Genomic DNA, 56166 nt, shown 5'->3' on the forward strand with positions numbered 1-56166 from the left:
CGGCGTTGGTGTCAAGATCCGCGATCCCACCGCGCTTCCTGACACGAACCCGCGATCTTCGCCTCGCGACCATCGGCTTCAGCCGCGAGCGGCTGACCCGCGTCCAGCGCATCGCATCGACAGTCTTGACAGGAGCACGGCAACGGACGAACCTCGGCGGGAGAGCGCTCTCTGCACCACCGCGACGCGGATCAGCCCCCCGCGCCGCGCTTTCCCGTCCGTCCACCAGGGAGTCTTCATGCCTACCCTCGTGCGGTCCGCGGCTCGCACCCGCGGTCCCGCCCACCTCCTCGCCGTCGCAGCGGCCATGGTGCTGCTGCTCGCCGGGTACGTCGTCACCCTCAGCGGCTCCGGCGCACAGGCCGCCGACCCGCTGATCACCCCGAACTGCGGCGCCACGGCGTCATCCAGCGAGAACGGGGCCACGTCCCCCTCGATGGCGTTCGACGGCAACCCGGGCACCCGCTGGTCCAGCGCGTTCAGCGACCCGCAGTGGATCCAGGTCGACCTGTGCGCGACCGCCACCATCAGCCAGGTCGTGCTCAACTGGGAGGCCGCCTCGGCGCGCGCGTTCCAGATCCAGGTCGCGGGCAGCGCCGCCGGGCCGTGGACCACCGTCTACAGCACCACCACCAGCACCGGTGGGGTGCAGACCCTGACCGTCAACGGCACCGGCCGGTACGTCCGGATGTACGGCACCGCCCGCAACACCGCCTACGGCTACTCCCTGTGGGAGTTCAGCGTGTACGGCGTCATCGGCGGCACCGGCGGCTGCGGCACGGCCAACGCCGCGCTGAACCGCCCCGCGACCGCGTCGTCGGCCGAGAGCGCCACCATGGGCGCGGCGGCCGCGTTCGACGGCAACCCCGGCACCCGCTGGTCCAGCGCGTTCAGCGACCCGCAGTGGATCCAGGTGGACCTGGGCACCGCGCAGCCGATCTGCCAGGTCGTGCTGACCTGGGAGGCCGCCTCGGCCCGCGCGTTCCAGCTCCAGGTGTCCGGCAGCGCCACCGGCCCGTGGACGAACATCTACTCGACCACGACCGGCACCGGCGGCACCCAGACGCTGAACGTCACCGGCAACGGCCGGTACGTCCGGATGAACGGCACCGCCCGCAACACCGCCTACGGCTACTCGCTGTTCGAGTTCGCGGTCCGGCTGGGCAGTGGCGCGACCAGCCCGAGCCCGGTGCCGCCGAGCAGCTCGCCCTCGCCGAACCCGGACCCGGGCGGCTTCTGGGGCGACACCAGCACCATCCCGCCCGCGCAGAACGTGGTCATGCTCAAGATCCTCAACCGGACCAACGGGCGCTACCCCGACAGCCAGGTCTACTGGAGCTACAACGGCGTCACCAGGTCCATCGCCGAGCAGCCGTACTTCGACATGCCGGCGAACACGGCCGGGCGCATGTACTTCTACCTCGGCTCGCCCACCGGCCAGTACTGGGACTTCATCGAGTTCACGGTCGGCGCGGGGGTGTTCAACGGCAACACCACGCGGGTCGACGCGTTCGGGCTCAAGCTGGCCATGCGCCTGCACGCGCGCGACGGCTACGACGCCGCCGTCGGCGAGGACTACGCCACGTTCGCCGAGGACCGGGCGGTGACGTTCCAGCGCTTCGTCAACGCGATGCCGGCCGAGTTCAAGCACCTCGGGCAGGTGCAGGCGCCGTACCGGATCCCGACGCCGGGCAGCGATCCCGCGTTCCGGCCCGGCGGCCAGTACGCGAACTACCTGAGCGGCTACGCCGCGTCGGTGGGGGTGACCGCGAGCACGTCGGACATCACCGGGTGCGCGGGCGTGCTGGCCAACAACCCGGCGATGTGCTCGGCGCTCAACCGGCACGTGGCGCACCTGCCGCAGTCGCAGTGGTCCACGCCGAGCCTGTACTACCAGGCCGCGCCGGCCAACTACTACTCGAAGTTCTGGCACGACAACGCGATCGGCAAGCTGGCGTACGGGTTCCCGTACGACGACTACGCCGATCAGTCCTCGTTCATCTCCCACGGCAACCCGCAGTGGCTGCTGGTGGCCGTCGGCTGGTGACGTGCAGCGGGGCGCGGCACACCGCCGCGCCCCGCCCCTGTCAGGCGGGCAGGGTCGACAGCCACTCCGCCGGGTCGAGGGTGCCGGGGCGGCGGCCCTCGCGGGCGAAGCGATCGGCCCACCGGCAGGCGTTCTCGTTGTACGGCGCGGGCAGCCCGTGCAGCCGCGCGACCAGCACGATCTCGCCGCTGAGGTAGTCGGCCTCGATGTGCCCGGTGCCCCGGTGCAGGCTCTGCCACGACGAGCCGCCGCCGCGCGAGCCGCCGGTGACGACCTTGAGGATATCGGCCCGCCGCTCGTCGTCCTCGTCGGCAGGGGTGTACGCGATGCCCGCCGCGTCCAGCACGGCCTCGGCCTCCAGGCGTACCCGCTGGAAGATCTCCTGGGTGCCCTCGGCCCGGCCGCACACCGCGTCGACCGCGTTGCCGACATTGCGCAGCAGCTTGCCGTACTTCCACCGCATGATGTCCGGGCGCGGCTCGCTGCGGTAACCCGCGTCGCGGAACGCGGCGGCGACCTGTTCGGCGACCGGGTCCGTCCCGGACGGGTAGCGGCCGATGTCGAGCAGGCCGGGCACCGGGTGGCAGTCGGCGCGCACCACACCCGGGGTGAGGTGGGTGGTCGGCGACATGACGCAGACGCCGTAGACGTGCTCGAACACGCGCAGCGCCTGGCGCTCGTTGTCGACGCCGTTCTGCAGGCTGACGATCCGCGTGCCCGGCGGGGCGGACGCGGCCAGGCCCTCCAGCGCGGCCCGGGTGTCCTGGCTCTTGACGGCGAGCAGCACGACGTCGCCGCCGCGCCACTCGATCTCGGCGGGCCCGGCCACCGCCGGGACGTGCATGGTGCGGGAGCCCGTGCCGGTCTCCAGGGTCAGGCCGCGCTCGCGGATCGCGGACAGGTGCGCGCCGCGGGCGATCAGCACGACGGGGTGCCCGGACAGGTGCAGGTGGGCGCCGAGCACGCCGCCGACGGCCCCGGCGCCGTAGACGATGAAACGCATCCGGCCAACGTACCGCCCGGCTCCTGGCATCCACCTCCGTCGCATCGAGACACACGGTTGACTGCGGTCGCGGCGGGGTCTACGGTCAGCACTCGGGGAAGCGCTTTCCAAGCGTAGATCCCCAGGTCGTCCGCGCGCCCTACGCGGACGGCCCGATTGCCCGTGCCGTCGCCCAACGGCATGGTCCATCCCACCCCTGGAGGCACCCTATGGGCGTCCACTCCTTATCCCGGTCACGCTCGTGGCCGCTGATCGCGGGCCTTGCCCTGGCCCTCACCTTCGGCGCGGTCGTGCTCAGCCAGAACGCGTTCGCCGCCACCGTCTTCAGCGACAACTTCGAGGACGGCAACACCGACGGCTGGTCCAAGTCGGGCGGTGACTGGGCGGTCGGCACCGACGGCAGCCGCGTGCTGACCCAGACCAAGACCAGCACCGACAACGCCCGCCAGTTCGCCGGCTCGACCGGCTGGACCGACTACTCGGTCACCGCGCGGGTCAAGCCGCTGAGCCTCGGCTCCGGCGGCCACGTCGGCCTGCTGGCCCGCTCCACCGGCGCCACCGTCTACTACCGCCTCGCGCTGCGGCCCGGCAACTCGGTGCAGCTCCAGGCGGTCAACGGCAGCACCGTCACCGTGCTGGGCTCGGTCACCCGGACCGTGTCCACCGGCACCTGGTACACCCTCGGCATCGAGACCTCGGGCAGCACCATCCGGGGCCTGGTCGACGGCACCGTGATCGCGAGCGCGACCAGCTCGGCGATCGGCAACGGCCGGATCGGCCTGCAGACGGCGTACAGCAGCGCGTCGTTCGACGACGTCGCCGTGGTCACCGGCGGTACGCCGACCCCGACCACCCCGGCTCCGTCGGCGACGGGCAGCCCGCGCCCGTCGGCTTCGCCGTCGCGTACCCCCGGACCCTCGCCCTCGGTGAGCCCGCCGCCCACCGGCTGGCCCACGCCCTCGGGCAGCGCGCCGGTGAACAACGGCACGATCCAGGTCAGCGGCGTGTTCGACGGCGGCATGAAGCGCTACTGCTGCATCGGCGACGGCGGCCAGGGCGAGAGCCAGGACCCGGTCTTCGAGCTGGCACCGGGCGCGACCATCAAGAACGTGATCCTCGGCGCGCCGGCCGGTGACGGCATCCACTGCACCGGCAACTGCACCATCCAGAACGTCTGGTGGGAGGACGTAGGCGAGGACGCGGCGACGTTCCTCGGCGGCTCGGACTACTACGTGATCGGCGGCGGCGCCCGCAAGGCCTCGGACAAGATCTTCCAGCACAACGGCCCCGGCACCGTGCACATCAGCGGGTTCTACGCCGAGGACTTCGGCAAGCTGTACCGCGCCTGCGGCAACTGCAGCTCGTCGTACCAGCGGCACGTGGTCATCGACAACGTGCGGGTCACCGACGGCGACTCGATCGCCGGTATCAACATCAACTGGGGTGACACGGCCCGGTTCACCCGGATCACGGTGATCAGCGATCCGAGCATCGTGATCTGCGACAAGTACCACGGGGTGCCCAAGGGCAGCGAGCCGACCCACGTCGGCAGCGGCGCGGACGGCGTGAACTGCTTCTATTCGCCGAGCGACATCACGTACCAGTAAGCGCCCGGCTCGCCAGACCAGGCGCCGCTCCCCGGCCACCAGCGGGGAGCGGCGCCTCCTGCTTTCCGGGTCCACATCGCACCACGGGTGATCGGGCGGTCACCCGGATGGCCATTCCCATAATTCCTATCGGGTTGATAGCCTATCGCCGTCCGACGGCCCCGCCCCCCAGGAGATCCTCCATGCACGACCAGCCCCGACTTTCCCGCCGCTCGCTACTGACGGCACTGGCCGCGGCGCCGCTGTCCGCGTCGTTCCTGGCGGCCTGCGGCGGTGACGAGCCGGCCGCCGCCGGGCAGCCGCTGCGCATCGGATACCAGCGATTCGGCGGCCTGAGCCTGGTCAAGGCCCGCAACGCCGCGGACCCGACGGCCACCTGGGCGCTGTTCGAGAGCGGCCCGGCGCTCACCGAGGCGTTCAAGGCCGGCTCGATCGACCTCGGCCAGACCGGCGAGGCACCGCCGATCTTCGCCGCTGCCGGCAAGATCGACTTCAAGATCATCGGCACCTCCGCGCCGGTGCCCAAGGGCGAGGCCGTCCTGGTCAAGCAGGCCAAGGGCTTCCAGACCTTCGCCGATCTGAAGGGCAAGACGGTCGCCCTGAACAAGGGGTCCAACGTGAACTGGCTGCTGGTCAAGCTGCTGGAGAAGCACCAGCTGAAGATCACCGACATCAACGTCAAGTACCTCAAGCCGGCCGAGGCGCGGCCCGCCTTCGACGGCGACCAGGTGGACGCATGGATCATCTGGGACCCGTACTTCGCCCTGGCCGAGCAGCCCGGCGTCGCCGTCCTGGAGGACGCCACCGGCCTGGCCAGCAACCGCGAGTACGTGCTGGCCGACCCCAAGGCGCTGGAGCAGAAGACCGACCAGATCGCCGAGTTCCTCAAGCAGTACCGCGCCGTCACCGACTGGGGCATCGCCAACCCGGCCGAGCGCGCCAAGGTGATCGCGCCCGAGCTGAAGATCGACCTCGACGTCGCCACCCGTGCGCTGTCGCGCAGCGCCCAGCCGCTCGCCGCGCTCACCCCGGAGATCGGCGACGAGCTGCAGGCCATCGCCGACGGCTTCACGGCGCTGCAGCTCATCCCCGAGAAGATCGACATCAAGTCCCGCATCGACAACCGCTTCAACTCGGTGCTCGGATGACCACCGCCGCCGGGACGGCGGCCCCCGCCGCCGTCCCCGCCCACCCCCTCGACGACGCCGACACCCCTGCTCCCGCCCCACCCGGCCGGGCCGGGCGCCGCTGGCAGCGCCCGATCACGCCGGTCGTCCTGTTCGGCGTATGGGAGACCGCCGCCCGCACCGGCCTGCTGCCCCCGCACAAGCTGCCCGCCCCCAGCGACGTGCTCGCCGCCGGGTGGCGGCTGTCCGGTGACGGCACGCTGCTCGTGCACCTGCTCGACTCGCTGCAGCGCGCCGCGATCGGGCTGGCCGTCGGCGGCGGCCTGGCGCTGGTGCTCGGCGCGGTGGCCGGCCTGCTGCGCATCGGCGACGACCTGGTCGACCCGCCCGTGCAGATGGCCCGCATGCTGCCCCACCTGGGCCTGGTGCCGCTGCTCATCATCTGGGTCGGCATCGGCGAGGAACTGAAGATCACCCTGGTGGCGCTGGGCAGCTTCTTCCCGATCTACTTCAACACCTACGCCGGGATCCGGGACATCGACGAGCGTCTCGTCGAGGCGGCCCGCACCTGCGGCCTCGGCCAGCTCGCCCGGCTGCGCCACGTGGTGCTGCCCGGCGCGCTGCCGTCACTGTTCCTCGGGCTGCGGCTGGCCATCGGCGCGGCCTGGCTCAGCCTCGTGGTCGGCGAGCAGGTCAACGCACAGACCGGCATCGGCTTCCTGATGATGGAGGCCCGCGAGTTCGCGCAGACCGACGTGGTGCTGCTCGGGCTGCTGGTGTACGCGCTGCTGGGACTGCTGTCCGATCTGGCGCTGCGGATCGCGGAGAGGAGGACCCTGTCATGGCGGCGCGGCCTGCAGGCGAGGTGACCCCGGTGCTCACCGCCCACGGTGTGCGCCGGTCGTTCGGGCCCACCGTCGTGCTCGACGGCGTGGACCTGGCGATCCGGCCCGGCGAGGTGGTGGCGCTGCTCGGCGGCAGCGGCTCGGGCAAGAGCACCCTGCTGCGCATCCTCGCCGGGCTCGACGCCGACGCCGCCGGGCTGGTCGACCGGCCGAAGGACCTGGCCGTGGTGTTCCAGGAGCACCGGCTGCTGCCCTGGAAGCGCGTCCTCGACAACGTCTCCCTCGGACTGACCGGGCCGGGTGTACGCGAACGCGCCCTCGCCGCGCTGGAGGAGGTCGGCCTGCGCGGCCGGGACACGGCGTGGCCGGTCGAGCTGTCCGGCGGCCAGGCGCAGCGGGTCGCCGTCGCCCGCGCGCTGGTCCGCGAGCCCGCGCTGCTGCTGCTGGACGAGCCGTTCGGTGCGCTCGACGCGCTCACCCGGCTGCGCATGCAGCAGCTGTTCAACCGCCTGCGCGACCAGCACGGCTTCGCCGCGCTCCTGGTCACCCACGACGTCGAGGAGGCCCTCCTGCTCGCCGACCGCACCCTGGTCCTGGAGGACGGCCGCCTCGTCGAGGACTCCCCCGTCACCCTGCCCCGCCCCCGCACCCCCGACGACCCCGGCTTCGGCACCCTCCGCCGCCACCTCCTCGACCGCCTCGGCGTCGCCGCCTGACCCCCGCCGCCCGCCCCGCCCCGGCCCGCCCCGGCCAAGATCGCCCAAGTTGCCAGGCAACTGGGCGAATGAGCGCCCAAGATACGTACATCTGCCAGGCAAGTCGGACGATCTTGGCGGGCGCGGGGCGGGGCGGGGCGTGGCGGCCGGTCAGACGTCGCAGCGGTCGACGATCCAGAGGGCGAGCAGGGCGGCAGACAGCGGCCAGGCGGCCAGGGCGATCCAGGAGCCGGTCACCGTGGCGGGGTAGTCGACCGGCGGACCCATGTACAAGGGGCCGTAGTCGGTGAGGTCGGTGAGGCGCCCCCAGGCCATGACGGGCAGGGCGTGGTGCAGGAACGCCGTCCAGGGGCGGTCCGGGGAGAACAGCATCGGGAGCAGGAGCAGCACCGCGACGGTGGCCGCGACGGTGGTGGCCGCGTGCCGGACCAGCGCGCCGATGCCCAGGCCCACAACCGCGCACACCGGCGGCAGCAGTGCCGAGGCGGCCAGCGCCCGCCACACCCCGGGGTAGCCGAACGACAGGCCCGCGTCGCGGCCGGACAGCACCGCCTGGGTCAGCCAGAACGACACCACCGACAGTACGGTGCCGTACGCCGCCATCACCGGCGTCAGCACGAGCAGCTTCGCCGCCGTCACCGCGCGCCGGGCGGGCACCGCCGCGAACGTGGTCCGGATCAGACCCGTCGAGTACTCCCCCACCAGCGTGATCGCCCCGATGGTCCCGGCGGCAAGCACCAGCACCAGCATCGCCGGGTCGGTGAACGCGTCCCGGATCGCCCACGTCGGCACGAAGCCCGCCCGCAGGCCCTCGCTGTACCCGGGCCAGTTGCGATGGTCGGCCCAGGCCGCGTTGACGTTCATGCCGACGACCACCAGCGCGGTGGCCAGCAGCGCCCAGCGGATCGAGCGCAGCGACCACAGCTTGAGCCACTCGGCGGCGAGCAGGTCGGTGAAGCGGGCCGGGGGTGTGGTGATCGTCATCGCGGCGCTCCTGCGGCGTACTCGACTCGGTCGGCGGTCAGTTCCAGGAAGGCCTCCTCCAGCGAGGCGGCGCGGGTGGTGAGCTGCTCCAGCAGCACGCCGTGCCGGTGGGCGAGCGCGCCGACGGCGGCGGCGCTCAGCCCGTCCACGACCAGCTCACCGGGCTCGCCGGCGCGCACCGCCGCGCCCTCGGCGGTGAGCCGCGCGGCGAACCCGGCGTCGGGGGTGCGTACGGCGACCGACTGCCGGCCCGCGCGGGCGGCGAACTCGCCGAGGCTCTCCGCGGCGATCAGCCGGCCGCGGCCGACGACGACCAGCTGGTCGGCGGTGTTCTCCATCTCGCTCATCAGGTGGCTGGAGACCAGCACCGTGCGGCCCTGCGCGGCCAGGCGCCGGAACAGCCCGCGCGCCCACAACACCCCCTCCGGGTCGAGGCCGTTGACCGGCTCGTCGAACAGCAGCACCGGCGGGTCGCCGAGCAGCGCCGCGGCGATACCCAGCCGCTGCCGCATGCCGAGCGAGAACCCGCCGACCCGGCGGTGCGCGGCGGCGGCCAGCCCCACCTCGTCGAGCACGTGCTCGACCCGGGCCCGGCCGATGCCGTTGGCGCGGGCCAGCACCATCAGATGGGCCCGCGCGCTGCGGCCGCCGTGCACGTCGTGGGCGTCCAGCAGCGCCCCGGCGTGGTGCAGGCCGCGGGGCCGTTCCCGGAACGGGCGCCCGTCGATGAGCGCCGCGCCGCCGGTGGGCGCGTCGAGGCCGAGCAGCAGCCGCAGCGTGGTGCTCTTGCCGGCGCCGTTGGGGCCGAGGAACCCGGTGACCTGACCGGGCCGGACGGTGAACGTCAGGCCGTTGACGGCGGTCACCCGGCCGTAGCGTTTGACCAGTTCGTGGACTTCGATCATGCCGACGACGATGCCGGGAGCGGGACCCGCACCGCATCGGGCCGTGGACCGCATCGCTGTGCCACGACTACGCCCCCGGGCGTACGCCCACGGGCCAATGCCCTGGTCCCGGCCCCGCGGCTAGCATCGGGTCGTGTCCCAGGACCCCCCGCCCCCATCCCGGACCCCGCTGCGCGGCGCCGTGCTCGGCACGCTGCGGGTGCTCGCGGTCGTGCTCTACCCGCTCGCGCTGATCGCCTCGCTCGACGGTGCGGGCGGTCCGCTCGGCTACCGCTTCCTGGGCACGGCACTGCCCCTGGTGATCATGCTGCTGCCCATGGCGCTGCTGCCCCGCCTGCCCCTGGCCGCGCTCGGCCTGGCCCTGACCGGCACGGCCGTGCTGAACTACCTCGTCGACCCGCACACCGCCGCCTACCTGTGGCAGGTCCGCAACCTGCAGGTGATCGGACTCGACCTGCTCGTCGGCGTGCTCGCGGCCACTCGCCGCCCCCGGGTGTCGCTGCCCGCCGCCGTGTCCGTGCTCGCCGTACAGGCGCTGCTCACCGGATCCAGCCGGTACAACATCGACGATCTGGCGTCCGAGGCGGTGATCCTCACCCTCGGTATGGCTGCCGCGTGGCTGGGCGGGCACCAGCTCGGCGCATACCGCCGCCAGAGGGCCGCGCAGCGCGCCTCGGCCACCGCGCAGGCCGTCACCGACGAGCGGCTGCGCATCGCGCGCGAGCTGCACGACATGGTCGCGCACAGCATCGGGGTCATCGCCATCCAGGCCGGCATGGGCCGCCGCGTCATCGACACCCGGCCCGAGGCCGCCCGCGACGCGCTGGCCGCGATCGAGGACACCAGCCGGGAGACGCTCGCCGGGCTGCGCCGCATGCTCGGCGCGCTGCGCCGCGCCGACGGCGACGGCCCGGCGCGCGAGCCCGCTCCGGGCCTGGCCGACCTGGACCGGCTCGTCGCGCACGCGAGCGCCGCCGGGGTCGAGGTGCGGGTGCGCCGGGTCGGCGGCGAGCGGCACCTGCCGCCCGAGATCGACCTGTCGGCGTACCGCATCGTGCAGGAGGCCGTCACCAACGTGGTGCGGCACGCGGCCGCCCGCGCCTGCCAGGTCGTGGTCGAGCAGCGGGACGGGGAGCTGCTCATCGAGGTCGTGGACGACGGCCGCGGCGGGCCCGTGGGCAGCGGGTACGGCATCGCGGGCATGCGGGAGCGGGTCGGGCTGCTGCACGGCCGCTTCGACGCCGGGCCGCGCCCGGAGGGCGGGTTCCGCGTCGCGGCCCGGCTGCCGCTGGTGGCTGCGTCATGAGCATCCGGGTGCTGCTCGCCGACGATCAACCACTGGTGAGGGCGGGTCTGCGCACCGTCATCGCCGAGACCGGCGACCTGGTGGTGGTCGGCGAGGCCGCCGACGGCGACGAGGCGGTGCGCCTGGCCGCCGCGACGCGGCCGGACGTGGTGCTGATGGACATCCGGATGCCGGGCACCGACGGAATCGCCGCGACCCGGGCGATCACCGCGTCGGCCGATCCGCCCCGGGTGCTGATGCTGACCACGTTCGACCACGACGACCACGTGTACGCCGCGCTGCGCGCCGGGGCCAGCGGCTTCCTGGTCAAGGACATGGCGCTGGACGACATCCTGGCCGCGATCCGGGTCGTCGCGGCGGGCGATGCGCTGCTGGCCCCGGGCGTGACCCGCCGCCTGATCGAGGAGTTCGCCCGCCGGCCCGCCGCGGCGCCCCCCGCCCGGCAGCCCGCCGGAGTGACCGACCGCGAGCTGGAGGTGCTGACGCTGGTCGGGCGGGGCCTGTCCAACCAGGAGATCGCCGCCGAGCTGTTCATCAGCGTGGCCACCGCGAAGGCGCACGTGGCCCGGCTGCTGGCCAAACTCGACGCCCGCGACCGCGTCCAGCTCGTGATCATCGCGTACGAACTGGGCCTGGTTCACCCGTCCCGCTGACGTTCGTCCACGGACCGGTGTGACATCGCGGACACCGGTGGCGCTGTAGGGGGTGGGGCGGGTGTCGCACCCACCCGCCCCGCATCGCCCGACCCCGTCTTGCAGCCCGGTTCCTGACTCACCACGCGCCGCCGCCTCGATACCGGCGTCGCGTGCGAGGCGCCGGTCGGCAGGGGGTGCCGCTGCGGCACGGGGTCGGGCGGACACCCACCACCTGAAGATCGCCGTTCGGTGTCGCGCCGTGGTCCGCCTCAGGCTTCGGCGCCGGACAGTGATCTCGGCGGTGCGGAGATCGGCTCCGGCGCGGCAGGAGCCGGGGTGCGGCCGCCGGCTGCTCCCCACACCAGGCCCGCCACGACGACGAGCACACCCGCGGTCTGGGTGAGGCCGGGCAGGGCCTGGTCCTGCAGCGCCGCCACGGTCAGGGTCGCCGCCGGGACCAGGCCGGTGAACATGCCCGCGCGCTCGACCCCGAGCAGCCGCAGCCCGGTGAACCAGGCCAGGAACGCGACCACCGTCATCATCACGGCCAGGTAGAGCAGGATCAGCGCCTCGGTCGCCGTGGGCATCCGCAGCCGCGCCCACTCCCCCGTCGCCAGCGCCGCCACCACCAGCATCGGCACCGCGAGCGCGCAGCTGTACGCCGACACCCGCACCGCCCCGAGCCGCGGCAGCACCGCCGCGGCCAGCAGCGAGAACGACACCTCGCACACCAGCGTGCCGAGCGCCGCCGCGAGCCCGACACCGTCCGCCGCCCCCGCGCCGTGCACCAGCGCGGTGCCCACCACCACGACCCCGGCGGCGGTGACCAGCCGCGCGGCCGGCCGGGCGCCGCGCAGCAGCGGCCCGGCCAGCGCCAGGCCGAGCGGCGCCGCCCCCACGACCGTGCCGACCACGGCCGCGTCCGCGTGGTCGAGCGCGGTCAGCAGCAGCGTGTTGAACAGGGCGAGCCCCATCAGCGCGACGGCGGCCAGCAGCGCCAGCTCGCGGCCGGTCGGGCGGGATGCGGGCACGGTGCCGCCCAGGCGCGGGAACAGCCGCAGCAGCGCGGCCAGCAGCACGGCGGCCAGGGCGTAGCGCAGCGCCTGCCCGGTCAGGATCGGATAGTCGAGGACGAGGCGGCTCAGGCTCACCGAGCCGCCGAGGATCATCATGCCGAAGCCGCACAGGGCCGCTCCGGTCAGGCTGTCGCGGTTCACCACCTGACGGTATGGTCGCCATTGGTACACCGGACAGGGCCACTTGAGCACCGGAACAGAGGACCAATTGGCGGTACGCGAGGCGCTGCTCGACCTGGACCGGGACCTGCCCGGGATCGGCGAGCGGCTGGTCGGGGCGCTGCGGGAGGCGATCGCGCAGCAGCGCATCGCGCCCGGCACCCGGCTGCCGTCCAGCCGGGACCTCGCGGCCGACCTGGGCCTGTCCCGAGGGGTGGTGGTGGCGGCATACGAGCAGCTCACGGCTGAGGGCAGGCTGGTGAGCCGGCGCGGTTCGGGCACCACGGTCGCGCCCGCGCCCCCGCCCGCGCCGGCCGTCGCGGGCGAGCCGGTGGCGGTGCCGCCGGGCCGGGTGGCGCCGTTGCGGCCGGGCGTGCCCGACCTCGGCATGTTCCCGCGCGCGGCGTGGCGGCGGGCGTACGAGCGCGCGCTCGCCACCGCCGCCGACGCCGACCTCGACTACACCGACCCGGCGGGTGTGCCACGGCTGCGCAGCGAGCTGGCGTCATACCTGGGCCGGGTCCGCGCGGCGCGCGCGGGCGCGGACGGGGTCGTGGTCACCACCGGAGCGGCGCAGGCGCTCAGCCTGCTCGGCCGGGTGCTCGCCGCGCGCGGCCTGACCGAGGTCGGCGTGGAGGATCCGGGCAGCGCGGGCATCCGCGGACACCTGCTCGCGCACGGCCTTTCACTGCGGCCGGTGCCGGTCGACGGGCAGGGCGCGGTCGTGTCGGCGCTCGGGGACGCGCGGGCCGTGTTCGTCACGCCCGCGCACCAGTTCCCGACGGGCGTCGTGCTCGCGCCGGGGCGGCGGGCCGAGCTGATCGACTGGGCACGGCGTACCGGCGGCCTGATCATCGAGGACGACTACGACGCCGAGTTCCGCTACGACCGGGATCCCGTGGGCTGCCTGCAGGGTGTCGCGCCGGACGTGGTGGCCCTGGTCGGCTCGGCGAGCAAGGCGCTCGCGCCAGGGCTGCGGCGCGGCTGGCTCGTGCCGCCGCCGGGCTGGCTGGACGCCGTACGCAAGGCGAAGTCCGACGCGGACATGGGCGGCTCGGCGCTGGAGCAGCTCGCCTTCGCGGAGCTGCTCGCCTCGGGCGGCTACGACCGACACCTGCGCCGGGCACGCCGCGCCCAGCGCGCCCGCCGCGACGCATTGGTCGCCGCGCTGCGCACCCACCTGCCGCAGGCCCGCATCTCGGGCGTCGCCGCAGGGCTGCACCTGGTCGTCGAGCTGCCGTCCGGCACGGACGACCGGACCCTGGCCGCGCGGGCCAGAGCCGCCGGGCTCGGCCCACTCGCCCTGTCCGAGCTGCGATACGGCGGCGACGGCCCGCCGGGGCTCGTGCTGGGCTACGCCGCACAGACCCCGGACGAACTCACCGCCGCGGTGGTGGTCCTGGCCTCGCAGCTCTGACCACGATGCTCCCCGGCCCGCGTCCTCCGCCCCGGGTCAGCGGAGCTCGGCGTTGAGCTGCGGGGTGGTCGCGCCCTCGTAGCCGCGCTGCTCGGTGTAGGCCAGCAGGACGCCGGCGAACTGGAACATCGTCACCGGGAGCTGGACGACCACGCCGAACACGATCGACACGACCAGGCCGAGCGAGAGGATCGCGACGCCCTCGACGCTCGGCCCGAAGCCCTCGCTGTTGACAGCGCTGAAGCCCGCCTCAATGGCAGACTCGAAGCCGGACACGACCGTCGATGCGGCGATCGAGATCAGCACGATCAACGCGAGCCGGCCGAGCACCCGGCCGCCCGAGCGGTGCAGCATCTGGAACGAGCGGCCGATCGGGTTGCGGCGCTCGAACAGCAGGACCGGCCCTACCAGCGCCGTGCCGGCCATGACGTAGAAGGCGGGCAGCACGCATGCCAGCGCACCGGCGACGACCATGAGCGCCACCGGGACGTACCAGGCGAACATGCTCCAGCAGCGGCGGAAGCCGTACCCGAACGACTCGCCGAGGGTGACGGTTTCGCCGGCCGCCTGCCGGACGACCGAGTGCGTCGCCGCGGCGTAGCCCGCCAGCTGGACGACGTAGAGCAGGATGATCACCGCGAGCATGGCGCCGAGGATGGCGATGAGCCCTGCCGCGTCGAGGGTCGCCTCCCCGGTGGCCGGGTTCAGCTGCAGCGCACTCAGCCCGAAGTACGCCACCGCCACGACCCCGGCGATGCCGAGCACCACGCTGGGCACCAGCTGAGTGACGGCAAGGATGACCAGGGTCGAGCGCCAGCTCCGCCGGAACAGCTGGCCGATGCGGTTGAACCAGCCGCCCACTCCGCCATGCTGCGGCGCGACCAGCGGATCGTAGTAGGGGTCCGCACCGGGCTGCACGTACGCCGACTGCGGCGGCAGGTATCCCACGCCCGGCGCGGAAGGCACGCCAGAGTCGTACGGGTTGGGCGTGAGATCGGACATCGACAGCTCCAGGTCGGCTCGAGGGGCGGCTAAGTGTGCCACGACCTCCTGACCAGGCAAAACCCGCGCCCGGCGGAAGGTGCGCCCGGCGTCCAGCGCCGACCTTTTCGTCCATGTGTTCCCGAATCGCGCCGGCAGGCTACATACCGAAGCCGGAGCCCCTGGCCATGTCTATGAAGCTCCACAGCACGGCTCCCAACCCGCCGGCCACGGCAGCGGAGCCCAGGTAGAGCCACCACGACCGGCTCGGGCCGCGGAACACCAGCAGCAGGACGGTGACGACCAGCGAGAGCGACACGGTCACCGCGTTGGAAATGACGATCACCTGGACGAAGCTGTCGGGGATCGGCCAGTAGTAGCCGTGGCTGAGCTGGTTAAGCCCTTCGGCAGCCAGCATCCCGAAGGCGAGCCCCGCAGCCGCCGACGATCGCCGGCGCGGCCCGCTTCTGACAAGGTGGCCGAGGCTGCCGAGAACCAGCCCGGCCGCCACTGAGATCAGCAGCCAGAAGCCCGCGGCGCGGGCGACCGACATCAGCCCGTACAGGTCCGCCGACGAGCCGTCTTCCAGGGTTCCGCCGCTCCACCGCCTCGACACGACCAGGATGAGTCCGTAGTACAACGTCGTGGCGACGAGCAGCAGCGCCGTCGCCACGACCGGGGCTCGACGGGCGCGGCGCACCAGGTACCCCGCCACCAGCGCGGCCGCACCCCAGGCGAATCCGTTGCTGGTCAGCGTCAGCACGATCTGGCCCGTCGCGTCCGGCAGTTCGTCGCCGAGGAACGCCAGCGCGCCCAACGGCACTCCGCTCGCCGTCAGCAACAGCGTACTGTCGCGCGGCGTGCTGCTGGTGACCGTCGTCGCGGACTCCGCAGTCGTCGTCACATCAACCCCCGAGCAAGAAACGAGTCCGGTCGCGGAATCGGTCCCGGTGTGTCGCCGGCAGCAGGCAGCCGGCCCGCGCAGCCTAGGCCACGGGCGGCTGCGTCAACTTGCTCCGCCACCGCGCATCGACCTCGGCGGGCCGCTGGTGACCGCATTCGATGACGCGACCTTCACTGTCGACGACCTCGGGATAGACATCGCCCTGGTCGATCCAGACCGTCACGTTCTCGATGCCGGCCGCACGATCATCGGCATTCGCCCAGTACTGGACGGTGAAGGCCGACTCATCCCCGGAGTAGTCGGAACGGACGACGAACCTCTCACCCGGTCGAAGCCAGCGGTCCTCACCGAGCGGCTCGATCCACAGCGTGAGCCATCCTTCTGAGTCATTGTCCACGGTGATGGCGGCCATGCCTCACCGTAGCGCGCGTGAAACGGCTGGCCTCCACCCGTGCGCGCCGTACCCGCTGACCGCTTCTTCTGAATCTGGTGGAGACGCGGACGTTTCCCGGCGGGTGATGCTGACCAGGTACGAGACGAAGCGGCGAGCGCGGTTCCTACGATCCGCCGGGCAGCGCCGGATCGTCACCCGCGACGAGTAGCCGCAACAGGGCCTTCACCTGGTGCGCTGCGATGGCAGGCAGCTCGGAGCCGCCCAGGCGCACGGCTCGCTCGGCCGACACCAGCGGATGCAGCCGGGCGAGCACACCACCGGTGTGGAGAACGCTGTCGCACCGATCGGCCAGGTCCATCGACGGGAACCGCCGCGCGGCCTCCACCAGCCCCAGCTGCGACGGTGACACGAACACCTGCGGTCCGAGCCGTCGCAGCGACAAGCCGGCGAGCTGCCGGTGGTGACGCAGCTCCGCGCCGAAGAAGTGCAGCGCGGAGGCATGCGGCGTCAGATCGCGTAGCTGCGCACCCATTGCCTTGGACGCTCCTTCGTATTCAAGCCGCCTGCCTGGTGCAGGTCGATCAGCGGCGTGCTCCGAGGCAGGGCCTTGTGGACAGCCGTACCTTCTGCGCAGAACCGTAAGCCCATAGATGGAGGCCACTGGTGCCAAGTGGCACCGCCCGCCATACTCTGGTGCAGACAACGACGGTTCGTGCGAGAAGAGGGCTGGATGCGACCGCCGAAGCTGATCTCAGCCGAGCCGATCGGAGAGCGGATTCGCCTGCTGCGCCAGCAGCGCGGCTGGTCGATCCGGTACGCCGCCAGCGTGGCCGGGATTAGCCACACGCAGTGGTCGCGGATCGAGAACGGGCTACGCTCGGCTGACAATCGGTTCATCCTCGCCGAGATCGCAGCCGCACTTCGGGTTCCGCTATCCGATCTGACCACCGTTGCGGCACCGCCCGACGACCGAGGCCAGAACCGCGAAGCCGTCTACGGCATCATCAAAGCGGTCATCGAAGCCGATCTCGACTACCCCGCGGCCACCGCCGGCGGGTCGACGGCCCAGGTCCTGGCCCAGCTCGACACGGTCTGCGCACTGCGTTTCAACTGCGACTACCTCGCTGCGGCACGGTTGCTTCCGGAGGTGCTCGCAGGGTTGCACGCCGCCGCATCCGGACCTGACCGTGCCCAGGCGTTGCGCGCGATGGTCATCGGCGCCGACGCCGCGTCGTTCATCATCCGATACCTCGGCGAACCGGCCTCGGCCGTGCTCGTCGCCGACCGCGCCCGCCAGGCCGCCATGGCACTCGAGGATCCGATCATGATCGGTCTGGCGTCATGGTCGCAGGCACACGCCGCCAGCGGCATCGGCCTCTACACGCGCGCGCAGACAATCGCTGATCAGGGTGTGCAGCTATTACAGGGGGTCCACGGCTCGGGGGTGCTGGAGCTACAGGGGCAGCTGATCACCGTGTCCGGCTTCGCCCGCTACGCCCAGGGTGACCATGTCGGAGCGGCGGCGGCGCTGGAGGAAGCCGCCCTGATCGCAGACCAGACCGGGCAGTCCGACGCCCTCGGGCTCAACTTCGGCCCTACCAACATCTCCTTCTGGCGCATCAGCATGGAAGCCGACGGACACGACCCCGGCCACGCTGTCGAACTCGCCCGCACCGTCAACCCCCAGCTCGTAGGTGCAGTCTCCCGGCAGGTCGCCTTCTACATCGATCTGGCTCGCGCGTTGTCCAACATCGGCAAAGACACCGAAGCCGTGCGCATGCTGCTCGTCGGGGAGCGGCTGGCTCCCCAGCGAGTGCGCACCTCGCCGATCGTCGCCGAAACCTTGCGCGGGGCTCTCGGGCGGGCGCGGCGCGGCGCCGGCTGGGCGGAGCTACGTGGCCTGTGCGAACGCGTCGGCATCCAGTGGTAGAGGACGCCACGGTGGGCGACGTGGTCGTGGTGCACGCCGGGGAAGACCCTCCGGCGCGATGGCAAGCATCGGTGTTTCTCGCAGGGCCGATGCCCCGCGACCCGAGTCTGCCGTCCTGGCGTCCCGAAGCCATCAGCGAGTTGACCACCGCATGGACGGGGCCGGGAACACTGGCCGTCTTCACACCCGAAGCCCGTGACCGTCATCAGCCCCGTCCCGGCTACGTCAGCCAGCTCTGGGAGGAGCAGTGGATGGCGGTAGCCGACGTCATGCTGTTCTGGGTGCCGCGCAACACAACCACCATGCCAGGCCTCAACACCAATATCGAGTTCGGCCGGAATGAGTCCTCCGGACGGCTCGTCCTCGGCCTGCCACCCGAAGCCGTCAGCGTGCACTACCTCCGCCGAGCCGCCGAAACCCACGGCGCACCGGTACGAACTACTCTGCGGGAGACCACGCAAGCCACGATCAACATGATCAACGGTGGAGCCGACCGGGCAGGACCTGACCGTGATGTCCCTCTACTGATCTGGCGCACCGACGCATTCCAGACATGGCGAGCCAACCTCAACGGCGAACTGCAGGGTGCCCGACTGCTATGGGCTTGGTCGCCCGCCTCCGACTTCCGACTTCGTGCTTGGACCATGCGTGTGCGATACATCCGAGAGGGCTCGCACGCGGATGAACTGCTGATGGCCGGACCAGCCACTACGGCGCTACTGGCCAGCCCCCTCTCATCGACGGGGTTATCCGCCGAGCAGTGACCTCATGTAAGCGTGGAACGGATGAAGTCCATGCCGCTCCCTCAGCGTCGCTGGCTCGACGCACCTTTAGTTTGGAAGACCGTCAGGAGCTAGACGAGTTGTCCGGAACGCCTGTCAGCGGCAGCCGGGCCGCTGTCCTCTACTGCCGGCTCGTGACCGGCGATGGCACAGTGATCTGGCACGTCGATGGGAGTCGGCGATACGCGGCGTCTGCTAGCCGTCCTGGACGTACAGTGGGTTAGAGGCGCAGCCCATGAGGGGCATCTACTCACCGCGTCGCACCCCAGCCCAGCAGCGGGCCTCTTTGGCAGCATGCCGGCGAAGGGCAAACCATGATCCTAGAACTGGTTACCTCGGCCATCATGGGATCGGGAGCCGCTGTAGCTATAAGCCCACCCGGACCCGACCCGATCTGCGATAGCCCGACGCACGTGCAGACGACCGACGAGCGACAGTACTGCTTCGATCGATGGGCACGGTGGGTCTACGACAGCTGCGATTGCAGTTTCCTAAACAGTGCGGATTGTCAGGCGATCTGGCATTACGGCCAGCAGCAGGGATGGCCCAACAAGTGCAAGAACGGGCAGTGATGCCTTCCATCTCCAGGTGAAGCGTAACAACCTTCCACGAGGCCAACGCCGAGCTTAACGACCTCTAGCAGCACTCAAACAGCTGCTTGGGTTGGCACAGATCGATGGCAGATCCTGAGGTTTCGCAGTGAGCCTTTCCCAGTAACGGTTCGTAACTCGGTGTGGTCATGTGGTGCGGCCGTGTTCGATGTGCAGCAGGACGAGGGCGGCGGCGACGATGGCGCCGATGATGTCGGGTGACAGGCTGACCCGGCGTAATGCCTTGAAGGTGGTCTTGAGCAGCGAGTTGGCTTGTTCGGCTCGGGCTCGGGCATACGCCTGAAGCCAGTTGAGCTGGCGTTGGTCGTCGGTCAGAGCGCCGTCGGCGGGTTTCCTGATCGGTAGGAGGAAGGTCGCTGCTTCGCCTTCGTAGCCCAGATCGGCCAGGACGGGCAGGTCGTCGCCGGTCCACTCGCGCAGCGCGGGCAGCATCTCTGCGTGTTCGCGCAACGCCGTGGTGTCGTGCTCGCGGCCGGGTCGCAGTCGGAGGTCCATAGCGGCCAGCCGTCTGGGGCCGAGACGACCTGGATGTTGGCGCCGTGGTGGTGATGTTTGCCCGACCAGTAGAGATCCACGCCGGGGGTCGGGCCGGGGATCCGGCAACGGTCGGTGCAGATCAGGGTGCCGTCGACGTTGATGTGGCTGTGCCCGGCCATCTTGGCTGCCAGCAGCGCCGCGTGCAGGGATAGTTCGTCAGCCACGCACACCGACGTCGAGAGGCTCAACACGTCGACGACGACACTCACGTCAGCGCAGACATCCTGCGCACCTACGGGCCCCAGTCGAAGCGCACGGAGTGCCGGCGCAGGCCGAACAGGTCTGCCTGGACAGGCATAATCAGGCCACCCGCATCGGCGTGATCGCGGCGACCTTATGCTCAGCGCCGAGCACGGACATCGCGTTCTCTTGGCGCATCGCCCGAATGGAGAGCTCATGACCACGGCCTCGTCCACCAGCTACGCACCCGCGGTGCCCGAGAAGCACGGGATGGCGCCGATCGCCATCCCCCCACAGCCTGACGCCATCGAGCTCGGAACCGGGCAGCCGCCGAACGCCTCGGCACCAGAGGCCTGGCACAGCGAGTACGGCAGCATGTTCGCCCGCAACGTCGGCATCGCCACGCTCACGCCGTTCCTGCCGGATCCGGCCAAGGCCACGGGCGCCGCCGTGATCGTGGCTCCGGGCGGAGGATTCATGTCCCTGTCCATGGAGAACGAGGGCTGGGACGTTGCGCGCGCGCTCGCGAACCGCGGCGTAGCTGCCTTCGTGCTGAAGTACCGGCTCAAGCCGACCCCGGAGGACCTTGACGACTTCGCCGTAGCGATCAGGGCGATGCTGGCCGGACCACGTCCATCGGACTGGCATGACCCAGCCACCGCGCTCCGCGCCCTGGACCCGCAGATCGCCGACGCCCGCGCAGCGTTCGCGCTCGTGCGCAGCCGAGCGTCCGAGTGGACAATCGATCCCGAGCGCGTCGGCATGGTCGGCTTCTCCGCCGGTGCCATGCTCACCGTCGCCACTGCCCTTGTCGGTGAGGATGCGAAGCCGGCCTTCATCGGCGATATCTACGGTCCGCTCACGGCGTTCGAGGTACCCGACGACGCGCCGCCGCTGTTCATCGCACTTGCCGCAGACGATGGCCTGATCGACCCGAGCGGGTTCCCCCTGGTGGAGAGCTGGCGCGCTGCCGGGCGGCCCGTGGAGCTCCACTTCTACGAGCAGGGCGGGCACGGATTCGGCATGTACCCGAAGGAGACGACCAGCACCGACTGGTTCGACTCCTTCGTGAGCTGGATGAGGATGCACGGTCTGCTCGAGAACCCTGAGGCGACATCCCCCTGAGGCGACCAGCTCCTGCGAAATGGCCCCCCCAAGGCAAGCTCGGGTTGGCCGGTGGCCAATCGCGCGTGTCCGCGGTGATTGAAGGCATTGAGCCCTTCCCGGTAACGGCTCGTGACTGACCGTGGTCAGGTGGTGCGGTCGTGTTCGGCGTGCAGCAGGACGAGGGCCGCGGCGACAATCTTGCCGATGTACTGGGGCGACAAGCTGATCCGCCGCAGGGCCTTGAAGGCGGTGTTGAGAAGGGCGTTTGCTTGTTCGGCGCGGGCCCGGGCGTACGCGTGCAGCCAGTTGAGCTTGCGCTGGTCGTCGGTGAGCTTCCCGCGGGCGGGTTTCTTGATCGGCACGATGAACACGTCCTCGCCTTCGTAGCCCAGGTCGGCCAGGGCGGGCAGGTCATCGCCGGTCTACTCGCTGAGCGCGGGCAGCATCTCTTCGTGTTTGCGCAGGCAGGTGGTGTCGTGTTCGCGGCCGGGACGTACCTCGGAGGTCCAGATCGGCCACCCGTCGGGGGTGGACGCGACCTGGATGTTGCCGCCATGGTGGTGGTGTTTGCCTGACCACCAAAGATCTACTCCTGGGGTCGGGCCGGGTGTTGCAGAACAACGTCCTGGACCGCCGGTCCTGGGCCACCCGTGAGCAGCTGCGTACCGCGATCGTGACCTGGATCGAACGCACCTACCACCGGCGCCGGAGGCAGCGCCCGCTGGGCAAGTTGACCCCCATCGAGTTCGAGACAATCATGACCCCACAGGCCAGCCAGGCCGCGTGACTACACCTGTCACCTATCCGATGAACTGCCTACCGTCATCCGGCTCCTCACCGCCGAGTTGGCTGCCCTGGTCGAGAGTTATGGCGGTCGCCGCAAGCGTTTCAACCTGGCTGACAAACGCCGGGAGCACCCTAATGCTTGTGCATCGTGGACCGATGACCTGGACGCGCAGCTGCTGACCCGGTTCGAGGCCGGCGATACGGTCGCTGAGATCGCAAGTGACATGGGCCGAAAGGAGTCGGCGATCGTGCCGCGGCTCCGGAAGCACGGCGTGGACATCTGATCGGCGGCAAGCTGGCGCGCCCGCATGCCCGCGCTGCGGCCTGGAGGCCGGTCACGGGCACGCGGGAGCGCCGCCGCGCTCGCGCGGCCCTTGATCATTAGAGGGGTGTGTTCGGCAGCCGCGCCAATGAAGGTGACCTAATTGATCTTGAATGCTGAACGGCGTAGACACTCAGTAGACACGCACCTACAAGCAGAGGGCCCGTCCGATGATCGGACAGGCCCTCTGAGCTGGTGGGCGATACTGGGTTTGAACCATCGACCTCTTCCGTGTCAAGAAGCTCTAATCGTGACGCGCTCAGATGAGGCGGGCGGTGGCCAACACCACCGGTGTGGACAGGCCGGGCCAGGAGCCGACCAGAGTGTCGTCGCCGGACGGGGCATGAACACCCGCCACGCGCACAACGCTGAGCTCGACGCCCTCTGCCTTGACGAACGTCAGGGCACCGTCGGTGACGTGTCGGACCTCACCCAGGGCCGGCACCTGCGCATGCGAGCCGCTGCCGTCCACCGTCATGACCGGTTCGCGGACCTGCTTCTGGCCGTCGACTTCGAAGTACTCCTCAGCCTGGGTGCCGCCTGTGAGCACGGCGTGGGCGAGCGCGGCCGCGTAAACCGGATCGCCGCAGGCGTCGTACACCCAGCGCTTGCCCAGCACGGAGTGCTCCGTGGTGCCGATCAGGAACGCGTCGCCCCCGGCCAGTGGCGCCCCGCGGTAGGTCATCGGCACGTGCAGCACCGGGCCGTCACCGGCGCGGACCATCATGATCTCGATGCCGACCTCGCCCGCCGGGTCGTCGAAGCGGCAGGCGGCGACCCGCTCGACGGCGCTCGCGTCGCCGGAGAACCAGGTCCGGCCGGGCAGCCAGGCGGCGAGCAGTTCGAGCTTGGTGGGGCTGATGTCAGCGTGGTGAAGCAGAGCCATACCCGCATCCTAGTCTCATGATCAGTTACCGGTGTCCCGCCATGACCTCGGGCAGCCGCCATACCAATGCGCCCTGCCCGGCCTGGAGCACGTGCGCGGCGGCCAGCGGGATCCAGAAGCACTCGAACCGGATCGGCTCGTCGCCGTGGTCGTCCTCGCTGCTGAACCAGCGCTCCGGGGTGTCCTCGGTGACGGCCAGGTGGAAGACGTGCCGGTGGTGTAGCTCGTACAGGTACGGGCTGGGGTCGTACTCCATCTCGCCGAGCTTGCCGAGCAGCTTCAACCCGGTGAGGCCGGTCTCCTCGCCCGCCTCGCGCAGCGCCGCCTGTTCCGGGGTCTCCCCCGGCTTGATGCTGCCCGCAGGGACCTGGATGCCGACCTCCTCCCAGCTGTAGTCGACGTGCCGGAAGACCAGCAGCCTGCCGTCGCGCACGATGTAGCAGACGACTTTCTCGCGTACCCGCTTGTCTCGCATCCTCACCCCTCGTGCTCTGGCCGTGGACGGAGCAGGTCGCTGAGCCGCCCGCTGCGCAGGGACTCGATATCGCCCCCGTTGTCCAGTGCGACTTCCAGCAGTGCCGCGAAGCTCGTGCCGTACAGCCAGACCTCGGCCGGGTCGTCGGTGAAGTGGTAGTTGCGGACGGTGATCCCGTGGCCGGCGTCGGTCAGCACCTCCTCGAAGCGGCACACCGCCACGTGGTATCCCGCCTCGCGGTACCGGTGCAGCGAGCAGATGCTGCGCCCGTCGGGCAGCTCGATCACCGCGGTCGCCGTGATGTCCTCGCCAACGGGCGTATGGCGGATCGGAACGGACGGTCCCAGGCGCCACGCGCCGTCGAACAGGACGGCCGAGGCCATGCGCCGGTAGACCGCGACGACGTCTGCGGGCCCGTGCGCCAGCGAACCGGTGGCCGGCGTCGTCACGTGCTCACGTTCGATCCGGTCGAGCAGATCCTCGATCTCGGCGCGGGCCGGGGCCAGGTGCCAGCCAGCCACCGGGCGCAGCGCGCCATCGGGGTCCTGCGCCACCGCGGCGACACCGCCGTGCAGCGCGAGCGTGTGGTGCTGGCCCGCGTTCCGGTCCTCGACGTGCACGACGACCCGGGACTGCCGGGCCGGCACGTCCGCCGGTCGTACGCCGGGGCCGAAGTAGAGCCGGCCGTCGACCGTGACGTCGCGCGGCTCGTCGAGCGGCAGCTCAAGCAGCGGGTTGACCCGCTCGGCGACGCCGTCCTCGTCGATGTACGGGTGCAGCCGCGCGAGCCAGCCGGTGGTGACCGAGGCGCCGTACGCGTCGGCGGGGTTGTAGATGCGCTGCCAGAACGCCGTGTCCACGTCACCGGAGGCGGCGCGCACGAACTGTTCGGCGATCGGCGCCAGCGAGCGGTGCCAGTCGCCCAGCCCGAACCGGGGCAGCTCGTCGATCCGGGTGCGGATCGTGCGCCAGTCCTGCTCGGTGCCGGTCAGCGTGATCGACGGGATGCCGCACACGCTGTACACCCACACGTCGAAGTACGGCGAGTACGCGTCGAGCAGCACCACCCGCGCCGCCGTGCGCTCGACGTCGGTGCTGGTGGTGAAGTCGCAGGCGAACAGGGCAGCGTCGGTGACCTGGTCGTCGAGCAGCTTGGCGTACTGCGCGACCAGGTGCCGCCAGGAGTCGGCGTCCTGCGGCACCGGGCCGTCGAGCGTGATCTCCAAGCGGCGCCGCCCGGCGTGGTTGACCAGCAGCGGGCGCAGCTGCTCGGCGTGCAGCCGGATGTGCTGCGCCAGGCCCTGGGTGATGGTCAGCCACACCACGTCCGGGGAGAGCACGAGCGGGCGGTGCTCGGCGAAGGCGCGGCCTGCCGCGTACAGCAGCGGATGCACGCCATTGGGTGGCAGTACGGGCAGATCCGGGTCGCCACCGATCGTGATCGCGTCGGGGCACAGCTCGCGCAGCGGCACGGTCGGCAGCGGCTCAGCTGCGGGAACGACGTCGTCGACGGGGAAGATCACCACCTGGCGACACTACCGTCCGGTGAGCGCCCACGCTGTCCCGCGCGGACGAACGGGGTGAACCGGCGCTGCCGGTCCACCCCGTCGACGTGTCCGTGCGACCCCCGAACGGGAGTCGCCGGCGGGACGTCAGCTCACTCGCGGCCGCGGCCGACGAGCACCGCGGTGTTGGTGTTGTTCTCCAGGTTCGGGTCGGCGGTGGAGCTGCTGACCGTCGCGGTGTTGGTGATCCGCGGCGCGGCCTCGGCGTCGCCGTTCCCGTTGACCTTGATCTTCGACTTGATGACGAACTGCGCGGTCGCGCCGTCCGCCAGCGTGGCCAGGTTGCAGGTCACCGTGTGGGTGGCCTGCGTGTAGGTGCACTCCGGCGAGGTGAACAGCACCTGCAGGTGGGCCGGGTCGAGCGGCAGCTCGTCGGTGACCACCACGTTCTGCGCGTCGGACGGGCCGCCCATCCCGCAGTTGCGCTGGTCGCCCCGGACGTCGCCCTCACAGCCCTCGTCGTTGTGGACGGTGATCGTGAAGATCGCGAGCTGCTCCTTGGTCTTGTCGCCCTTGCCCTTGTCGCCCTTCTCCCCCGCCGACTCCTCGTCGTACGAGAACGCGACCGCGGTCTTGTCGATCCACAGGTCGGCCGAGGTGTCGACGGTGTTGGTGGCGGTGGCGGTGTTGTTGTCGGGGTTGGTGTCGGCCGTCGTCGAGGCGACGGTGACCGAGTTGACCAGCTCCGTGCCGTCGGGAGTGGACGCGGCGACGGCGACCGTCAGGCGGACCGTCTCGGACGCGCCCGCGGCGAGCGTGCCCAGCGCGCAGACGACCTCGCCCGGCTCGGTCTCGCTGCACACCGAGTCGCCCCCGGCGTCGACGCCGCTGACGAACGTGGTGCCGTCGGGCAGCTCGTCGGTGAGCGTGACCAGCTGCGCGTCGGACGGGCCGCCGTTGTTGGCGGTGATGGTGTAGGTCAGGTTGTTCCCGGCGAGCACCGGCTCGGGCGCGCCGGCCTTGGTGACCGACAGGTCAGCCTCGGTCTCGACCGTGGTGTCCACGCGGGCCAGGTTGTCGCTGTTGTCGGGCGTGGCCGTCGCGCTGGACACGACGGCGTTGTTGGACAGCAGGGTGCCGTCGGCGAGGTCGGCGTCGAGCCGGCCGTTGAGGGTGATGGTCACGTCCGGGTCGTCCTCGTCGAGGTTGCCCAGGTTGCAGACCACGTCCCGGCCGGGCGGCTGGTTGTTGACGCAGGTGCCCACGGAGGAGGTCACCGATACGAAGGTGACGCCCTCGGGGAGGCTGTCGCGCAGGACGACCGCGTTCGCGACGGACGGGCCCTCGTTGTCGACGGTGAGGGTGTACTGGATCGGGCCGCCCGCGACGGCGGTCTCCGGACCGGTCTTCTCCAGCACCAGGTCCGCGGAGCCGGCGAAGTCGACCCGGCCGGTGGCCTTGTTGTTGCTGGTGTCCGGGTCGGGGGTGGTGGCGCGTACGGTGGCCACGTCGTTGATCTGGGACACGTCGTCGGCGCTGACCTCGACCCGGATCGTGGCCCGGCCGCCGGCCGGCAGGGTGCCGGGGCCGCAGGTGACGGTGACCTCGGTGATGTCGTTGACCGGCGTGGCCGGCGACGCGCAGGGCACGTCGGGGTCGGCCTGGAGCGCGGCGGACAGCAGGTTGAACGGGGTCGCGGAGGTGAGGTAGTCGGTCAGCACGGCGCCGGCCGCGTCGGACGGACCGAGGTTGTCCACGATGATGTCGCAGAAGCCGGTCTCGCCCGCGGGTGCGGGGTCGTCGGGCTTGCACAGCTTGGTGACCGACAGGTCGGCCGAGGCCTGGACCGCGGTGCTGATCTCGACGGTGTTGTTGGCGAGGTTCGGGTCGGCCACGTCACCGTTGAGCGCCACGGTGGCGCGGTTGATGATGAAGCCGGGTGCCTGGCCCGCCGGGACCAGCGCCTGGATGACGACCGGGAACGTCTGGCCGACGGGCAGGTCCGACAGCTCACAGGTGACCGTGGAGACCTGGGTGGGCGCGTCGGTCGTCACCTCGCAGGAGCCCTCGGGCGGGTAGGTGGCCAGCACGGTCAGCCCGGCGGGCAGCACGTCGGTGACGGTCAGCGAGGCCGCCGTCTCCGTGCCCGCGTAGTTGGCGACGGTGAGGGTGTACGTCAGCACCTGGCCCGCGAGGACGGGGTCAGGCGAGTCCTCCTTGGTGATGCTGAGGTCAGGCTGCAGGGCCTGGGCGCGTACCGCGGCGAAGGCGGCAGCGGACGGTTTCGGTGCCGCGGCCGCCCATTGCGGCGCGGCGCCCACCGCGAGCGCGCTGGTGACGGCCAGCACGCCGTGCGCGGCGAGAAGACGTCTGGACAAACTGTGCCCCCTGTCTGTGATCGGGGTCCATTCCCCCGTAGATCAACGAGCGGGGTTACAGGTGGTGATCGGATCGTTACGGATTGCTTACATCGCTCGCGGTAGGACCCGGCTGGGAACTGCCCCGGCCGCCGCCCGCGGTCCAGGCTGAGGGGATGTCCCTGCCACTGCACAGGCTCACGGTGCCGCAGTCGCTGCCGGTGCCGTTCGCGGTGGACACGTTCGACGCGCTCGGCCCGCTGTCGCACGCGCCGTTCCCGCACCGGCACACCTTCTACGAGGTGGTGCTGATCAGGGCGGGCGCGGGCACGCACGTGGTGGACCTGGCGGCGTATCCGCTGCGCCCGCCGCAGCTGGCGGTGGTGCTGCCCGGCCGGACCCACCACTGGCAGGACACGTCCGGCCTGGACGGCCGGCTGGTCCTGTTCGGCGAGGAGTTCCTGGCCGGCTGCCCGCGGGTGCGGGAGCTGCTGCACCTGCTGGGGCGGCGGCCCTGCGTCACGCTGGACCGGGCGACCGCGGCCGAGGCGGCCGCCATCGTCGCGCGGATGCGCCGGGAGTACGCCGCTCCGGACGCGGACTCGCTCGGGGCACTGCAGGCGTACCTGCACATCCTGCTCGTGAAGGCGGCGCGGCTCGCGGAGACGCCACCGGCGGCGACCGGGGCCGGGCGGCGCGCGGAGCTGGCGGCGAGGTTCGCCGACCTGGCGGCCCGGCCCGGCGGGCGGCGCACGGTGGCCGAGTTCGCGGCCGCGTTGGGCGTGTCCGCGGGCTACCTGGGCGAGGCGGTACGGGAGGCGACCGGCCACTCCCCCGGCGAGCTGATCCGGCAGGCGTACGCGGTGGAGGCGATGCGGCTGCTCGCGGGCACCCGGCTCAGCGTGGCCCAGGTGTCGCGGGAGCTGGGGTTCGCCGACACGGCGTACTTCTGCCGGTTCTTCCGGCGGCAGACCGGGTCGACGGCGGGCGCGTTCCGGCGCTCGGCCGGAGGCGGCCCGGCTGCGGAAATCACCACGATCACCGGATCACGTCCATCGAACAGCGACGATGTACAACCCTAGTGTTGCGGGCGACGACCTCACGAAGGAGAGATCCATGACCGGCGACGAACCCCGTACTCCGGGCGTCACCCGCAAGACGCTGCTGCGCGCGGCGATGGCGGTCCCGGCGGCGCCCCTGCTGTTCGCGGCCGTGCCCGCGCTGGCGCGCACGCCCTCCGGGCAGCCGCTCGCGGCCACCCCGGAGTCCTGTGACGACGACGACCTGACTCCACCGCAGATGGAGGGCCCGTACTTCAAGCCGGGCTCGCCGCAGCGCACCACCATGCTCGACGGCAGCGGCACCCGGCTGACGCTCACCGGCTACGTGGTCGGGCTGGCCTGCCAGCCGATCGCGGGCGCGCTGCTGGACTTCTGGCAGGCCGACAACGCGGGGGCGTACGACAACGTCGGCACCCGCTTCCGGGGCCACCAGTTCAGCGACGCGCAGGGGCGGTTCACGCTGACCACGATCGTGCCGGGGCTCTATCCCGGACGGACCCGGCACATCCACGTCAAGGTGCAGGCGCCCGGCCGCCCGATCCTCACCACCCAGCTGTACTTCCCGAACGAGCCGCGCAACAGCACCGACAGCCTGTACGACCCGGCCCTGCTGATGACCGTGCAGCAGGTCGGCTCGGCCCGGCAGGCCACGTTCGACTTCGTGCTGAACGTGCCGGGCACGCCGCCGTCGCCCTCCCCGACCGCGACGGCCTCGCCGAGCCCGACCCCGCCCGGCGGCGGCACGTGGCAGCCCTACGTGTCGTACGCCGCCGGGGCGCGGGTCACCTACGGCGGGGTCGGGTACGCCTGCCAGATCGCGCACACGTCGCTGCCGGGGTGGGAGCCGCCGAACACCCCGGCCCTGTGGCGCCGCCTCTGACGGGCGGCCGCGTCGCGGGCGCCCGCCGCTCCGGGCGCCCGCGACGCCTCACCGCCGTTCTCAGCGCAGGTGCCGGGCGAGCACCTCGAGGTGGCTCTGCGGGATGTCCTTCACCGCGGTCAGCAGGGTGACGGTGCCCTGCCGGACGTGCTCCCGCAGCTCGCGCAGCGCCTCCTGCGCGGCCGGGGCGCCCAGCTCGGCCTCGTAGCGGGTGACGAACTCCGTGTGCCGGTCCTCGGGCGACTCGTGATACCAGCGCCGCAGCTCGGTGGAGGGCGTCAGGTCCTTGGGCCAGTCGTCGACGCGCGCCTGCTCCTTGGCCAGGCCGCGCGGCCACAGCCGGTCGACCAGCACCCGCCGCCCGTCGTCGGGGGACGGTTCGTCGTAGACCCGGCGCATACGCAGGTGCGACGCAGGTGCGGCACGTGACGGCATACCCCCATTATCGGCGCGGGTCAGGCCGGCCGGGCCTCGCCGCACTGGTCGCCGGGGTCGACGGCGTGCATGATGCGGCGGCCGATGTCGCACAGCTGGCGGGTCTGCGCCTTGGTGAGCGGGTCGAAGACCAGGCTGCGGACGGTCTCCACGTGCGCTGGAGCGGTGGCCACGACCTTGTCCCAGCCCTCGTCGGTGAGCACGGCCAGCGTGAAGCGCCCGTCGGTCGGATCAGGGGTGCGCCGCACCCAGCCCCGCTGCTCCAGCCGCGCCACCACCTGCGACAGCCGCGACAGCGAACCCTCGGCCAGCATGGCGAGCCGGCTCATCCGCAGCGTGCGCTCGGGCGCCTCGGACAGCGCGGCCAGCACCTGATACTCGAAGTGGCTGAGCCCGGCGTCGCGCTGCAGCTGGGCGTCGAGCGCGGACGGCAGCCGGATCATGAGGGCGGCGAGCGCCAGCCAGGTCTGCCGCTCCTCGGCGGACAGCCAGCGGGTGTCCTGCGGCGCGTCCATGGCGACCACTATAGCTTCGTCACTCATGTCCGTTCACGCTTCAAGCTTGAACCGACTTCGCGACACTGTCACTTGACGCTTGAAGTCATCGCGCTTAGGTTTCAGTTCACGATTGAAGTGACACCCACCCCTGGAGACCTCGTGAACGTCGTTTTGTGGATCATCGCCGGGCTGCTCGCGGCCGCCTTCCTCGGCGCCGGAGTGATGAAGCTCAGCAAGCCGAAGGACCAGCTGATCGCCTCCGGCATGGGCTGGGCCGAGAACTACAGCGCCGGGGCGATCAAGGCGATCGGCGGGGTCGAGCTGCTCGCCGCCGTCGGCCTCGTGCTGCCCGCGCTGCTGGACATCGCGCCGGTGCTGGTCCCGCTGGCCGCCGCCGGCCTCGCGGTGATCATGGTCGGCGCGATCGTGATCCACGCCCGGCGCGGCGAGCGCCAGGCCATCATCGCCAACGTGGTGCTGTTGATCCTCGCCGCCGTGGTGGCCTGGGGCCGGTTCGGCCCGTACGCCTTCACGTCCTGACCGGGCCCGGCGGGTTGCCGGGGCGTCACCGCACGTCCAGGTAACCCGCCACACCCGCGATCTCGAACACCCGCCGCACCCAGGGCTGCACGTTGACGCAGTGCATGGCCACGCCGCGGCCGGCGGCGTACTCCCGGGCCCGGACCAGGCCGCGTATCCCCATCGAGTCCAGGAACGCGGTCTGCGCCAGGTCGACCTCCACCTCCCGGCAGTCCGCGTGGTCCACCGCCGCTCGCAGCCACCGGTGCACGTCCTCGGAGGCCGACATGTCGACGTCACCGAGGATCCGGATCACGCACGCGTCGTCGCGGACCGTCATCGTGTGCGTCAGGCCCATGAAGAACCACCCCCGCAGCCGCGTACCCGGCCACCCGCGGTGATACACCCGGCTGGTCAGGCGGGAGCGCGTGCCGCCGGGAACGTCCCGCCCTGGGCCGTCCTGTCCACGACCCGCACCCGGTCACCAGTGGGATCACGTTTCGCCTGGTACATGGCCTCGTCGGCGGCGCGCATGAGGGCGTCGAACTCCTCCCCCGGCCCGATCGCGACGCCCACGCTGGCCCCGGCGTCGACCTCGTGCCCGTCGATGAGCACCGGCCGCCGCAGCGCGGCGAGGATGCGGCGCGCGGTGGCCACGGCGCCGTCCCTCGTGGTGCCGGTCAGCAGCACCACGAACTCGTCACCGCCGAGCCGGGCCACCACGTCGGTGGGCCGTACGCTCTCGCGCAGCCGGTCGGCGACGACGGTCAGCAGGCGGTCGCCCGCCTGGTGGCCGAGCACGTCGTTGACCTCCTTGAAGTCGTCGAGGTCGAGCATGAGCACGGCCTCGTGCCGTCCCGGCTGCCGCGGCTCCTGGCGCAGCCGCAGCGCCTGCTCGTTGAGCAGCACCCGGTTGGGCAGGCCGGTGAGCGGGTCGTGGGTGGCCTGGTGGCGCAACTGCTCCTCCAGCACCCGCGCCTCGGTCACGTCACGGACGTTGATGATGACGCCGCCGACGCTGGGGTCGTCCAGCCGGTTGGTGGCCATCGCCTCCAGCCAGCGGCTGGACCCGTCGGCGTGGTGCACCCGCAGCGGCCGCCGCACGTCGGCGCCGGGGCTGGCGATCACCTCCTCGAGCAGCCGCTGCGCCGCGGGCACGTCCTCGGGGCGCAGCACCTCGCCGATCGGCCGGCCGGCCGCGGCCTGCGGGTCCACCCCGAGCAGCTCCCACAGCGCCGGGCTGGCGAAGCGCACCGTGCCGTCCGCGCCGACCAGCAGGGTCAGGTCCGAGGCGTGCTGCACCAGCGAGCGGAAGCGCTCCTCGTGCCGGCGCAGGTCCCGCATGCTCGTCTTGAGCCGTTTCAGCAGCGCCGCGTTGTCCAGGAACGCGAGGTTCTGGCGCAGCATCACCAGCATCGACACCACCACGGTGCCCACCACCACGCCCCACCCGCGCAGGGTGAGCCCCTCTACCGCCAGTTCGGTCACGAGCAGGGCCTGCGTGCCGATGACCGCCAGGTACGGCAGACGGCTGTAGGTCGGCGCCGCCCGCCGGGTCACGCCGGTGGGATCGTGGTGCATCTTCAGGTACTGCATCCGGGCCGCGATGCTGAGCAGGAACGCGCAGGCGATCTGTCCCGCCTCGATCAGCGGCTCCTCGCCGGGTTCGACGGTCAGCATGTTGAACAGCGACCAGGAACCGATGAGCACACCGGCGCCCAGGATCACCCCCGCCGCCAGGGTGAACGGCGCCGCGCCGCCGAGCAGCAGCTTGATCGCACCGAACACGGCCAGCAGGGCGAGCCCGCAGGCCAGCACGTTGGCCACGAGCTGGGCGGGGTTGCCCGGCGGGTCTCCCCCGGGCAGGCACTGATACCAGGCGAGCAGCACGAACGCCGCCATCACCGTGGCCAGGTCCAGCCGCATCCGGACGCGGGGCGGGCCGCGCACCTCCAGCGGATACCGGATCATCACCCAGCCGGCCACCGCGATGCCGACCGTGGTGACCGCCGTTGCCGCGATCGCCGCGGCGACCGGCGGCGCCTTCTCCCCGTCGGTGCCCAGCCGCAGCAGGCTGGACGTGGTGAAGAAGAAGCCCGCCACGGCCAGGCCCCGCCACACCGACACGGCCGCACAGGCCAGGCCCTCCCGCCGCGCGACCCGCAGGCACAGCACGGCGAAGGTCAGCCAGGCGGCCGCCTCGGCGACGTCGGCGACGGTCGCCGGCACCACTCCAGCGAGCGTCGCGCCCACGCTGAGCAGGGCGAGCACGATGAGGAGCGTGATCACCGGATCGGGTCGGCGACCGTGCCGCTTCACCTACTACACGCTACGCGGAGACGCTCCGGCCATACCGGCCGATCACCAACCCGGCGCGCCGGGCTTGTCGAGCGGTGTCGATCTGCGCGATACTCGCGTTACCACTGAGGTGACGGGTAGGCGCGCCGTCCCTTCCCCCGGCGATGCTGCCGGACGGGCACAGGGCGGCGGCATACACCGCAGGGTCTGTCGACACTGCCGCCTATCCACCGAAGGAATCCTCATCGTGAGACGCTCCCCTCGCCTCGCCCTGCTCGCCGTGCCGCTGGTCGCCGCCGGCGTGCTGCTGGTGCCGCAGCCCGCGGCGGCCATCGTCACGTTCACCACGACCGCCGTGAATCAGAACGGCGGCAACTGCGCCGCGCTGCCCGGCGGCAGCACCACCAACGCGCTCCAGCTGACCCAGCAGGGCTGCAACGGCGCCAACTACCAGCAGTTCACCTTCACCCCGGTGTCCGGGGCCACGGACACGTACACCATCGTGATGCCGGCGACGGGCAAGTGCGTCGACGTCAACGGCGCGTCCACCGCCGACAACGCCACGATCATCCAGTGGCCCTGCCACACCAACCCGAACCAGCGGTGGCGGCTGACCGCGGTCGGCTCGGACAAGACGTTCAACGTCGTCTCGGTCGGCTCGGGTAAGTGCATCGTGCCCGCGGGCGGCTCCTCGGCGGCCAACACCGGCCTCGTACAGCTGCCCTGCAGCACCGCGACCAGCCGGGTCTGGCGGCTCGCCGGACATGTCAGCGACGGCACCACCGTCACCGTGACCAACCCGGGCAACCGCTCCACCACGGTCAACACGGCCACCAGCCTCACCCTGTCCGCCTCCGGCGGCAGCGGCGGCTACACCTGGTCGGCCTCGGGGCTGCCCGCCGGGCTGAGCATCAACTCCGCCACGGGCATCGTCAGCGGCACGCCGACCACCGTCGCGACGTACACGGTGACCGCCACGGCCACCAGCGGCGGCGTCAGCGGAAGCGCCACCTTCACCTGGACCATCACCTCGGGCGGGACCACCAACACGTTCACCAACCCGCTCAAGGCGCAGGGACCAGACCCGTGGATGACCTACTACAACGGGTACTACTACCTGGCCACGACCACCTGGAACCGCACCATCACGATGCGCCGGGCCACCACCCTGCGCGGCCTGTCCACCGCCCAGGACCAGGTCATCTTCAACCTCACCAACCCCAACGGCGCCGGCACCATGTGGGCCCCGGAGTTCTTCCTGCTCAACGGCCCGAACGGGCTGCGGTGGTACTTCTACTACACCGCCGGGCAGGAGCCGTACAACCTGGGCACGCAGCGCATCCACGTGCTGGAGAGCGCGGGCACGGACCCGATGGGCCCGTACACGTTCAAGGCGTCGATGCTCGACCCGACCGCCAACAACACCTGGGAGCTGGACCCCAGCATCCTGCAGCTCAACGGCCAGCTCTACCTGCTGGGCACGTTCTACAACGGCTCGCAGCCGCTGTTCATCCGGCCGCTGAGCAACCCGTGGACCGCCAGCGGCACCCGGCGCACCCTGGTCACCCCGACCTACAGCTGGGAGACGGTCGGCGGGGCGGTCGCCGAGGGCGGTGAGGTGCTGCAGCGCAACGGCAAGACCTTCATCGTGTACTCGGCCAGCCACTGCTCCACGCCGGACTACAAGCTGGGCATGATCACGTACAACGGCACCGGCGACCCGCTGCTGTCGTCGTCGTGGACGAAGTCCCCCAACCCGGTGTTCCAGCGCTCCAACGCCAACGGCGTCTACGGGCCGGGTCACAACGGCTTCTTCAAGTCGCCGGACGGCACCGAGGACTGGATCGTGTACCACGCGAACAGCTCGTCGTCGGGCGGCTGCGACATGAACCGCTCCACCCGGGCGCAGAAGTTCACCTGGAACGCCGACGGCACGCCGAACTTCGGCACGCCGGTGGCCACCGGGGTCACCCTCACCGCCCCCTCGGGCGAGCCCGCGTCCTGACCGGACCGGCCCGCCGCCGCCGGTTTCGGTGGCGGCGGGCCGCCGTCCGCCGCCTCGTGGCGCGGAGGGACCGCGAGATCGCCGAACGCCGTCCTCCGCGCACGACCCGGACTATAGTCGGCGGCATATGACGGTGTACCACCGGCTGCTGGGCCGGCATGCCCCGGCGCTGCGCCGCGCCGCCCTGGCCGTGTGCGCCGGGCTGGCCGTCGGCGCGGTGGTGCTGCGGTTCGCGCCCTGGCAGCTCGCGATCGTCGGCGGCTGGGACGCCACCGCCCTGACGTTCCTGGCCACGGTGTGGCCGATCGTGCTGGCCTCCGACGCGCACACCACCCGCCGCCACGCCGCCCGCGACGACGACACCCGCGGCGCGGCCGCGCTGCTGCTGGTCGCCGCGAGCCTCGGCAGCATTCTGGCGGTGGCGGCCACGCTGCCCACGGCCGCGCAGCAGACCGGCTGGCAGAAGGGCGTACTGGCGGGGCTGGCCGTGCTGACGATCCTGCTTTCCTGGGCCGTGGTCAACACGATCTTCCTGCTGCGGTACGCCGACCTGCACTACGCGCCGCGCGGGCCGGGCATCGACTTCAACGACCCGCCGTCCCAGCAGCCCGACTACCTCGACTTCGCGTACGTCGCCTTCACCATCGGCATGACGTACCAGGTGTCGGACACCGACATCCGTGATCCGCGGATCCGGCGCACGATCATCGTGCACGGGCTGGTGTCATACCTGTTCGGCGTGGTCATCGTGGCGGGCGCGATCAACATCATCGCGGGGCTGCTCCGCTGATCCGGCGACGAAGTGTGTGACCTGGATCACAGCGACGTTTCACCGACGCCGGACGCGGGCAGACGACGATCCGCACGGGAGGTGAACATGACGGACACGAGGGACGCAGTGCGACCACACGGGCGGCCGGATCCGGAGCACGCCGGTGAAGCCGAGCCGCCGCCGACCCGCGAGGTGCTCGCCGAGCTGCGCGAGCGCGCCGCCGGGCTGATCGCCGAACTCACCCGGCTGTCGAGCCAGGTGACGCACCTGCAAGACAAGATCAACTCGCGCCGCCGGGCGCGGCCTCGCAACGCCGACCGGCCGGCCGACGGCAAGGAGCACGTCCCCTCGACGTAAGCCGGGGAGCCGACACGAAGTCGCGATCGTCCATCCGGACCGACCGACGGCCCGCCCGCACCGCCCGAGCGCGGCCTTCGGTCGTGAATGGTTGATCGGCCGCCGACTGACCAGGGCCCCTTCGCGCCGAGGTGCTCCTCGATGCGCGGGAAGTCCAGCAGCAGGCACTCCCGCACCACCTCGCCCAGCGCCCGGCCCACCCCGTCTATCGCAAGGCGGGGGCGGGCGGGCACCTCCCGGGCAAAACAGATTATTTCCCCCCAGCCCCGCATAGCATGGATTGGTCCGGGCCCGGAACTGCCAGGGAGGATCCATGTCTACGGCTGCCGTGACCGCGCTGCGCGAGCAGGTGACCGGACTCGTGGTGACCGAGGGTCACGACGACTACGAGGAAGCCCGCCGCGTCTACAACTTCATGATCGACCGGCGGCCCTCCGCCGTCGTACGCTGCGCGAACACCGACGACGTCCGCACGGTCGTCCGGTTCGCCGCCGAGCAGGGCGCCGACCTCGCCGTACGCGGCGGCGGCCACTCCGTCCCCGGCTTCGGCACCGCCGACGGCGCGATCGTCGCCGACCTGTCCGCCCTGACCCAGGTCGTCATCGACCCCTCGACCTCCACCGCCCGCGTCGGCGGCGGCGCGACCTGGGGCATGTTCAACGAGGCCGGCGCACCGTACGGCCTGGCCACCACCGGCGGCATCATCTCCACGACCGGCGTCGGCGGCCTGACCCTGGGTGGCGGCATCGGCTACCTGACCCGCCGCTACGGCCTGTCCTGCGACAATTTGATCTCCGCGGACGTCGTCCTGGCAGACGGCAGCCTGGTGCACGCCGACGAGACCGAGCACGCCGACCTGTTCTGGGCGCTGCGCGGCGGTGGCGGCAACTTCGGCATCGTCACCGAGTTCGAGTTCCGGGTGCACCCGGTCGGCGACATCTTCGGCGGCCCCATGTTCTTCGAGCTCAGCGACGCCACCAACGTGCTGCGCTTCTTCCGCGAGTTCATCGCCGAGGCCCCGCGCGAGTACGGCGGGTTCCCGGCTTGGCAGATCGCGCCGCCGCTGCCGTTCGTGCCCGAGAACCGGGTCGGCGAGCCGTTCCTGGCGCTGGTGTCCTGCTGGACCGGGGACATGGGCAAGGGCGAGCGCCTGCTGGCCCGCTTCCGCGAGGTGGCCACCCCGGTGGCGCAGCACGTCGGTCCGATGCCGTACGCGGCGCTCAACTCCGCGTTCGACGCGCTGGTGCCGCGAGGGCTGCAGCACTACTGGAAGGCCGTGTTCGTCAAGGACCTGACCGACGACGCGATCGCCGCCCACCTGGAGCACGGCCCCAAGGTGCCGGTGGTGAACTCGACCATGCACCTCTACCCGATCAACGGCGCGTGCCACGACGTGGCGCCGGACGCGACGGCGTTCGGGCACCGCGACGCCAACTTCGCGTGCGTGATCGCCGGCATGTGGCCGGACCCGGCCCAGAACGAGGCCAACATCCGGTGGGTCCGCGACTACTACGACGCGCTCGCTCCGTTCTCCGAGCAGGGCGGATACATCAACTTCGCGTCCGACGACGACCAGCGGCGGGTACGCGAGAACTTCGGCGCCGGGTACGCGCAGCTCGCCGAGATCAAGCGGCGGTACGATCCCGGCAACCTGTTCCACCACAACCAGAACGTCCTGCCGGCGTCGGATTAGCCCGCACGGGCCGGCCGCTGCCCGCCGGGCGGGCGAGAGGACGCCTCATGGCCCGGCTGCACCTGATCGGCAGCGCCCACGAGTACGGCGCCGTGCACACGTACCGGTTCGGCGCGCAGCGCCCGCTGGAGTTCGCGCCGGGCCAGTACGGCCACCTGTTCTTCCCGAAGCTGCTGCGGCAGTTCACCAAGCCGGTGCGGGAGATCTCGTTCGCGTCGGCGCCCGGTGACGACGAGGTCTGGTTCACCCTGGACCACAGTTCGGGGTCGCCGTTCCAGCTGCACTTCCAGGCACTGGAGCCGGGGGCGCAGCTGCACGTGTTCGGCATCGGCGGGCACCTGGAGCTGCCCGAGGACCCGGCGCGGCCGCTGGTGCTGATCGGCGGCGGCATCGGGGTGACGCCGTTCCGGTCGATCCTGCGCCATCTGCAGCGGCATCGGCCGCAGACGCCGGTCGTGCTGGTCCACGCGGGGCGCGCCGACTACCTGTACAGCGCGGAGTTCGCGGCCATGCCGATCGCGTACCACCGGGTCGGCCGGGAGGGGCTGGCCGACGCCCTGGTGGGGGTGACGGACCTGGAGCCCGCCCCGCAGTACATGGTCGCGGGTTCGGACGGGTTCGTCAGCGGCGTGGTCGAGCAGCTGCGCAACACCGGCGTGCCGGGTGACGCGATCCAGACCGACACCTTCAAGGGCCTGCACGGGCACGACGGCGCCGCCGCCTGACCGGCTAGTCGAGCCACACCCGGATCAGCCCGTACACCCCGATCACCGCACCGATGACGAGGAACGCCACCCCGCCGCGGCGTTCCTCGGTCCGGGACGGGTTCGACGCCCGCCCGGCCCGCCACAGCAGGAACCCGCCGATCGCGACGAGGACGAGGCCCAGCGGCAGGATGGCGCCGCGCGACAGCGCACGCGCCGCCTGCAGCGGCAGTTCGGGCGAGGGCGTGACGGAGAGCAGGCGCAACACGCCGCCAGGCTACCGCTCCCCCGCGAACCACCCCGCCGCCCGACCGTCCACCGTCATGATCGCGACGATCTTGCGCCAACTGTTAGGGATATGTCCGGATAGGGCGTGTCGTCCCCACATTCCGCGCAAGATCAGCGCGGGAGAGAAATCTTTGGGTTGGGTGTCCGGAACCGGTCCGGCTGTTCGTCACCATGGTGAGGTCACGACGATCAAGGAGCCCAAGATGAAGTACATGATGCTGGTGTGCACCGACCTGGAGCCGGACACCGACAAGGAGAACGAGCCGGACATCGACGTGTGGGTGGCGGAGAACGACGCCGCGGGGCGCCGGGTGTTCGGCAACCAGCTCGCGCCGGTGTCGGCGGCCACCACGGTGCGGGTGCGCAACGGGCGGCTGCTGGTGACCGACGGGCCGTTCGCCGAGACGCGGGAGGTCATCGTCGGGTTCGACCTGCTCGAGTGCGCCGACCTGGATGAGGCGATCGAGGTCGCGCGTGCCCACCCGATGGCCCGGGGCGGGCGGCTGGAGCTGCGCCCGCTGGCGGACTTCGAGCAGTGACGACGGCACATCCCGCGGTCGCCGAGGCGGCGCTCGATGCGTACCCGCGCATCGTCGCCGCCCTCATCCGGGTGACCGGCGACTGGACGCTGGCCGAGGACTGTGCCCAGGACGCGCTGGCCGCCGCGGTGGAACGCTGGCCGGTTGACGGCGTGCCGGGCAACCCGGGCGGCTGGCTGATGACCACGGCCCGCAACCGGGCGGTGGACGTGCTGCGCCGGGCCACGGTCGAGCAGCGCAAGCTGCGCGAGCTGGCGATGCTCACCGACTTCACCCCGCCCGCGGCCGTACAGGAGGATGTGGTGGACGACCGGCTGCGGCTCGTCTTCACCTGCTGCCACCCGGCGCTGGCGCCGGAGGCGCAGGTGGCGCTGACGCTGCGGACCATCTGCGGGGTGCCGACCGCCGACGTCGCCCGGCTGTTCCGGGTGAGCGAGGCGACCATGACCCGGCGGCTGACCCGCGCGAAGACGAAGATCGCCCAGGCCCGCATCCCGTATCGGGTGCCGCGCGGCGCGGCGCTGGCCGAGCGGCTGCCGGGCGTGCTCGCGGTGCTGTATCTGCTGTTCACGCGCGGTTACGACCCGGGCGGCGAGCCGGCGTTCGCCGACGAGGCCGTGCGGCTGGCCCGGCTGGTGCACGAGCTGATGCCGGCCGAGCCGGAGCCCGCCGCGCTGCTGGCGCTGTTCCTGCTGCACCACTCGCGCCGGGCGGCCCGGCGGGACGCCGACGGGCGGCTGCTCAGCCTGGACCGGCAGGACCGCGGCCGCTGGGACTCCGCCGCCATCGCCGAGGCGGTGGCGATCCTGGACCGGATACGGGCGGACGGGCCGTACGCGCTGCAGGCCCGCATCGCCGCCTGCCACGCGACTGCCGCGTCCGTCGAGAGCACCGACTGGGCCCGGATCGCCGCCTGCTACGACGCGCTCGCGCAGGACGAGCCGGACCCGGTGATCGAGCTGAACCGGGCCGTGGCGCACGGGTATGCGTACGGCCCGGCGGCGGGGCTGGACCTGCTGGCCCGCGCTCGCGCGGACGGGGCGCTGGACGGCGACCCGTACGCGGTGGCGACCGAGGCCGACCTCACCGCGCGCGGCGGCGACCCCGCCCGCGCCGCCGCGCTGTTCCGAGCGGCCGCCGCGCTGGCCAACAGCGAACCCGAACGCCTGGCGCTGCTGGAGCGCGCCGCCGAGCTGTCCTAGGAGGACGCCATGACCATCGCCCCGGTCGACACCGAGATCGAGTCGCTGCTGGCGTGCCTGCACGGGCAGCGGCGGCACGTGCTGGGCATCGTGGAGGGACTGCCCGAGGCCGACCTGCGCCGCCCGGTGCTGCCGTCGGGATGGAGCTGTCTGGGGCTGATCCAGCACCTGACGCACGACGTGGAGCTGTTCTGGTTCCGTGCGGTGGCGGGCGGCGACCCGGCCGCGATCGCCGCCCTGCGGGAGACCGCCGACGCCTGGCAGGTCGGCGACGACGTGCCCGCGCAGGTCGTCCTGGAGGCATACCGGCGGCAGATCGAGCTGGCCGACGCGGCGGTGCGCACGCTGCGCGCCGACGCGCCGCCCGCGTGGTGGCCCGACGGGCAGTTCGGCGACTGGCGGCTCGGTGACCTGCGCGAGATCCTGCTGCACGTGATCACGGAGACGGCCTGCCACGCCGGGCACCTCGACGCGGCGCGCGAGCTCATCGACGGGCGGCGGTGGATGGTCCTGTCCTGAGCGGGGCCGTCACGGCGTCCAGCGCCACAGGGGCGGCCCGGTCAGCGCGGCGACGTACAGCTCGCCGTGTGGTCCCACCGCGAGCTGGTGCGGGTCGGCGTCCTGGTCGCGCAGGGCCCAGCGGCGGGTGACGGTGCCGTCGCCGGCCAGCGCGACCACGTACCCGCGGCGGCGGCCGCCGTCCTCGTCGAGGGCGTCGCCGCCGTCGAGGGCGAGCAGGGTGCCGTCGGCGCCGAAGGCGACGTCGTACGGGCGCCCGAGCTGCCCGGAGGCGTGCGTGGCCAGGTGGCCGCCGTCGGGTGTGAACAGCTGCACGCGGGCGTTGCGGCGGTCCGCGACGGCGACGACGCCGTCCGGCCGCAGCGCGATGCCGTGCGGGATGCTGAACTCGCCCGCCGCGTCACCGAGTTCGCCCCAGGCGTGTGCGAACGTGCCGTCCGCGGCGAACCGGGCGACCCGGGAGTTGCGGTAGCCGTCGGCGACGTAGGCCGCGTCGGCGCCGGGAGCGACGTCGGTCGGGCGGGCGAAGATGTACGGGTCGCCGGTGCAGGGCAGGTTGGTCAGCTCGTTGCGCACGGCCAGGCAGGTGTCGAGGCCGGTGCCGTAGTCGTGGCCGAGGGTGCGGCGGGGCGTGCCGTCGCGGCCGAAGACGGTGACCTTGTTGGTCATCACGTCGGTGACCCAGAGGTCGCCGTTCGGGGCGGCGGACACGCCGTGCGGCGACCGGAACAGCCCCGCGCCCCAGGAACGGCGCACCTCGCCGGTGCCCGGATCGAGCACGACGATCGGGTCGGCCGTCATCGGCTGCCCGGAGGCGAACGGGGCCCCGGCCCGGTGCAGCAGGACGACCTCGCCGTCGGGGGTCACGGTGACGCCGGTGCCTCCGGCCGCCTGCGGCGGCGTACGGCCCCACGGGGTGAGCACGTCACCGGCGGCGGTGGCGCGGTCGACCGCGTCGTCCACCGTGGCGGCGGCCGGCGGGCTGCCCCGCAGCACCAGCCCGGCGGCGGCGAGCCCGGCCAGTGGCAGGGCGGTGAGCAGCGAGCGCCGGGCGATGAGCGCGGCACGTTCCCGGTTGGACACGGTTTCACTGTGGCGGGCGGCGGAGCCGCACTCCATCGGGGACGTCCCCGAGTGCCGGTCAGGGGTGGCTCAGGGGACGTTACACAGCTGTTACCGGAGTGGGGTTTGGCGATGCCGTCCGGGGGCAACTGGGAGAGCCACGGTCACCCATCCCCCTCATTGGAGCGGCGGCGATGAGCGAGTCACTGGACCTGCGCCTGTACGCGGCACCGTCGGGCCTCTACCTGACGGTGCGCGGCTGGCTCGACGCGACGACCGCGCACCTGCTCGGCAAGGCGATAGCGGTGGCCCTGGAACGGTTCGAGTCCGACCGGCTCACCGTGGATCTGGCCGAGGTCGAGGCGATCGACGTGGCCGGGATCGCGACGCTGACCATGTTCCGCGCGGCCGCGCTGCGCCACGGGGTCGAGCTGTGCGTCGCCCGGCCGCCCGCAGCGGTGCGCGCGGCCATCCACGCCGCGGGCGCTGACGTGCTGCTGGCCACGGAGTCCCCCGACGAGGACTGGTGGGACGAGCAGCCGCGCCGGTTCACCGCGACGGGGTACGCGTGCCTGCGCCCGCGTACCCCGGCCGGGCGGGCCAGGGCCAGGCGCCACCCGTCTGCTTAAGCGGTCAGCGGGCCGCGGCCTGCGGGGCGGCCAGGAACTCCGCGATCGGGTCGACCAGCCGCGCGGGCGCGATCGCGATGGCGTCGTGCCGGGCGCGCGGCACCCGCAGCGTGCGGGCGCCGGGGATGACCTGAGCCAGGGCGTCGATGTGCGCGGCGAAGTACGCCGGGGCGTCGTCGCCGCAGGCGAGCAGGACCTGTGCCGTCACGCCCGCGTACTGCGCGGCCGGGCCGTCGTGCGCGGCGACCTCCCGGGTCTCGGACATCGTCATCGGCAGCAGCTCACCCATGCCGCGGCCGACGGGGGTGCGCAGGAACGCGGCGCAGATCGCGGTCCGCAGCCAGAGCGGCCAGCGGGACATCGCGCTGTGGGTGTTGACGCCCGCCCCGACCAGGGCGACGGCGCGGGCGAGCCGACCCTCGCGCAGCGCCTCGTCGACGGCGCCGAGGTACGCCCACGAGGGTGTGCCGTCGATCGCGAGCGCGGGGTCGTAGAGGGCCAGCCGGCCGACGGGCAGGCGCAGCGCCGCGCGCAGGGCGATGAAGCCGCCGTAGCTGTGGCCGATGACGTCGCGGGCGCCGGTGTGCGCCAGCACCGCACCGAGGTCTTCGACCTCCTGCTCGATCGAGTACGGCTCGCGGCGGGCGGGGGCGTCTGCCCGGCCGCGCCGGTTGTAGGCGTGCACGGTGAACCGGGTGGCGAGCCGGTCGACGAGACGGCGGTAGACGTCGACGGTGACGCCGCCGCCGTGCACCAGGACCACGCCGGGGCCGGTGCCCGTGGTGTGCAGGACGATGCTCGCGCCGTCGGGTGCCGTGATCCGTTCCATGCCGTGTCTCCCCTGCCATAAAACTGTGAACGCTGTTCGCAGTTTATAGTGGGTCAGTGGATCACACAACGCCGGGCGGTGAGTCCATCTGGGCGCGGCCCGAACGCGGCAGGCGCGGTCCCGCGCCTGCGCACAGCAGGGACGCGATCGTCGCAGCCGCCGTCGAGCTGGCCGACACGGGCGGGCTGGACGCGGTGTCCATGCGCGCCGTGGCCGCCGCGCTCGGCATGTCGGCCGCCGCGCTCTACCGGCACCTGTCCTCCCGCGAGGACCTGCTCGACCTGATGGTCGACCGGTGCGTCGGCGAGCTGCGGCCGTATCCGGCGGACGCCGGCGACTGGCTCGACGGGCTGATCCGGCTCGCGCGCCACCAGCTCGACCTCTACCGGCGGCACCCCTGGCTGCGCGACGCGATCGCGCACGGGCCTGCCCCCGGGCCGAACACGCTCTCCTACTTCGACGAGTGCCTGCGCATCCTGACCCCGGCCCGGTGCGGCACGACGGCGAAGTTCGAGGCCATCGGCATGCTGACCGGCGTCGTGCTGCTGTTCGCCGCGCAGAGCGGTGCGCCCGCGCCCGGCCTCGGGCAGGTGGATCCGGCGGCGTACCCACACCTGGCTGCGGCGATGACCGCGCCCGCCGCCGCGGTCCCCCACCGCGACCTCTTCGAGCGCACCCTGCGCGCCCTGCTCACCGGCCTGCTCACCGACGCGCCCGCGCCGTGACCGGCGGCCGGACCGGAAAACTTCGCGCGCGCCGGCACCCCGTCACGTAGCCTGCCCCGGTGCCCGACCTCCAGCGCCTCCGCCTCGACCATGCCGCCGCACTGCTGGTGTTCGAGCAGGTGAACCGGCAGTACTTCGCCGCGTCGATCCCGGATCGCGGCGATGCGTACTTCACCGGATTCACGGCCCGTCTCGAGTCGCTGCTGGCCGAGCAGGAGGCCGGGGTGTGCCACTTCCACCTGCTGGTCGACGCCGACGGGGCCGTGCTGGGGCGGATCAATCTCATCGACGTGGCCGACGGGGCGGCGGAGCTGGGTTACCGCATCGCCCGTGCCGCCGCCGGGCGCGGGCTGGCCACGGCCTGGGTGGCCCGGGTGTGTGAGCTGGCCGCCGACGTCTACGGGCTGACCAGCCTGCGCGCTGCGACGACTTTGGACAACACCGGGTCGCGGACGGTGCTCGCCCGCAACGGGTTCACCGCCGCCGCCGAGATCGTGCTGGACGGCCGGCCGGGCCTGACGTACGTGCGCGACCTGACGCCACACCACCCGGATCGGCGTCTACGCTAGGGCCCGTGGACGGCGACACCCGATCCCGTGACCGCCGGCCGCCTGCCGGCGGCCCGGCACCCGCGGCCGGTCCGGAAGACCTGCCGGCCATCGGCCGCGCGATGCTTCCCGTGGTCCGGGAGCTGCTCTCGGGCGTGCCGGCGAGCTGCACGTGGCTGTTGCCCGTGCTCGACGAGCAGGGCCGGACGGCCGATTTCACGATCGCCGCGGTCGGCACGCACTCGCACGACGTCGCCGGCCGCGACGGCGACCAGCGGCTGGGCCAGCGCCTCGGCGTGCTGTACCCGGGGATGGTCGGCGGCCCCCTGTGGGACCTGTACCACCAGGTCTACACCGACGGCCGGCCCCGGCAGCTGCCCGACTTCCAGTACCACGCCGACGGTGAGGGCGTCATCGCCACGTCCCTGTTCGACCTCTCCGTCCACCGGGTGTGCGGTGGGCTTCTGGTGTGGTGGCAAAGGCTGGACGAGCAGGAGCGCCGCCGCGAGCAGACCGAGCTGCTCGGCAATCTCGGGTGGGGCGAGACCGACCTGCTCACCGGCAAGGTCAGCTGGTCGCCGGGCATGTACCGGATCTTCGAACGTGACCCGGCGCTCGGCCCGCTGAGCGCCGCCGAGCAGTCCGCGCACATCGTCGCCGACGACCAGCCGCTGCGCGAGACCGCGTGGCAGATGCTCGACAGCGGCCTCGTCTCCGACCTGACCATCCGTGTCCAGGTCGGCGGGCAGGTCAAGCACCTGCGGCTGCTCGCCGACACCGCACGCGACGCCACCGGCAAGCCGGTGAAGCTGTACGGCGTCGTGCAGGACGTCACGGCTCGCGAGGCCTCCCGCACCGACGTCGAGAGGCTGCAGGAGGAGCTGCGGATACGTGAGCTGACGACGGTGGCCGAGCAGCGGCTCACCGGGCAGCTCCAGCAGATCATCCAGCCGCTGCCCGACGCGCCGTTCGCCCTCGCCGACCTCGAGGTGTGGGTCGAGTACCTGCCCGCCGAGGACAGGGCTCGCGTCGGCGGCGACTGGTACCACGCCCTGGCGCTGCCCGACGGGCGGATCATGCTCGCCATCGGCGACGTCGTCGGCCACGGGCTGCCCGCCGCGACCGCCATGGCCCACCTGCGCTACTCACTGGTGGGGTGGACCGCGGTCGAGGCCGCCGACCCCGGGCGGCTGCTGTCCCATCTCAACCAGCTCTGCCTGCGCCTCGGCACCACCGGCACCGCCGCTATCGCCGTGTACCAGCCCGCCGACCGGACATTGCGCTGGGCACGGGCGGGCCACCCGCTGCCCCTGCTCCATCACGCCGGCCGCACCGAGCCGCTGACCCGGGTGGACGGCCTGCTTCTGGGCGCCCTGGCCACAGCCGAATACCCGGAGACCGTATGCCGGCTGCACCCCGGCGATCTGCTCCTGTTCTACACCGACGGGCTCATCGAACGCCGCGCGCAGCACACCGGCGACACCCTGCGCGAGGTCGCCGCCGCGGTCACCGCGGCCGCCGTCCATCCTGACGGCAGACCGCTGGATCACCTGCGGGCCCTGCTGGGCGACGCCAGCCCGTTCGACGACACCTGCCTGGTCGCCGTCCAGGTGCGGCCCTAGCGGCCCGCCACAGCACGATCAGCGGGTCATCCGCAGCTGGACCGCCGTTCCTCCGGCTGCCGTGGACACGACGTCACACACCTGCTCGACGATCGCCAGGCCGCGTCCCCGCATCGCATCCGCGGCCGGCATCACCGCCGCGCCGGGCGGGCGGAACCCGCGTGGCCGCCGGTCGCGCACCTCACACACCACCGCGCCCGCCTCCGTCCACACCCGCACCAGCCCGCCGTCGCCGGTGTGCTCGAGCGTGTTCGACATCAGCTCACTGGCGGCCAGCATCAGCAACTCCGCCCGCGCCGTCGCGAGCCCGGCCGCGACAGCCCGGTCCCGCACGAACCCGCGCAGGCCGGCAAGGTCCGTGGCGACCGCGAACGACATCTCGTCACCCATGGTGCGGCCGGTGTCGTAGGCGGCGTTCAACTCCGATCACCGCTCGCCTGCGGCGGCGGGGCCAGCAGCGCGGCCACTCCGGTGAGTTCCAGCACCGTCGCCACCACACCCGCCGCATGGGTCACGTACATGATCGCCTGGCGCGCTCGGGCGTCGCGGTGTGCCGTGACGAGCACGTGAATGCCGCTGGAGTCCAGGAACCGCAGCCCGCCCAGGTCGACCTCGGTCCGCGGCGAACGCCCTATGGCGGCGCTGAGCGCCGCGGCCAGCTCGTCGCTGCAGCTCATGTCGCATTCACCGCTGAGCCGCACCACCAGGCGGCCCGCCGTCTCGACGGTGGACACCGTCAGCACTCCCATGTCGCTACAGCACCCATCTGCCGGCGGTGAACGGAACGGTGGCCATCATCGCACCATGCCCGGCGGGTGAGGTAGCCGTCGGCGCACCCCGCTCGCCGGGCAGGCCCGTGCGCCCGGCAGGCTCGCGGACGTGATCCGCCGCGACGTCAGGCGCCGTGCATGACGTCGTACCTGGCGGCGTCGACGAACTGGGGCGCCCACTTGCGCTTCAGGCGCAGCATGTGCCGGTTGAGCCGGCGGGCGAAGAAGCCCATGGGGCGGTGGAAGTCGACGATCACGATGACGCGCGCCTGGCCGCTGTCGTTGACCACCTCGTGCTCGTGGTTGACGTCCAGCACCACGCCCTCCCCCTCGGACCAGGTGTAGTACTCGTCACGGAGCCGGATGCGCGGCGGGTTGTCGGTCGGGATCCGCACACCCAGGTGGTAGCGGAGGATGCCCGCGTACGGATCCCGGTGCGAGGGCAGCCGGACGCCCGGGTCGAGGATCGACACGAACGCGTTGACGACGTTGGGCGTCGACTCGGCGAAGGCGAGCAGCGTGGGCAGTTCGGTGCGGGCGAGCTCGTTGGGCTGGCCGAACATGTACGCGTAGTACAGCTTCCAGTCCTCCGACACCTGAGCGGCGCGGACCGGGTCGAAGGCGCCGTAGCGGGGGATCTCCCGGTGCGCGAGCAGCGCGTCCACCTCGGCCTTGAGCTGCGGGAAGCGTTCCTCGAGGGCGCGTACCTCGGGGAAGTAGGCCGGTGCGGACAGGACGGCCGGCCGGTCCTCGCCACCGGCGGCGCGCAGGAAGACCCAGTTGGTGAGGGCGCGGATCCTGGGCTGGTTGACGCTGGGCGAACCCTTCATGTGCCTCTCCCGGTTGCTGGTGAGTGGGTTACCGGCCGCCGGCCGGCGGCTGCAGGCCCTCGCGGGTGGCCTGCCAGCGGCGCGTCGTGCCGTCGGGGTGCTCGATGTCGTATTGCAGGTGGGCGAGGCAGCGATCGAGGGTGTCCAGCATCGCCTGGTGGCCGGGCGCCTGGCCGCGCAGGAAGTCCAGGAAGAACGTCATGACGCCCGGGGCCAGCTCCGCGCCGGGCGCGACCGACTCGGCGTAGCCGACGAGCCCCGGCTCCAAGGCGGCCTGCGCGGACCCGTGGAAGGCGCGCAGCACCCCGCCGGCCGGTGGCGGCTGGTTGCCGAACTGGAAGTGGACCGGGCCGGTGTCGCGCGGTTCGGGCAGCGTGACCGGCTCGCCGCAGGTCTCGGCCATGCCGAGTTCCAGCAGCCGCAGGCCGGTGGCGCGCTCGTACAGATCGGTCACGTAGCCGCCGATCCGGCCGTTGACCTCGATGATCCGCGGCCCGCCCGCGGTGAGCTTGAGCTCGGTGTGCACCAGCCCGCGCCGGATGCCCAGCGCCCGCACCGCCGCCGCCGCGAGGCGGGCGCATGCCGCGCGGACCTCCGGCGACAGGCGCGCGGGAAAGAACTGGCCCTGCTCCCGAAACGGCGTGAGCAGCGGGAACTTACCCGTCACGCCGATCGTCGAGGGCTCGCCGCCGACGACGAGCGACTCCACGGAGACGTAGTCGCCGATGTCCTCGCCGCCGATGCCGACCAGGAACTCCTCGACGACGAACGGCCGCTCGGCGCTGGGCTCGACCTCGGCGGGCAGGTCCCCGGCCGCCGCCACGAGGAAGGTGTCGCGGCTGCTCTGGCTGCGCCTGGGCTTGACGACCAGCGGGCCGGGCCGGCTGGCGAGCGCGTCGAGGACCTCCTGGCGGCTGGTGGCCACGGCCGACCACACGGTGTCGACGCCGTGCTCGGCCAGCCGCCGCCGCTGGACCCACTTGTCGGTCAGCGCGGCGACGGTGTCCCGGTCGTGATAGGGCAGCCCCAGCCCTTCGGCCAGCTCCCCGGTCGTCGGGACCATGCCCTCGCTGAACGTGGTGATCGCCACCGGGTGGTGTTCGCGCAGCCGCGCGATCAGGTCGCCGGGCCGCTCGGGGTCGACCTCCAGGACCGGCCCGAGCGCGGCGTACTCCGCCTTCTCCGCCGGGTCGAGGCCGCCCGCCGCGGCCACGAACACCGGCGCGTGCCCGCACGCGGCGGCGGCCTTGGCGAGGTCGGCCGGCCGGATGGCCGAGCGCGGGACTACGGCGACGGCGACGGTGTTCACCTGGCTACCCACTTTCGCTGATCCGGTAGACGCGGTCCTTGAGCACGCCGATCCGCTGGTAGTCGCGGTCGATGGCGGCCATGTCGGCACCGCACATGAAGATGCGCATCGTGCTGGAGTAGAGGTCGACGGTGGGCCGGATGCGGTCGCCGGGGGCCAGTTTGAGGTCGAACCGGTGCACGGTCTCCAGCGCGGCGATCTGCTCGACCGCATCGCGGCCGATGTGGTCGACGACGCCGTCGAGCGTCGTGGAGGTGGTGCAGCAGACCGCCTCGCAGCGTTTGCCGTACCGGCGCCCGGCGTGGTCGCGCAGGAAGCGCCCCGGCCGCAGCCAGGCCAGGGCGGTCAGGCCGGCCTGGTTGCCGCCCGCGCACCGGTCGTGGAAGCCCGGGTGCATGTTCCCGGCGATCCGGCAGCCGACCTCCACCAGCGCCGGGCCGTCCGGCGTCATGATCACCTCTGCGTGCGACGGGCCGTACCGGACGCCGAGGGCGTCGAGGGCCTGCTCCACGTACGCCGCCAGCTGCGGCACCGGCTCCTCGTCGGGGTGCAGCAGATGCTCGCGGTCGTAGATGTTGCGGCCCGAGGCGAGCAGGCGCTTGTGGTACTGCCACACCCCGCACAGGTAGCGCCTGCCCTCGTAGGACACCATGTCGACGACGTACTCGGGGCCGTGCAGGTAGGACTGGACCAGGGCCTCCGCGTTGCCCTCGCCGTAGATCGTGTCGGAGGCCAGCACGGCCGCCGCTGCCGCGCGCACCTCGCCGTCCGTGGCGCACACGAAGACACCGTCCCCGGCCGCCGACCGCAGCGGCTTCACCACCACCGGATAGCCGTTCCGCCCCGCCCAGTCGGCCAGCGCCGCGACGTCGCCGCTCTTGAACTGCCCGGCACAGTGCAGTCCGGCCGCACGCAGGGTCTCGATCATCTGGTACTTGTCGCGCCGTGCCGCGGACAGCGACGCCGTGTTCGCGGGCAGGCCCAGCTCCCCCGCCAGCTCGTCGGCCAGCAGCACGCCCGGCTCCTGGCCCGCCATGACGCACACCGGCCGGTACGGCGCCAGCTGCGCGACGGTCTTGACGAGGTCCTCGTGGACGATGTTCTCCCGGTAGACGCTCAGGTCCGGCGCGGGCATCGACGGCATCAGCTCGGCGGTGCTCTGCACGTGCACCAGCTCCGCGCCGAGGGCGGCGAACTCGGGCGGCAGGTACTGCCCCGAGGTGTACGCGTCGACCAGCACGACTACCGGACCAGGCGGTGACAAATGGGAACCCTCCTCGAAGAAGCGCGCTGCGGCGGCAGGTCAGGTGGCCGAGAAGCCGCCGTCGACGAAGATCGTCTGGCCGGTCACGTACGCCGCGCTCTCACCGGCCAGAAACACCGCGACCCCGGCGAAGTCGGCCAGCTCGCCGTTGCGGCCGGCCATGGTGCGCCGCGCCATCGCGCCGGTGCGGACGGGGTCGCGGAAGACGGCCTCGGTCAGCGGTGTGTGCACGAACCCCGGGGCGATGGCGTTCACGCACACCCCGCGCGACGACCACGCCTCGGCCTGCGAGCGGGTCAGCCCGGCCAGGGCGGCCTTGGACACGCCGTACGCGCCGCTGTTGCCGAAGGCGCGGATCGCCTGCTGCGACGCGATGTGGATGATCCGGCCCCAGCCCCGTTCGGCCATCTTCGGGCCGAACCGCTGGCCCAGCACGAACGGCGCGTCGAGGTTCAGGGCCAGGGTGAGGTCCCAGTCGCGCTCGGCCAGCTCGTCCAGCGGCGGGCGCAGGTTGATCCCGGCGGAGTTCACCAGGATGTCGGGCACGCCGTGCCGGGCCAGCACCTCGTCGGCCAGCCGGTGCACCCCGGCACGGTCGCCGAGGTCCGCGCTGAGCCAGGCGGCGCTGCCGCCCTCGGCCCGCAGCGCCTCGGCGGCCTCGCGCAGGGCCTGCTCCCGGCGGGCGACGAGCAGCACGTCGGCCCCGGCCCGGCACAGGGCCTCGGCGATCGACCAGCCGATGCCCGAGCTGCCCCCGGTGACCACCGCCTGGCGGCCCTTCAGCGAGAACAGGCTGCTGAAGTAATCCTGCACGGTTCACTCCTTCTCGGGTCGCCGCGTGGCCGCGGCGCTCATGCTCGCTGCCGGGTGGGGCGCAGCCGGATGTCGTCGAGGTGCACGTGCCGGGGCCGGTCGATGACGAACCCGACGGTCTCGGCGACGTCGTCGGGGGTCAGCAGCGGCCCGCACTCCTCGGCGATCCGGTCGAACCACGCCATGTCGTACCCGGCCGCCTCCTGGAAACCGGAGCGGACGAAACCGGGCTCGATCAGGGTGACCCGGACGTTGAGCGCGCAGACCTCCTGGCGCAGCGCCTCGACCAGCGAGTGCAGCGCGAACTTGGTCGAGCCGTAGACGGGGTTGGCCGCCGAGACCTGGCGGCCCACCGTCGATCCGATGACGACGATGTCGCGCGCCTGGCCGCCGCCGTCGGCCGCGGCCTGCCGGGTGAACTCCGCCCCGCCGGCCCGCAGCTGGTGCAGCACGGCGAGATAGTTGGCCTCGACCAGCTCCCGCCACCGGGCGGGATCGGAGCCCAGCACGGTGCCGGGCAGGCCTTTGCCCGCCGACAGCACGAACACCGTCGCCGGTCCCCACGTCCGCTCCGCGGTGGCGAGCAGACCTTCGGCGTACCCCGGTTCGGTCATGTCCCCGGGCGCGGTGACGATCTCGCCGGGCGCCGCGGCGAGCTCGTCGGCGAGCCTGCCCAGCTGATCGGCGTTGCGGCCGGCGGCCACCACGCGGGCACCGGCGCGGGCGAGGTGCCCGGCGACCGCGCGGCCGATGCCGGAGGACGCCCCGGTGACGATGGCGATGCGTCCGTCAGCCATGTGCCGCTCCTGTCCGTGCGGGCGGGACCAGCTCGCCCTGCCGTTGCAGTCCGTCGAGGTGCCTGACCAGCCAGTCGCGGGTCAGCACGGGGAACTCCACGCCCAGCGCGGCGAGCGTGCGCCGGGTGCGGGAGTGGTCGTACCGGACGTTGCGCTCGGGACGGCCGGCCCAGAAGTGTGCGAGCAGCACCGCGGGGTCACCGCCGGACAGGTGCGGCTCGAACAGGTCGGCGAACCCGGGCGCGTCGTCCTCGTCCAGCTCGCAGCCCAGGTCCCGCAGGGCCGCGAACACGTCGGTGTAGCGGACGTGGTGGGCCGTGTCGACGTGGAAGGTGCCGCCGGGGATCCGGGCGCAGCGCGAGATCTCCAGGATGCCCGCGGCGACGACGTCCACCGGGCTCAGCGCCAGCGTCTGCGGCCCGAGGCGGGGCACCCGACCGAGGCGTACGCAGGCGCGCAGCAGCTGCACCAGCCGGCTGTCGCCGCCGTTGCGCTGGAAGCGGCCGGTGACCGAGTGCCCGGTGACGTTGCCCGTCCGGTACACGAACCCGGCGCCGCCCTGCGCGGCGAAGTCCCGGACGACCCGTTCGGCGTCGTACTTGCTGCGCTCGTACTCGTTGAGGAAGCGCTGGCCGATGTCGAGGCTGTCCTCGCAGAACCCGGCCGGGTCGCCGTCGGGTCCGCTGCCGCACACCGCGAGGGTCGACACGTGGTGCAGGTCCTTCGGGCGGCCGGTGGCCGCGAGGCGGACCAGCGCGCGGACCGAGCCGACGTTGTGCGCGGCGAAGGTGTCGCGCTCGCCGAACAGCCGGGTGTCGGCGGCCAGGTGGTAGATCGCCTCGACGTCGCGGCTCAGCCGGGCGTGCTCGGCCGGGGCGAGCCCGAGATCGGGTTCGGACAGGTCCGCGGCCAGCACCTCGATACGGCCGGCATACCGGTCGAGCCCTTCCCCGGGGATGTGCCAGGCGTACGCGTCGCGCAGGCGCTGCAGCGGGGTCGTGCCCGCCTTCTCGCGCACCAGGCAGGTGATCCGGGCTTCGGTCCGGGTGAGCAGCAGGTGCAGCAGGTGCGCGCCGATGAAGCCGGTCGCGCCGGTCAGCAGGACGCGGCGGTATGCGCGGACCGTCGCGGCGGGCGGCTCGCCGAGCAGCGCGGACGGCACCTGGACCAGCAGGCCCGTGCTGGATCCCCGCTCGGTCACCAGCGGCGCCGCGCTGTCGGGCAGGCCGCACGCGTCCAGCAGGCAGGCCCGCATCGCACGGGCGAGCGCCCGCATCCGCTCGGGGTCGTGCCTGCGGGCACTGAACGACAGGTCGACGACCAGCCGTCCGTCGCTGATCCGGGCGGTGACCTTCAGGCCGTGGACCCGGTCGTTGCCGGGGCCGCGCACCGGTCCCACGGCGTGGCGGGACACCACCGGCCGCAGGTCGTCGGTGTGCGGAAGCGGCAGCGAGCCGAGGTGGTTGAAGCACACGTCGGTGCGGCGGGGCAGGCCGTGCAGGCCGTAGGCGACGCCGAGCCGGGGCACGCCGTCCAGCGCCGCGGCCGCCGACTTGGTGGTGGCGGCCAGGTCGCCCGCGGTGACGGCAAGCCGGACCGGGAAGGTGGAGGTGAACCAGCCCACCGTCCGGGCGATGTCGATCGTCTCGTCGAGCGCCGCCCGGCCGTGGCTCTCGACGTCCAGCACGACCTCGTCGGTGCCGTGCAGGTCGGCCAGGGCGTGGGCCAGTGCGCCGAGCAGCATCACGTGTGGCGCCGCACCGCCCGCCCAGTTCGCGGCCGTGCCGGTCATCGCGTCGGTCTCGGCCGGGCTCAGCGCGAACCACACCGCCTGCGCGTCCTGTTCGAGGTTGTCGCCGTCGGCGGCGGTGGCCGGGTATGCGGGGAGCCGGTCCAGGCCGTCCCAGTACGCCAGGTCCGGGCGCAGCCGGTCGGCGTTGTCGCGCAGGTGGGTGGCCCATGCCCCGAACCCGGGCGCGCTCTGCCGCAGGCGGGGCTCACCGCCGCGTGAGCGCTCGTCGTAGCAGCGGCTGAGGTCGTCGACGAGGATGCGCCAGGAGACGGCGTCGACGGACAGGTGATGGCAGAGCAGCAGCAGGTGCGCCTGGGTGTCGCTGCGGAACAGGTGCGCCTTGAAGACGGTGCCGTCCGCGATGCTGAGCTCGGCCTGCCGGTCCCCCGCGATCTGCTCGATGTGCCCGGCCGCGGCCTCCTCCCCGGCGGGCAGCGCGGTGCTGGTGAACACGTCCTGTGGTGGGCGCACCTCGCGGCGGCGGGCCCGGCCGCCGGGGCCGTGCGGGCGGAACGCGGTGCGCAGCATGGGATGCATGGTCAGCACGTCCCGCACGGCGGCGGCCAGCTCGGGCACGCGCACCCCGGCGTCGATGTCCAGCAGCAGCGCCTGATTCCACCGGTCCGGCTGGGCGAAGTCCTGGGCGAAGAACCAGGACTGGGCCGGGGACAGGGCGGTGCCGTCGTCCGCCGCGGGCGGCCGGGCCGGGCCGGGCGCGTCGCGGTGCGCCGCCGCGCGCAGCCGGGCGGCGAGCGCCGCCGGGGTCGGCGCGGCCAGGAACGCCGCGGCCGAGACGTGGTAGCCCAGGGCCTGCAGGTTGCCGATCACCGTGATGGCGTCGATGGAGTTGCCGCCGGCGGCGGTGAAGTCGTCGTCCGCGCCGAACGCCTGGTGGCCCAGCGCCCGCTGCCAGGCGGCGCGGACGTCGGCGAGGACCGGGTCGGCCGGTGGCGCGGCGGGCGGGGCGGCGCCGCGCGCGAGCCGTGTCTCGATCAGTTCGCGCAGGGTGCCGTGGTCGGTCTTGCCGTTGTCGTTGCGGGGAAAGGCGTCGAAGAACTCGATCCGGTCGGGGACCAGGTACGGCGGCAGCACCTGGCGCAGCTGCCGGTGCACGTCGGGCCGGGGGCCGTGGCGGCGGCTGTCCGTGACGACGGCGGCGACCAGGGCCGGGCGGCGGTCGGCGCGGTGCACGACGACCGCGTCGGCGACGGCGGGCAGGCGGCGCAGCCCGTTCTCGACGTGGCCCAGCTCGACCCGGTACCCCTTGATCTTGACCTGCCGGTCGCCGCGGCCGAGGAACTCCAGCACGCCGTCGGCGCTGATCCGTACCCGGTCACCGGTGCGGTAGGCGCGGCCGGCCCCGGGGTGGGCCTGTTCGAGGTCGCGGGTGAAGGCGGCGGCGGTCGCGGCGTCGTCACCGCGGTACCCGAGGGCGACCGAGGGCCCCGCCACGTACAGCTCCCCGGTGGCGTCGCGCTCCCGGAAGCGCCCGTCGGCGGTCCGCACGAACAGCCGGTTGGCGCCCAGCGGCCGGCCGATCGGCACGGACGCCGCGTCGCCGAGGCCGTCGACGTGCGCCGGGCTGTCGAGCACGTGGCAGGCGACGCCCACGGTCGTCTCCGTGGGACCGTAGTGGTTGACCAGTGTCCGGGCCGTGCCGGAGGCGAGCACGCGCCGGGCGAGCGGCAGGCTGAGCAGTTCACCGCCGAGGACGAGCATGCGCAGGGCGGGTCCGGCCTGCGCATCGTCGTCGAATCCCGGCAGCACGGCGGCCCAGTGCGACGGCGTCGTCTTCAGCACGTCGATACGTTCTGCGCGCAGGT

At 72.3% G+C, this 56166-nt stretch carries 54 protein-coding genes and 3 pseudogenes (1 of these 57 only partly in view); 28 read left to right on the top strand and 29 right to left on the bottom strand.

What is annotated here, in order from left to right; all coding sequences use genetic code 11:
* The first annotated feature begins 238 nt into the window (after positions 1-238).
* Positions 239-2047, top strand: a complete 1809-nt coding sequence (locus tag Cba03nite_RS28000) for a galactose-binding domain-containing protein (protein ID WP_203752345.1) — start codon at positions 239-241, stop codon at positions 2045-2047.
* 40 nt (positions 2048-2087) lie between these two features.
* On the opposite strand, the gene Cba03nite_RS28005 is transcribed toward Cba03nite_RS28000, so the two are convergent.
* Positions 2088-3050 carry a ketopantoate reductase family protein gene (locus Cba03nite_RS28005; protein WP_203752348.1) on the bottom strand — a complete coding sequence of 321 codons (963 nt, stop codon included), beginning with the start codon at positions 3048-3050 and terminating at the stop codon, positions 2088-2090.
* Positions 3051-3259: 209 nt separating this feature from the next.
* Between Cba03nite_RS28005 and Cba03nite_RS28010 the strand changes: the two genes are divergently transcribed.
* The 4 genes from Cba03nite_RS28010 to Cba03nite_RS28025 all read left to right on the top strand — a co-directional run bounded on the left by Cba03nite_RS28010 (position 3260) and on the right by Cba03nite_RS28025 (position 7345).
* Positions 3260-4657 (top strand): pectate lyase, encoded by a 1398-nt coding sequence (locus Cba03nite_RS28010; protein WP_203752349.1) that lies wholly within the window; start codon positions 3260-3262, stop codon positions 4655-4657.
* 182 nt (positions 4658-4839) lie between these two features.
* On the top strand, positions 4840-5805 hold the full coding sequence (locus Cba03nite_RS28015; protein ID WP_203752351.1) for an aliphatic sulfonate ABC transporter substrate-binding protein: 966 nt from the start codon (positions 4840-4842) through the stop codon (positions 5803-5805).
* On the top strand, positions 5802-6653 hold the full coding sequence (locus Cba03nite_RS28020) for an ABC transporter permease (protein WP_203752354.1): 852 nt from the start codon (positions 5802-5804) through the stop codon (positions 6651-6653). The genes Cba03nite_RS28015 and Cba03nite_RS28020 overlap by 4 nt, the downstream gene beginning before the upstream one ends.
* Positions 6650-7345, top strand: coding sequence for an ABC transporter ATP-binding protein (locus tag Cba03nite_RS28025; protein WP_428835602.1), 696 nt, complete (start codon positions 6650-6652; stop codon positions 7343-7345). Before Cba03nite_RS28020 ends, Cba03nite_RS28025 begins: the two co-directional genes overlap by 4 nt.
* 150 nt (positions 7346-7495) lie before the next feature.
* Here Cba03nite_RS28025 and Cba03nite_RS28030 read toward each other — a convergent pair whose 3' ends face one another.
* Positions 7496-8329: a hypothetical protein gene (locus Cba03nite_RS28030; RefSeq protein ID WP_239126060.1), complete on the bottom strand. Its 834-nt coding sequence runs from the start codon at positions 8327-8329 to the stop codon at positions 7496-7498.
* The gene (locus Cba03nite_RS28035; protein WP_203752358.1) at positions 8326-9234 is read right to left on the bottom strand and encodes an ATP-binding cassette domain-containing protein; all 909 of its coding nucleotides are present in this window, start codon (positions 9232-9234) and stop codon (positions 8326-8328) included. The genes Cba03nite_RS28030 and Cba03nite_RS28035 overlap by 4 nt, the downstream gene beginning before the upstream one ends.
* 133 nt (positions 9235-9367) lie before the next feature.
* Here Cba03nite_RS28035 and Cba03nite_RS28040 point away from each other — a divergent pair, with 133 nt between their 5' ends.
* Together Cba03nite_RS28040 and Cba03nite_RS28045 are read left to right on the top strand one after the other, a co-directional pair.
* Positions 9368-10540, top strand: a complete 1173-nt coding sequence (locus Cba03nite_RS28040; protein WP_239126061.1) for a sensor histidine kinase — start codon at positions 9368-9370, stop codon at positions 10538-10540.
* Positions 10537-11193: a response regulator gene (locus Cba03nite_RS28045; protein ID WP_203752360.1), complete on the top strand. Its 657-nt coding sequence runs from the start codon at positions 10537-10539 to the stop codon at positions 11191-11193. Before Cba03nite_RS28040 ends, Cba03nite_RS28045 begins: the two co-directional genes overlap by 4 nt.
* Before the next feature lie 251 nt (positions 11194-11444).
* Here the strand turns inward: Cba03nite_RS28045 and Cba03nite_RS28050 are convergent, their stop codons facing one another.
* Positions 11445-12392 (bottom strand): EamA family transporter, encoded by a 948-nt coding sequence (locus Cba03nite_RS28050; RefSeq protein ID WP_203752362.1) that lies wholly within the window; start codon positions 12390-12392, stop codon positions 11445-11447.
* Positions 12393-12435: 43 nt separating this feature from the next.
* Here Cba03nite_RS28050 and pdxR point away from each other — a divergent pair, with 43 nt between their 5' ends.
* Entirely contained in the window at positions 12436-13827 is a 1392-nt protein-coding gene (pdxR, locus tag Cba03nite_RS28055; RefSeq protein WP_239126062.1) for a MocR-like pyridoxine biosynthesis transcription factor PdxR, read from the top strand.
* Positions 13828-13863: 36 nt separating this feature from the next.
* Here the strand turns inward: pdxR and Cba03nite_RS28060 are convergent, their stop codons facing one another.
* From Cba03nite_RS28060 to Cba03nite_RS28075, 4 genes are all read right to left on the bottom strand, one after another.
* Positions 13864-14829 (bottom strand): hypothetical protein, encoded by a 966-nt coding sequence (locus Cba03nite_RS28060; protein WP_203752364.1) that lies wholly within the window; start codon positions 14827-14829, stop codon positions 13864-13866.
* A gap of 139 nt (positions 14830-14968) precedes the next feature.
* On the bottom strand, positions 14969-15712 hold the full coding sequence (locus Cba03nite_RS28065; RefSeq protein WP_203752366.1) for a DUF6518 family protein: 744 nt from the start codon (positions 15710-15712) through the stop codon (positions 14969-14971).
* 82 nt (positions 15713-15794) lie between these two features.
* Complete coding sequence (locus Cba03nite_RS28070) at positions 15795-16124, bottom strand: hypothetical protein (protein ID WP_203752368.1); 330 nt, start codon at positions 16122-16124, stop codon at positions 15795-15797.
* A 145-nt stretch (positions 16125-16269) separates the two neighbouring features.
* Entirely contained in the window at positions 16270-16638 is a 369-nt protein-coding gene (locus tag Cba03nite_RS28075) for a helix-turn-helix domain-containing protein (RefSeq protein WP_203752371.1), read from the bottom strand.
* Positions 16639-16836: 198 nt separating this feature from the next.
* Between Cba03nite_RS28075 and Cba03nite_RS28080 the strand changes: the two genes are divergently transcribed.
* Together Cba03nite_RS28080 and Cba03nite_RS28085 are read left to right on the top strand one after the other, a co-directional pair.
* Positions 16837-18036: a helix-turn-helix domain-containing protein gene (locus Cba03nite_RS28080; RefSeq protein ID WP_203752374.1), complete on the top strand. Its 1200-nt coding sequence runs from the start codon at positions 16837-16839 to the stop codon at positions 18034-18036.
* Positions 18037-18047: 11 nt separating this feature from the next.
* The gene (locus Cba03nite_RS28085; RefSeq protein ID WP_203752378.1) at positions 18048-18800 is read left to right on the top strand and encodes a TIR domain-containing protein; all 753 of its coding nucleotides are present in this window, start codon (positions 18048-18050) and stop codon (positions 18798-18800) included.
* 755 nt (positions 18801-19555) lie between these two features.
* Here the strand turns inward: Cba03nite_RS28085 and Cba03nite_RS28090 are convergent.
* Positions 19556-20112: pseudogene (locus Cba03nite_RS28090) on the bottom strand (HARBI1 family protein); the annotation flags it as partial.
* A 250-nt stretch (positions 20113-20362) separates the two neighbouring features.
* Between Cba03nite_RS28090 and Cba03nite_RS28095 the strand changes: the two are divergent.
* A complete protein-coding gene (locus tag Cba03nite_RS28095; RefSeq protein ID WP_203752383.1) occupies positions 20363-21271 on the top strand; it encodes an alpha/beta hydrolase in 909 nt (302 codons plus the stop codon).
* Between the two features lie 125 nt (positions 21272-21396).
* On the opposite strand, the pseudogene Cba03nite_RS40045 reads toward Cba03nite_RS28095, so the two are convergent.
* Positions 21397-21831, bottom strand: a pseudogene (locus Cba03nite_RS40045) (HARBI1 family protein); the annotation flags it as partial.
* 29 nt (positions 21832-21860) lie between these two features.
* On the opposite strand from Cba03nite_RS40045, the pseudogene Cba03nite_RS28110 reads away from it, so the two are divergent.
* Positions 21861-22040 (top strand): annotated as a pseudogene (locus Cba03nite_RS28110) (IS3 family transposase); the annotation flags it as partial.
* 58 nt (positions 22041-22098) lie between these two features.
* Positions 22099-22323, top strand: a complete 225-nt coding sequence (locus Cba03nite_RS28115) for a hypothetical protein (protein WP_203752387.1) — start codon at positions 22099-22101, stop codon at positions 22321-22323.
* Positions 22324-22620: 297 nt separating this feature from the next.
* On the opposite strand, the gene Cba03nite_RS28120 is transcribed toward Cba03nite_RS28115, so the two are convergent.
* The 4 genes from Cba03nite_RS28120 to Cba03nite_RS28135 all read right to left on the bottom strand — a co-directional run bounded on the left by Cba03nite_RS28120 (position 22621) and on the right by Cba03nite_RS28135 (position 27605).
* Positions 22621-23247 carry a CG0192-related protein gene (locus tag Cba03nite_RS28120; RefSeq protein ID WP_203752389.1) on the bottom strand — a complete coding sequence of 209 codons (627 nt, stop codon included), beginning with the start codon at positions 23245-23247 and terminating at the stop codon, positions 22621-22623.
* Positions 23248-23272: 25 nt separating this feature from the next.
* Positions 23273-23722, bottom strand: coding sequence for an NUDIX hydrolase (locus Cba03nite_RS28125; RefSeq protein ID WP_203752391.1), 450 nt, complete (start codon positions 23720-23722; stop codon positions 23273-23275).
* Positions 23723-23724: 2 nt separating this feature from the next.
* A complete protein-coding gene (locus tag Cba03nite_RS28130) occupies positions 23725-25248 on the bottom strand; it encodes a DUF4419 domain-containing protein (RefSeq protein ID WP_203752393.1) in 1524 nt (507 codons plus the stop codon).
* A 131-nt stretch (positions 25249-25379) separates the two neighbouring features.
* Positions 25380-27605 carry a COG1361 S-layer family protein gene (locus tag Cba03nite_RS28135; RefSeq protein WP_203752395.1) on the bottom strand — a complete coding sequence of 742 codons (2226 nt, stop codon included), beginning with the start codon at positions 27603-27605 and terminating at the stop codon, positions 25380-25382.
* A gap of 155 nt (positions 27606-27760) precedes the next feature.
* On the opposite strand from Cba03nite_RS28135, the gene Cba03nite_RS28140 reads away from it, so the two are divergent.
* Both Cba03nite_RS28140 and Cba03nite_RS28145 read left to right on the top strand, forming a co-directional pair.
* The gene (locus Cba03nite_RS28140; protein ID WP_203752397.1) at positions 27761-28666 is read left to right on the top strand and encodes a helix-turn-helix domain-containing protein; all 906 of its coding nucleotides are present in this window, start codon (positions 27761-27763) and stop codon (positions 28664-28666) included.
* A gap of 34 nt (positions 28667-28700) precedes the next feature.
* Positions 28701-29525, top strand: a complete 825-nt coding sequence (locus tag Cba03nite_RS28145) for a dioxygenase family protein (protein ID WP_203752400.1) — start codon at positions 28701-28703, stop codon at positions 29523-29525.
* A gap of 60 nt (positions 29526-29585) precedes the next feature.
* Here Cba03nite_RS28145 and Cba03nite_RS28150 read toward each other — a convergent pair whose 3' ends face one another.
* Both Cba03nite_RS28150 and Cba03nite_RS28155 read right to left on the bottom strand, forming a co-directional pair.
* On the bottom strand, positions 29586-29960 hold the full coding sequence (locus Cba03nite_RS28150; protein ID WP_203752403.1) for a DUF488 domain-containing protein: 375 nt from the start codon (positions 29958-29960) through the stop codon (positions 29586-29588).
* A gap of 20 nt (positions 29961-29980) precedes the next feature.
* Positions 29981-30475 (bottom strand): MarR family winged helix-turn-helix transcriptional regulator, encoded by a 495-nt coding sequence (locus Cba03nite_RS28155; protein WP_203752406.1) that lies wholly within the window; start codon positions 30473-30475, stop codon positions 29981-29983.
* Between the two features lie 141 nt (positions 30476-30616).
* Between Cba03nite_RS28155 and Cba03nite_RS28160 the strand changes: the two genes are divergently transcribed.
* On the top strand, positions 30617-30997 hold the full coding sequence (locus Cba03nite_RS28160) for a DoxX family protein (RefSeq protein WP_203752409.1): 381 nt from the start codon (positions 30617-30619) through the stop codon (positions 30995-30997).
* Between the two features lie 25 nt (positions 30998-31022).
* On the opposite strand, the gene Cba03nite_RS28165 is transcribed toward Cba03nite_RS28160, so the two are convergent.
* Positions 31023-31334, bottom strand: coding sequence for an STAS domain-containing protein (locus Cba03nite_RS28165; RefSeq protein ID WP_203752412.1), 312 nt, complete (start codon positions 31332-31334; stop codon positions 31023-31025).
* A gap of 56 nt (positions 31335-31390) precedes the next feature.
* Positions 31391-33295, bottom strand: coding sequence for a sensor domain-containing diguanylate cyclase (locus Cba03nite_RS28170; RefSeq protein WP_203752415.1), 1905 nt, complete (start codon positions 33293-33295; stop codon positions 31391-31393).
* Positions 33296-33521: 226 nt separating this feature from the next.
* On the opposite strand from Cba03nite_RS28170, the gene Cba03nite_RS28175 reads away from it, so the two are divergent.
* From Cba03nite_RS28175 to Cba03nite_RS28195, 5 genes are all read left to right on the top strand, one after another.
* Positions 33522-35279, top strand: a complete 1758-nt coding sequence (locus Cba03nite_RS28175; RefSeq protein WP_239126063.1) for a family 43 glycosylhydrolase — start codon at positions 33522-33524, stop codon at positions 35277-35279.
* Between the two features lie 127 nt (positions 35280-35406).
* The gene (locus Cba03nite_RS28180) at positions 35407-36069 is read left to right on the top strand and encodes a DUF1345 domain-containing protein (RefSeq protein WP_203752421.1); all 663 of its coding nucleotides are present in this window, start codon (positions 35407-35409) and stop codon (positions 36067-36069) included.
* An 87-nt stretch (positions 36070-36156) separates the two neighbouring features.
* Complete coding sequence (locus Cba03nite_RS28185) at positions 36157-36408, top strand: hypothetical protein (RefSeq protein ID WP_203752424.1); 252 nt, start codon at positions 36157-36159, stop codon at positions 36406-36408.
* A 313-nt stretch (positions 36409-36721) separates the two neighbouring features.
* On the top strand, positions 36722-38101 hold the full coding sequence (locus Cba03nite_RS28190) for an FAD-binding oxidoreductase (RefSeq protein ID WP_203752427.1): 1380 nt from the start codon (positions 36722-36724) through the stop codon (positions 38099-38101).
* Between the two features lie 47 nt (positions 38102-38148).
* On the top strand, positions 38149-38826 hold the full coding sequence (locus Cba03nite_RS28195) for an FAD-dependent oxidoreductase (protein ID WP_203752430.1): 678 nt from the start codon (positions 38149-38151) through the stop codon (positions 38824-38826).
* Between the two features lie 4 nt (positions 38827-38830).
* Here Cba03nite_RS28195 and Cba03nite_RS28200 read toward each other — a convergent pair whose 3' ends face one another.
* Complete coding sequence (locus tag Cba03nite_RS28200) at positions 38831-39073, bottom strand: hypothetical protein (RefSeq protein WP_203752433.1); 243 nt, start codon at positions 39071-39073, stop codon at positions 38831-38833.
* Positions 39074-39296: 223 nt separating this feature from the next.
* On the opposite strand from Cba03nite_RS28200, the gene Cba03nite_RS28205 reads away from it, so the two are divergent.
* The 3 genes from Cba03nite_RS28205 to Cba03nite_RS28215 are packed head-to-tail and all read left to right on the top strand — an operon-like array spanning position 39297 to position 41353.
* Positions 39297-39632 carry a YciI family protein gene (locus tag Cba03nite_RS28205; RefSeq protein ID WP_203752436.1) on the top strand — a complete coding sequence of 112 codons (336 nt, stop codon included), beginning with the start codon at positions 39297-39299 and terminating at the stop codon, positions 39630-39632.
* Entirely contained in the window at positions 39629-40834 is a 1206-nt protein-coding gene (locus Cba03nite_RS28210) for an RNA polymerase sigma factor (protein WP_203752439.1), read from the top strand. The genes Cba03nite_RS28205 and Cba03nite_RS28210 overlap by 4 nt, the downstream gene beginning before the upstream one ends.
* 9 nt (positions 40835-40843) lie before the next feature.
* Positions 40844-41353: a DinB family protein gene (locus Cba03nite_RS28215; RefSeq protein WP_203752442.1), complete on the top strand. Its 510-nt coding sequence runs from the start codon at positions 40844-40846 to the stop codon at positions 41351-41353.
* Between the two features lie 9 nt (positions 41354-41362).
* Here Cba03nite_RS28215 and Cba03nite_RS28220 read toward each other — a convergent pair whose 3' ends face one another.
* A complete protein-coding gene (locus Cba03nite_RS28220) occupies positions 41363-42394 on the bottom strand; it encodes a peptidyl-alpha-hydroxyglycine alpha-amidating lyase family protein (RefSeq protein WP_239126068.1) in 1032 nt (343 codons plus the stop codon).
* 215 nt (positions 42395-42609) lie between these two features.
* Between Cba03nite_RS28220 and Cba03nite_RS28225 the strand changes: the two genes are divergently transcribed.
* Positions 42610-43044 (top strand): STAS domain-containing protein, encoded by a 435-nt coding sequence (locus Cba03nite_RS28225; RefSeq protein ID WP_203752448.1) that lies wholly within the window; start codon positions 42610-42612, stop codon positions 43042-43044.
* 4 nt (positions 43045-43048) lie between these two features.
* Here Cba03nite_RS28225 and Cba03nite_RS28230 read toward each other — a convergent pair whose 3' ends face one another.
* Positions 43049-43873: an alpha/beta fold hydrolase gene (locus Cba03nite_RS28230; protein ID WP_203752451.1), complete on the bottom strand. Its 825-nt coding sequence runs from the start codon at positions 43871-43873 to the stop codon at positions 43049-43051.
* A gap of 56 nt (positions 43874-43929) precedes the next feature.
* Between Cba03nite_RS28230 and Cba03nite_RS28235 the strand changes: the two genes are divergently transcribed.
* The 3 genes from Cba03nite_RS28235 to Cba03nite_RS28245 are packed head-to-tail and all read left to right on the top strand — an operon-like array spanning position 43930 to position 46768.
* Positions 43930-44598 (top strand): TetR/AcrR family transcriptional regulator, encoded by a 669-nt coding sequence (locus Cba03nite_RS28235; RefSeq protein ID WP_203752454.1) that lies wholly within the window; start codon positions 43930-43932, stop codon positions 44596-44598.
* 59 nt (positions 44599-44657) lie between these two features.
* Positions 44658-45167 (top strand): GNAT family N-acetyltransferase, encoded by a 510-nt coding sequence (locus tag Cba03nite_RS28240; RefSeq protein WP_203752457.1) that lies wholly within the window; start codon positions 44658-44660, stop codon positions 45165-45167.
* Between the two features lie 5 nt (positions 45168-45172).
* Positions 45173-46768 (top strand): PP2C family protein-serine/threonine phosphatase, encoded by a 1596-nt coding sequence (locus Cba03nite_RS28245; RefSeq protein WP_239126064.1) that lies wholly within the window; start codon positions 45173-45175, stop codon positions 46766-46768.
* Between the two features lie 18 nt (positions 46769-46786).
* Here Cba03nite_RS28245 and Cba03nite_RS28250 read toward each other — a convergent pair whose 3' ends face one another.
* From Cba03nite_RS28250 to Cba03nite_RS28285, 8 genes are all read right to left on the bottom strand, one after another.
* Entirely contained in the window at positions 46787-47188 is a 402-nt protein-coding gene (locus Cba03nite_RS28250; RefSeq protein ID WP_239126065.1) for an ATP-binding protein, read from the bottom strand.
* Entirely contained in the window at positions 47185-47517 is a 333-nt protein-coding gene (locus Cba03nite_RS28255) for an STAS domain-containing protein (protein ID WP_203752460.1), read from the bottom strand. The genes Cba03nite_RS28250 and Cba03nite_RS28255 overlap by 4 nt, the downstream gene beginning before the upstream one ends.
* 146 nt (positions 47518-47663) lie before the next feature.
* Positions 47664-48368, bottom strand: coding sequence for an aspartyl/asparaginyl beta-hydroxylase domain-containing protein (locus Cba03nite_RS28260; RefSeq protein WP_203752463.1), 705 nt, complete (start codon positions 48366-48368; stop codon positions 47664-47666).
* A 28-nt stretch (positions 48369-48396) separates the two neighbouring features.
* Positions 48397-49677 carry an ATP-grasp domain-containing protein gene (locus Cba03nite_RS28265; protein WP_203752466.1) on the bottom strand — a complete coding sequence of 427 codons (1281 nt, stop codon included), beginning with the start codon at positions 49675-49677 and terminating at the stop codon, positions 48397-48399.
* A gap of 4 nt (positions 49678-49681) precedes the next feature.
* Positions 49682-50941 carry an ATP-grasp domain-containing protein gene (locus Cba03nite_RS28270; protein WP_239126066.1) on the bottom strand — a complete coding sequence of 420 codons (1260 nt, stop codon included), beginning with the start codon at positions 50939-50941 and terminating at the stop codon, positions 49682-49684.
* 39 nt (positions 50942-50980) lie between these two features.
* Positions 50981-51754: an SDR family NAD(P)-dependent oxidoreductase gene (locus Cba03nite_RS28275; RefSeq protein ID WP_203752469.1), complete on the bottom strand. Its 774-nt coding sequence runs from the start codon at positions 51752-51754 to the stop codon at positions 50981-50983.
* Between the two features lie 38 nt (positions 51755-51792).
* On the bottom strand, positions 51793-52551 hold the full coding sequence (locus tag Cba03nite_RS28280) for an SDR family oxidoreductase (RefSeq protein WP_203752472.1): 759 nt from the start codon (positions 52549-52551) through the stop codon (positions 51793-51795).
* A protein-coding gene (locus Cba03nite_RS28285; RefSeq protein WP_203752475.1) for a non-ribosomal peptide synthetase crosses the window boundary here: on the bottom strand, positions 52544-56166 show its 3' portion. It continues 676 nt past the right edge of the window; only the last 3623 of its 4299 coding nucleotides appear in the window; its start codon lies off the right edge, out of view; the stop codon is at positions 52544-52546. The genes Cba03nite_RS28280 and Cba03nite_RS28285 overlap by 8 nt, the downstream gene beginning before the upstream one ends.

This window comes from Catellatospora bangladeshensis, assembly GCF_016862575.1.
In the GTDB taxonomy this organism is placed as follows: Bacteria; Actinomycetota; Actinomycetes; order Mycobacteriales; family Micromonosporaceae; genus Catellatospora; species Catellatospora bangladeshensis.

Bases quoted from the DNA above. Each gene is read 5' to 3' on its own strand.
- Cba03nite_RS28205 (WP_203752436.1), top strand. From the start codon at position 39,297: ATGAAGTACATGATGCTGGTGTGCACCGACCTGGAGCCGGACACCGAC.
- Cba03nite_RS28215 (WP_203752442.1), top strand. From the start codon at position 40,844: ATGACCATCGCCCCGGTCGACACCGAGATCGAGTCGCTGCTGGCGTGC.
- Cba03nite_RS28185 (WP_203752424.1), top strand. From the start codon at position 36,157: ATGACGGACACGAGGGACGCAGTGCGACCACACGGGCGGCCGGATCCG.
- Cba03nite_RS28005 (WP_203752348.1), bottom strand. From the start codon at position 3,050: ATGCGTTTCATCGTCTACGGCGCCGGGGCCGTCGGCGGCGTGCTCGGC.
- Cba03nite_RS28060 (WP_203752364.1), bottom strand. From the start codon at position 14,829: ATGTCCGATCTCACGCCCAACCCGTACGACTCTGGCGTGCCTTCCGCG.
- Cba03nite_RS28155 (WP_203752406.1), bottom strand. From the start codon at position 30,475: ATGGACGCGCCGCAGGACACCCGCTGGCTGTCCGCCGAGGAGCGGCAG.
- Cba03nite_RS28225 (WP_203752448.1), top strand. From the start codon at position 42,610: ATGAGCGAGTCACTGGACCTGCGCCTGTACGCGGCACCGTCGGGCCTC.
- Cba03nite_RS28145 (WP_203752400.1), top strand. From the start codon at position 28,701: ATGACCGGCGACGAACCCCGTACTCCGGGCGTCACCCGCAAGACGCTG.
- Cba03nite_RS28095 (WP_203752383.1), top strand. From the start codon at position 20,363: ATGACCACGGCCTCGTCCACCAGCTACGCACCCGCGGTGCCCGAGAAG.
- Cba03nite_RS28230 (WP_203752451.1), bottom strand. From the start codon at position 43,873: ATGGAACGGATCACGGCACCCGACGGCGCGAGCATCGTCCTGCACACC.
- Cba03nite_RS28030 (WP_239126060.1), bottom strand. From the start codon at position 8,329: ATGACGATCACCACACCCCCGGCCCGCTTCACCGACCTGCTCGCCGCC.
- Cba03nite_RS28035 (WP_203752358.1), bottom strand. From the start codon at position 9,234: ATGATCGAAGTCCACGAACTGGTCAAACGCTACGGCCGGGTGACCGCC.
- Cba03nite_RS28180 (WP_203752421.1), top strand. From the start codon at position 35,407: ATGACGGTGTACCACCGGCTGCTGGGCCGGCATGCCCCGGCGCTGCGC.
- Cba03nite_RS28255 (WP_203752460.1), bottom strand. From the start codon at position 47,517: ATGGGAGTGCTGACGGTGTCCACCGTCGAGACGGCGGGCCGCCTGGTG.
- Cba03nite_RS28150 (WP_203752403.1), bottom strand. From the start codon at position 29,960: ATGCCGTCACGTGCCGCACCTGCGTCGCACCTGCGTATGCGCCGGGTC.
- Cba03nite_RS28000 (WP_203752345.1), top strand. From the start codon at position 239: ATGCCTACCCTCGTGCGGTCCGCGGCTCGCACCCGCGGTCCCGCCCAC.
- Cba03nite_RS28020 (WP_203752354.1), top strand. From the start codon at position 5,802: ATGACCACCGCCGCCGGGACGGCGGCCCCCGCCGCCGTCCCCGCCCAC.
- Cba03nite_RS28125 (WP_203752391.1), bottom strand. From the start codon at position 23,722: ATGCGAGACAAGCGGGTACGCGAGAAAGTCGTCTGCTACATCGTGCGC.
- Cba03nite_RS28190 (WP_203752427.1), top strand. From the start codon at position 36,722: ATGTCTACGGCTGCCGTGACCGCGCTGCGCGAGCAGGTGACCGGACTC.
- Cba03nite_RS28195 (WP_203752430.1), top strand. From the start codon at position 38,149: ATGGCCCGGCTGCACCTGATCGGCAGCGCCCACGAGTACGGCGCCGTG.
- Cba03nite_RS28075 (WP_203752371.1), bottom strand. From the start codon at position 16,638: ATGGGTGCGCAGCTACGCGATCTGACGCCGCATGCCTCCGCGCTGCAC.
- Cba03nite_RS28070 (WP_203752368.1), bottom strand. From the start codon at position 16,124: ATGGCCGCCATCACCGTGGACAATGACTCAGAAGGATGGCTCACGCTG.
- Cba03nite_RS28165 (WP_203752412.1), bottom strand. From the start codon at position 31,334: ATGGGCCTGACGCACACGATGACGGTCCGCGACGACGCGTGCGTGATC.
- Cba03nite_RS28280 (WP_203752472.1), bottom strand. From the start codon at position 52,551: ATGGCTGACGGACGCATCGCCATCGTCACCGGGGCGTCCTCCGGCATC.
- Cba03nite_RS28260 (WP_203752463.1), bottom strand. From the start codon at position 48,368: ATGAAGGGTTCGCCCAGCGTCAACCAGCCCAGGATCCGCGCCCTCACC.
- Cba03nite_RS28140 (WP_203752397.1), top strand. From the start codon at position 27,761: ATGTCCCTGCCACTGCACAGGCTCACGGTGCCGCAGTCGCTGCCGGTG.
- Cba03nite_RS28010 (WP_203752349.1), top strand. From the start codon at position 3,260: ATGGGCGTCCACTCCTTATCCCGGTCACGCTCGTGGCCGCTGATCGCG.
- Cba03nite_RS28120 (WP_203752389.1), bottom strand. From the start codon at position 23,247: ATGGCTCTGCTTCACCACGCTGACATCAGCCCCACCAAGCTCGAACTG.
- Cba03nite_RS28045 (WP_203752360.1), top strand. From the start codon at position 10,537: ATGAGCATCCGGGTGCTGCTCGCCGACGATCAACCACTGGTGAGGGCG.
- Cba03nite_RS28080 (WP_203752374.1), top strand. From the start codon at position 16,837: ATGCGACCGCCGAAGCTGATCTCAGCCGAGCCGATCGGAGAGCGGATT.
- Cba03nite_RS28015 (WP_203752351.1), top strand. From the start codon at position 4,840: ATGCACGACCAGCCCCGACTTTCCCGCCGCTCGCTACTGACGGCACTG.